Origin of the sequence: Pseudomonas sp. 3JA, assembly GCF_036961705.1 — a bacterium.
GTDB classification, from domain to species: Bacteria; Pseudomonadota; Gammaproteobacteria; order Pseudomonadales; family Pseudomonadaceae; genus Aquipseudomonas; species Aquipseudomonas fluorescens_Q.
In genome coordinates, this window is record NZ_JBAMDJ010000015.1 from 1 (window position 1) to 55965 (window position 55965).

Sequence of the window (55965 nt, forward strand, 5' to 3'; positions counted from 1 at the left end):
TTGGCAGGTTTGGGGCCGCTTCGCGGCCCAGCGGGAGCAAGCTCCCTCGCCACGGATTTGTCGATTGCCTTAAGTGAGCAGCATTAGGCCCCTGAGCCGCGTTCTTTCCACCTGATCGTTACTGGGAATTGGTTTCAGTAGCCGTCGTCGGTTTGACTGCTGGCTTCTTCGCCGGCTCGGCCTTTTTCACCGGTGCCTTGGTCGGCGCTTTTTTAGCCGGGGTCTTGGCAGCTGGTTTTTTCGCCGCCGGTTTGGCCGTTGCTTTCTTGGTTGGCTCAACTTTCGTCGGAGCAGGCGCTGGTGGTTCCACCGGTGCGGGTGCTGGGACGGGTGCCGGCGCAGGCGTTGGAGCAGGCGCTACCGGCTCCGGTGCCTTGACCGGCTCCGGCTTCTTCTCGTCATCCGAGCCACCGAACAGGTTGCTGAAGAAGTTGCCCTTCTTCGCCGCCACGGCACCGGCAGCTGCCGCCGTTGCAGCCGGCGCGACCTTGGCCGGTTCAAACGACTTGCCCGCCGCCAGGTCTTCAACCTGGCTGGCGGCCCGCTGGCCGCTGCGCAATGCGCCTTCCAGGGTGCCCGGGTACAAGGTGTCGGTGTGTTCGCCGGCAAAGGCTACACGCTGCAATGGTTTTTCCCACAGGCGCCAGTATTTGCTGATCTGGCCCGGACCAAAGGCCAGGTACGCGCCGCCCATGGAAGGGTCGGTGCTGTAGCGACGAATCTCATAACCGGTGAACGCGCCACGGGCCTGGGGATAAAACGCGTGCAGACGGATCAGTACCTGGTCGACCATCTGCTTGTCGCCGAAAGCCTGCATCACCCGGGCGTTGTCGCCCGACAGGTTGATGACCACGTTGGCGCCGCCCTTCATGGCCGGCTCGATCCACATCATGCCCAGGCCAGTGTTGCTGTAGATCTCGCCAGACATGCGCGCCTTGCTGTCCCAGACCGGGGTCTTGAACTTGAGCATGATCTGGTCGCGCCAGCCGTAGTTGGTGCCCTTGATCGCGCCTTGATGCTGGGCATCCAGGGCCGGGGTCAACTGGATCTTGTTCAGCGCCCGCAGCGGCACCGCCAGCACCACGTAGTCAGCCTGATAGCCAACGGCGCCAACCTTGACGGTCACCCCGTCCTTGTCCTGGGAAATGGCCGACACGGGCGAATTGGTCTTGATGGTTTTCAGTTGCTTGACGAACGCCTGGGCCAGGGTCGGGCTGCCACCCAACAGGCGCGAGGCCCGCAGGTCGCGGTCGGACACGCCACGATAGACGCGGTTCTGCTGGGCGAAATACAGCAGCGACAGACGCGAAGGCTCGTCGTAACGGGTGCGAATCTCCTGGTTCACCAACTGCCGCGCCGTGGCCGGCAGTTGCAGACGGTCGAGCCAGTTGGACACGGTGATCTGGTCCAGCGCGTGCAATGTGTTGTTGGCCGCCGGATTCTGCGGGTCTTCGATGGAGCGCGCCAGTTCGTCCAGGGTGGTTTCGTAGCGCTTGAGGGCTTCAGCCGTGGCCGGCTGTTTGGTCGCCAGGTCCGCAGCGGTGAAGTAGGTGCCGTCGATCAAGTAGCTGGGGGTGCGCACGAATTCCGGGGCCGGCGTGGTGCTCAGCTTGAAGGTCGAGACGTACTTGTTCAGCACCGGCTGCGTCTTCTCATTGCCGATCCACTCGCTGGTGGCCATGCCCGAACGACCGCCCAGGCTCGGCTTGGCTTCCAGCAGGGTCACGGCCCAGCCTTTGTTCTGCAGCTCATAGGCCGCCGTGAGTCCCGCCAGGCCGCCGCCGATGACGATGGCCGTCGGTTGCTTGTCCTTGGCCAGCGCCGAAACGCTGGACAGCCCTATCATCACCAGCGCACAGGCGCGCAGCCAACCAGCAGACATTCAACGAACTCCGGAGTAAACGTAGGTAATTTCAGTTTTTCGAGCCAGACAGCTCAGAAGAGCCGGGAAGAATACGTCAGCCATCAAAGCGCCGCCAGCGACGTCTATCGCCTCGCTCAAAGTCGCCGCAATGACACAATGGGTTGTCCCCGGGGCCGCCATTGCATAGGCTTGCGCGATTGTTTTGCCCGCGCCCGCCGCGAGCCGCCTCGAGGAGACTGTTAATGGGCCTGAATAACCAGTGGATGCAACGCGACCTCGCGGTGCTGTGGCATCCCTGCACCCAGATGAAAGATCACGAACAGCTGCCGCTGATCCCCATCAGGCGCGGTGAAGGCGTGTGGCTGGAAGATTTCGAAGGCAAGCGCTATCTCGATGCCGTCAGCTCCTGGTGGGTCAACGTGTTCGGCCACGCCAACCCGCGCATCAACCAGCGGATCAAGGATCAGGTCGATCAGCTGGAACACGTGATCCTGGCTGGATTCAGCCATCAACCGGTGATCGAACTGTCCGAACGCTTGGTGAAGATGACGCCCGAAGGCCTGACCCGGTGCTTCTACGCCGATAACGGCTCGTCCTGCATCGAAGTGGCGATGAAGATGAGCTTCCACTACTGGATCAATCGCGGTCGGCCGGACAAGAAGCGCTTCGTCACCCTGAGCAACAGTTACCACGGCGAAACCATCGCGGCGATGTCGGTGGGCGATGTGCCGTTGTTCACTGAAACCTACAAGGCGTTGCTGCTGGACACGATCAAGGTGCCGAGCCCCGATTGCTACCACCGCCCTGAAGGCATGGGTTGGGAAGAACATTCGCGCAACCTGTTCGCGGCCATGGAACAGACCCTGGCCGAGCACCACGACACGGTGGCGGCAGTGATCGTCGAACCGCTGATCCAGGGCGCCGGCGGCATGCGCATGTACCACCCGGTGTACCTGAAGTTGCTGCGCGAGGCTTGCGATCGCTATGGCGTGCACCTGATCCACGACGAAATCGCCGTCGGCTTTGGCCGTACCGGGACGATGTTCGCCTGTGAGCAGGCCGGCATCACGCCGGATTTCCTCTGCCTGTCCAAGGCCCTGACCGGCGGCTACCTGCCGCTGGCCGCGTGCGTGACCACCGACGAGGTCTACAGCGCGTTCTACGATGACTACCCGACCCTGCGCGCCTTCCTGCACTCCCACAGCTACACCGGTAACCCGCTGGCCTGCGCGGCGGCCCTGGCGACACTGGATATCTTCGAGGACGACAACGTCATCGAAAACAACCAGGCCCTGGCCCAGCGCATGGCGAGCACCACCGCGCACCTGGCCGATCACCCGAACGTCGCCGAAGTGCGCCAGACTGGCATGGTGCTGGCCATCGAGATGGTCAAGGACAAGGCCAGCAAAACCGCTTATCCGTGGCAGGAACGGCGCGGCCTGAGTGTGTTCCAGCATGCCTTGGAGCGTGGTGCCTTGCTGCGCCCACTGGGCAGCGTGGTGTATTTCCTGCCGCCGTATGTCATCACCCCGGAGCAGATCGATTTCCTGGCCGAAGTGGCCAGCGAAGGCATCGACATCGCCACCCGGGACAAGGTCAGCGTGGCGGTACCGAAGGACTTTCATCCCGGTTATCGCGACCCGGGCTGACAACAAGTCTCTCTGTGGCGAGGGAGCTTGCTCCCGCTGGGCTGCGCAGCGGCCCTAAAGAAGAGCGGGCGCTGCGCACTGGAGCGCCAGCCCGGCCGAGCGGGAGCAAGCTCCCTCGCCACAAAAGCTCCCTTGCAGCACTGCCGAATTCAGATTCAATAGAGAACAAAACATGAGACTGTCCCGCTTCTTCATCGACGCGCCCCTGAGCCTCGGCGACCACGAACTGCCCGAGGCCCAGGCCCACTACATCGGCCGTGTGCTGCGCATGGCCGAAGGCGATGCGGTGCAGGTGTTCGACGGCTCGGGCCAGGAGTTTCGCGGCACCCTGGCCGAAGTCGGCAAGAAACGCGTGCGGGTGCAATTGGACGAGCAGTTCGCCGGGCAACCTGAATCGCCGTTGCGCATCCACCTCGGCCAGGGCCTGTCCCGGGGCGAGCGCATGGATTGGGCGATCCAGAAAGCCACGGAGCTGGGGGTCAGCGAGATCACGCCGATTTTCAGCGAACGCTGCGAAGTGCGCCTCAAGGACGAGCGCGCCGACAAGCGCCTGCTGCACTGGCGCCAGGTGGCAATCAGTGCCTGTGAGCAATGCGGGCGCTCGAGCGTGCCGATCATCCACCCGCCCCTGCTGCTGGCCGACTGGCTGAAGCAGACCGAGGCCGAGCTCAAACTGGTGCTGCATCCGGTGGCCGAGCCGCTGGCCAGCCATGACAAACCGTCGACACTGGCGTTCCTGATTGGTCCTGAAGGCGGTTTGTCGGACGCCGAAGTCGAACAGGCCAAGACCGCCGGCTACCATGCCGCCCGCCTCGGCCCTCGCGTGCTGCGCACCGAAACCGCGCCGGTGGTGGCGCTGGCGGTGGCGCAGCAGTTGTGGGGGGATTTCTAAGCCGCCGCAGGTCCCACATTGAATCCAGGTTGCTCAGGGGTTAGAGCACATAAAACAGAATCGCCACGAAGTGCAGCAGGCTGCCGGCGATCACGAACAGGTGCCAGATGCCATGGGCGTGGCGCAGCCGATGGTCGAGGGCGAAGAAGATAATGCCCACGGTGTACAACACGCCGCCCGAGGCCAGCCAGACAAACCCGGCGCTGCCCAGGGCCGCCAGCAGCGGCTTGACCGCCACCAGCACGATCCAGCCCATCACCGCGTAGATGACGATCGACAGGATCCGCGCTTCGGAGCGTGGCTTGATCTCCTGCAGTATCCCTATCAGCGCCAGCCCCCAGACGATCCCGAACAAGGTCCAGCCCCACGGCCCGCGCAGGGTCACCAGGCAGAACGGGGTGTAGCTGCCGGCGATCAGCAGGTAGATCGAAAAGTGATCGACCTTCTGCATGATCGCTTTTTTGCGCCCGCGCACGCTGTGGTAAACCGTCGAAGCGCTGTACAGCACCAGCAGGGTGAACCCGTAGATCGCCACACTGACGATCTTCCACGGATCGCCCGCCATCCCGGCAATCACCAGCAACCACACCGCCCCGATAAAAGCCGCCACCGCCCCGACCAAGTGCGTCCAGGCATTGAGTCGTTCTCCGTGATACATCCAGTCCCACCTCACATTCCAGAGCAGACGCCAAGGCTCAGGCCTGGCGCTGCAAAGTGCAATGGTTTGCTTGCAGCCTGCCAATACTCAAGTGCAGTGAGGTTTCAGTGGCGAGGGAGCTTGCTCCCGCTGGGCTGCGAAGCGGCCCCAAAAAGAGCGGGCGCTGCGCACTGGAGCGCCAGCCCGGCCGCGCGGGAGCAAGCTCCCTCGCCACAGATTAGTGTTCCGCCACTGGATATTCATCACAGCTAAATCCCCTCGCTACAAAGGCCAATTGGGGCACAATCGGGCGATACGAATAAGAGCCCACCCCATGCTGATCGACGAAGAATTGACCCTGAAGAAACTCGAGGTGTTCCTGGCCTTCATGCGCACCGGCAACCTGGCGCGGGCGGCAGCCGAGTTGCAGACCAGCAATGTCAGTGTGCACCGGGCCATTCACTCGCTGGAGAGCGCCCTGCGCTGCCCGTTGTTCAAGCACGAAGGCCGCAACCTCACGCCGCTGGAAAGCGCTTACGTGCTGGAAGAGCGGGCGCAGAAGCTGATCCAGGACGTGGTCGAAAGCGTACGCCTGACCCGCGAAGCCGCTGGTTTCTCCGCCGAACGCTTCAAGCTCGGCTCGCTGTATTCGTTGACGGTCAAGACCGTGCCGCAACTGATCATGGGCCTGAAAATCCGTCGCAGCGAGCTCAATATCGACCTGATCCTGGGCTCGAACATCGACCTGCTCTACAAGCTCAAGAACATGGAAGTGGACGCGATCCTGATCTCCCTGGACGACAGCGTTAACGACCCGGACTGTGAGCATATCGAGCTGTTTTGCGATGACATCTTCCTCGCCACGCCGGCCGACTCACCCTTTGCCCGGCGCAGCGAGGTCGATCTGGCCGAGGTGCGCGACGAGACGTTCATCACCCTGACCCAGGGTTTTGCCACGCACCAGGACGGTATCCGGGTGTTCAAGCAGGCGGGGTTCGAACCGAAGGTGGCAATGCAGGTCAACGACATCTTCACCCTGCTGAGCATGGTCAGCTCCGGGGTGGGCTACGCGTTGCTGCCGGGACGAATTGCGGCGGTGTATGAAAACCGGGTGAAATTGATCCCGTTGCAGGAAAGGTATCGGCTACAACAGCGCATTGGCGTGGTGTTCCTGAAGGCCAAGGAGCGTGATCCGAATCTGCTGGCGCTGTTGGCTGAGTGCCGGATGTATGCCAACCGCCAGGCCTGAAACCTTATTGTGGCGAGGGAGCTTGCTCCCGCTCGGGTGCGTAGCACCCGCTCTTTTGGGGCTGCTGCGCAGCCCAGCGGGAGCAAGCTCCCTCGCCACAAAAAGCAGTCGCCGATTAACCGACAATCCCACGAACAATGAAGTACAACAACGAAGGCCCGAGCAAGCACCCTAGCCCGGTGTGGAAGGTCGCCGTCAACGCACCATAGGGCACCAGCCGCCGATCCGTCGCCGCCAAGCCTGCCGTCACCCCACTCACCGTCCCGGCCAGGCCGCCAAACACCATGGCCGAACGCGGGTTATCCAGGCCCATCCAGCGTGCCGCCATGGGCGTGCCGACCATCACGATGATCGCCTTGATCAACCCGGTGGCAATCGACAGTGCCATGACATCCGACGTCGCGCCAATCGCCGCCCCGGTTACCGGCCCGACGATGTACGTCACCGCCCCCGCGCCAATGGTGGTCATGCTCACCGCGTCGCGGTAACCGAACACCCAGGCGATGCTCGCACCGACGATGAACGGCAGGATCGTCCCCAGCAACAACGCGATGGCTCCGATCAACCCGGCCTTCTTCGCTTCGGTGGCCTGCACTTCGAACGCCGTGGCAACGATGGCGAAGTCACGCAGCATGGCCCCGCCCATCAAGCCAATGCCGGAAAACAGCGACAGATCCGCCAGGCCTTTCTGCCCGCCGGTCATGGTTCCGCCGACCCAGGCCAGTACCAGGCCGATGACGATGGCGATCGCCGAGCCGTGGACCCGGCCATAGGTCAGGCGCTTGGACAACACCACCGACACCCACATGATCACGCCCACGAACGCGAACGCCGTGATCAGACCGTTATGTTCCAGGCCTTTCTCGATGAGATCCCACATATCAGCGGCCTCCTACAGGGGTGCCGAGCGGCGTGAGTTCAGCCGGTTCATCGGGCAAGGGTTCGCCTTTGTGGGTCCGACTGATCAGCGCAATGGTGCAACCGCAAAGCACCACCGAACCAATCGCCGCCAGCACCGCCACCGGGCCACCGTGCAGGGCCGTGACCACGTTCTGTTGCGCGGCCATCGCGACCACCACCGGAATGTACATGGCGCCCCAGAAGGCGACGCCCATCTCGCAGTCCTTGGTCATGCCGCCGCGCTTTTGTGTCCATAACCGCGCGCAGATCAGCAGGATCATGGCAATGCCGACCCCGCCCACGTTGGATTTGACACCCAGCAACACCCCGAGCATGTCGCCCAGGATCACCCCTGTCAGCGTACAGATCGCCAACAGCGCCACACCGTAAATAATCATTGTCGTAGTCCTCAAAGTGCATCGTCGAAGTTGTTGTTTTTGTGCTTCGCCAGCTTGAGTCGGTGGTTTAGGGTTGGCGGTTTCCCTCCTCACGCAACAGCGCCTGCAAGGTGTCGAGCCGGGCGCCGTCGAAAGCCATGACAGTGCCCTGCTCGAATACCCGGCGCGCCAGGGCGGTCAGCACCGCACCGGGCGGCAGTTCGATCTGTAGTCGCACGCCTCGCTCGTAGGCGCTTTGCACGGTGCCGCGCCAATCCACCACACGGCACATGTTGAACGCCAGGTCGTCGCGCAAAGCCTCGGTGTCGATCAGCGGTCGCGCGCGGCTACCGCTGAGATAACCCAAGGCCGGTGCCTTCAACGACACGTCGGCAAATGCCTGGGCCAATGCCCGGGCCGGTGCTTCCAGCAACGGACAATGGGACGGCACGCTCACCGCCAGTCGACAGGCCTTCCCGGCGCCCAGGCTGCGCGCCTGCCTGGCAACGTTGTTCATGGCCTCATCGTTGCCAGCGATGACCACCTGGTTATCCGCGTTGATGTTGGCCAGGTAGACCGGAGTGTGGTCGCTGTGCACCTGCGCCAGCAATGCCTCCACTGCCGCGAGGTCGAGGCCGATGATCGCGGTCATGCCATAGCCTTGCGGATACGCCTGCTGCATCAATTCGCCCCGCAAGCTGACCAGCCGCAAAGCATCCTCGAATCCCAGCGCCCCGGCCACCACCGCCGCCGGATAAGCACCGATGGACAGTCCCGCCACGTAGTCCGGGGCAGGTGCCTGCTCCAGCAGTTGACGGGCCGCCGCCACACCGGCGATCAACAAACACAGCTGCACGGCGCGGGTCGACTGCAAGGCCTCGGCGCTGTCCAGTTGCAACACGTCCTCACCGAGCACGTCAGCCGCCTCGTCGAGGACTTGCGGCGCCAGGCCCTGGAGCATGCCCGCGCGCTGCGCACCCTGGCCGGGAAAGACGAAGAGGCTGCTCACGCGACTTGCTCCAATGAAGGCTGCCAAGGATCGCTCACCAGCCGTGCCTGCACGTCGTCCTTGAGCAAGACCCGCCGCGACGAACCCGCCCACTCGCGCAAGGCGACGGCACCGCAGGGTGTTTGCAACTGCATATCCACGGCACAAACCGAGGCATCCAGTTGCGCCAGCAATTCCCCGGCCTGGAGACGATCGAGAAAATGCGGCACCCGCAGAATCAAATCCAGGTCGCTGCGTTCATGCAGCGCCTCGATACCCGTGGCGAGCTCGAACCCGGCGCTGCCGCTGACGCCCCAGGTCCAGCCACTGGCATCGAGCAGCGGACGCAGGCGGGACAGTGCTTGCAGGGCTGGCAAGTCGCGAGTCGAGGCAACGTGACAAAGGTCTTCTGGCATGACGCGACGGGCAATCGCCGCGATCGCCATCGAGGTTGCATAACGCTGCTCGCGCAAGCGCCCGCGCACGCCGACCGCGATTTGATCCGGTGCCGTCAGTGCGCGCCGAACCACCACCGGTTGACCGGCGGTGATCGACTCGACTACCCATGTTGGCGCATCCGCAGCCAACTGCTCCGGAGTCAGCCCCCAGAGCAGGTCATGGGCCAGATACGTACTCACCACTGCTCTCTCAGCAGTTGGCGAACCCGGCTCGACGCGATGCGGTTGTACGCCCCCAGACGGCCGCTCAGATCACGCGGCCCCGCCTCGACATCTTCAATCGCCTGGAGCAGACAATCCGTTACCCGCGTCAGATCCTCCGCCAAGGGCTGTTCGATTTGCTCCACCGACAAAATTTCCCATAACAACCCCAGGCTGGCAAAGCTGTCGATGTCATAGGCCATCGGCGGCACGCTGGCGGCCAGGGCTTCAAGCTCCTCGACGCTGCGCAGGGTCACCCGCGCCGCCGAGGCCTTGCCCATGGCGTGGACCATCACCCCGGGATCGCGCAGCGCAATCAGGCGGTTGGCCTGGTAGCCGTGGGCCAGAAACGCTCCGGACATCGCCTTGCCCACCAACAAACCGATCACCGGATGCCCGGCCAATCGTGCGCGGGCATAGCTGTCCGCTGCACCGGCCAAGGCCTGATGAATACCGAGGGCTTCTTCGCGCCGGCCATAGGCTTGGCTCGGCACATCGACAACGGCGATCAACGCACGCTTGTGGGATGCATCACGGTCGGCGTCGATGGCATCGTCCACGGCCTTGGCCAGGCCCCAACCCTCGAGCAAACCCACCTCGCCGTTGCGGGCACGGGGAAAACGACTGTCGGGATCCGCCACCACCGCCAGCAGGCGCACGTGTTGCCCGCCCAGCATGACGTCCGCGACCTTCAACGAAGCAGGCAAGCTTTCCAACGGTTTGGCGCCGCCGCTCAAGGCCTCGAACCAGCGCAAGCCTCTCAATGAATACGAGTTCATGGGCGTTCTCCCTGATACAGCTGACGAACCGTGGCCGGCTCGATTTGCACTTCAGTGTCCAAACGGGCCAGGCGTTGCAGGAACAGCTCGGCCTGGCCGCTGCGGTGTTGCGCGGGAACGCCCAGGTGCAGCAATTGGCTGACCTGCTGGCGGATCCGCGCCACATCATCGGCGACATAACGGTCCACCAGTCCACTGACGAAACGTTGCTCGCCGCCGGTCAGGCTCCAAATGAACGGCCGGTCGCGGGAGTCGTATTCGTCGATCCCGGCCTCCTGTTCGATCACTTGTGGGCCGTTAAGGCCCAGCCGCGCTTCCTGGGTCACCAGCAGATAACTGCACAGCCCGGCGGCGATGGACATGCCTCCGAAACAGCCGACGCTGCCAGCCACCACGCCGACCACCGGCTGGTATTGGCGCAGGTCGACGATCGCCGAATGAATCTCGGCAATCGCCGCCAACCCGAGGTTGGCTTCCTGCAAACGCACGCCGCCGGTTTCCAGCAGCAACACCGCGCGGGTCGGGATGCCTTTGCGATTGTCCTCGGCGGCCAGTTCCAGCGCACCGGCAATCTTCGCCCCGCCGACTTCACCGAGGCTGCCGCCCTGGAACGCGCCTTCGATGGCGGCGATCACCACGGGCAGGCCATCGAGGCTGCCTTTGGCGATCACCACACCGTCGTCGCTTTGCGGCACCACGCCCTGGCGCAGCAGCCAGGGCGACATGATCCGCTGGAAGGGATCGAGCAGTTCGCGAAAAGTGCCGTCATCGAGCAAGGCCTTGGCCCGCTGCCGGGCGCCGAGTTCGACGAAGCTGTGCTTGTTGAGCAACGCTGCACTGTCAGTCATGGCCGATCTCCTCGAAGCCTTGCTCCAGGCGCAAACGCACCACGCCGGGGGTGGCGCCGAAATCGTGGATGTCGATAGACAAGGCCGGCGGCGTCTGGCCGTCGAACATGCGGGCGAACAGGTGCTGCCAGCGTTGCTCGCTGCCGTTGACCGAGGTCTGTACCTGGATGGTCAACTTGCCCGCCAGGCCGGGTTCGATCAGCACTTCCAGGTCGCCCGAGCCGACGCAGCCCACCAGCGCCCGCCCTCGTGGCGGCTGCCCGGCGGGGAATTCAAAGGATAAGGTTTCCATCAGCACACTCCAGGGAAGAGGCCATCGCCGCGTTCGATACGATCGAGGAACAGGCAGGCGGCGAGCAGGTCGGCAGCGCCGCCAGGCGAGGCATTCAAGGCAATCAGTTGTTGGTCCAGCGCGTGCAACTGGCGGCGTCCGCCCAGGCTGGCACTGCCACCGGCATCGAGCACCGCCTTGGCGCCCAACTGCATAGCCTGCAAACCGGGTTCGCCAGCACGGTAGAGCACGCAGGTATCGGCCAGGGTGGTCATGATCGCCAGCAAGGCATCGAGCCGGGCGTTCTGCTCGCCCGCCCCCGCCGCGCGGCTGCGCTTGAGTTGCGGCAGGCCGAGGCCAGTCACCGCCGGGAACGCCAGTTGCGCTTCTTCCCGGGCACCGCGTACGCCGTAGCGCTGAGCCACCTGGGCACCATGGCTCAAGGGCTGGGGCGCATAGCGGTCGTTGAGCAAGGCCAGGCGCGCAGCCCTCAGGGTGACTGCGCCTGGAGCATTGGATTCAGGCTCCAGCGCCGTCGCCGCCACGAGCAAGCCCAAGGCCCAGATCGCGCCACGGTGGGTGTTCACGCCGCCGGTGGTGGCAAGCATCGCGGCTTCACCTTCACGGCCGATCCGGCCGAGGGCTTCGCGCAATGGCAGGCCGATTTCGCCACAATCAAGAGCGGTTTCGGCCATGGCCTTGAACGCGGGCCACAGCGACAGCGCCGAGGCGTGCATCAGGCCCAGGTGCAGATCGGTGTGGGCGCCGTTGCCGCGCCGGTCCACCAGGGCGGGTTTGGGCGACAGGTCGGCCTCGTCGATCAGCGCATCCACCGCCATGTCCGCCAGACGTTCGGCCAAGGACAGTTTTTTCGGTTGCAGGTTAAAGGCGTGCATTTACCAGCTCCTGAACTTGGCGGGCGGGTTGTAGAGGCCACCGGACCACTCCACCAGATCGGCCACGCTCTTGGCCGCGAGCAACTCGCGGGTGGCGTCGGTGCGACGGATGCCGAGGTCTTCCGGCAAAGCGATCAACCCTTCGCGGCGCATGCGCGCGGTGTCTTTCGGGTCATGGCGCAGGCCAATGGCAGTGACGCCGGCCACAGCCGCGATCATCGCCTGGCGCTCTTCCAGGGAGCGGGCCTTGTACAGGTAGGCGATGCCCTCTTCGGTGAGCAAATGGGTGACGTCATCGCCGTAGATCATGATCGGCGCCAGGGGCATGCCGGCTTTCTTCGCCACGTCCACCGCGTCGAGAGTCTCGACGAAGGTCGGTTTGCCGCCCTCCTGGAACGTCTCGACCATCTGCACCACCAGCTTCTTACCGCGTTCGAGCAACGGCGCCTCGCCATCGCCATGGCGCATGTCGAGCCAGGCCGGCGTGCCGTGGCGGCGACCGCGTGGGTCGTGGCCCATGTTCGGTGCCCCACCGAAGCCGGCCAGTCGGCCACGGGTCACGGTGGAGGAATGGCCGTCGCCGTCCACTTGCAGGGTGGCGCCGATGAACAGGTCCACCGCATATTGCCCGGCCAGTTGGCAAACCATGCGATTGGAACGCAGCGAGCCATCGCGACCGGTGAAAAACACATCTGGTCGCGCGGCGATATAGTTTTCCATGCCCAACTCAGTGCCAAAACAATGCACGCTTTCGACCCAGCCGCTTTCAATAGCCGGGATCAGGGTCGGGTGTGGATTGAGGGTCCAGTTGCGGCAGATCTTGCCCTTCAGGCCAAGGGATTCACCGTAGGTCGGCAGGATCAGTTCGATGGCGGCGGTGTTGAAACCGATGCCGTGGTTGAGGGATTGAACGTTGTGTTTTTCGTAGATCCCGCGGATCGCCATCATCGCCATCAGCACATGCACAGGCTTGATGTGGCGCGGGTCACGGGTGAACAGCGGCTCGATGTAGAACGGCTTGTCGGCCACCACCACGAAATCGACCCAGGACGCCGGAATGTCGACTCGCGGCAGGTCACTGACGTCGTCCACCAACTGGTTGACCTGGACAATGACGATACCGTCACTGAAGGCCGCCGGTTCGATCAGCGCCGGCGTGTCTTCGGTGCTGGGACCGGTGTAGATATTGCCGGCACGGTCGGCCATGAAACCGGCCGAGAGCACCACGTTGGGAATCAGGTCCACCACCAGGCGGGCATAGAGTTCGATGTAGGTGTGGATCGCGCCGATTTCCAGCAGGCCGTCTTCCAGCAATTGGCTGATGCGCAGGCTCTGGGTGCCGGCGAAGGAGAAGTCGAGCTTGCGGGCGATGCCGCGTTCGAACAGGTCCAGGTGCTCGGACCGGCCGACGCTGGGCATGATCATGTGTAAATCGTGCAACTTCGAAGGATCGACTTTCGCCAGCGAGCGCGAGAGAAAGTCCGCCTGCTTCTGGTTATTGCCCTCCAGCACCACGCGGTCGCCGGGCAGGATCAACGCTTCCAGCGCTGTAACGATCTTGTCGGTGGGCAACACCACACCGTCGGCAAGCCCCTTCACCAGTTCGAGACGCCGCTGCTTTTCGCTGCGTCGCCGCGTCCAGCGCGAGTCGGGGGATATTGTTGTTGTCATGACCACTCCACGGGTTCGCTGTCGTGGGGGTTACCTTAGGAGGGTCGTGGCAGGCGCATCAATCAAGCTCAGCGGTGGATCGTTACGGTTGGAGTAATGGTGGGATGGACACACCGCCCTGTGTGGCGAGGGAGCTTGCTCCCGCTGGCCTGCGAAGCAGGCCCCTGTGTATTTCAGGCAGACCGCATTGCCGGGTTCGCGGCTGCTACGCAGCCGAGCGGGAGCAAGCTCCCTCGCCACAGGGTTATTGGTAGGCCGGTTAATCACGGCGCAACGATGCCCCGTGTGGGAGCGAGCCTGCTCGCGATGGCGGCGGCTCTGCTCGCATCAATGCAGAATGTGCCGCCGCCTTCGCGGGCAAGCCCACATTGGAATTGAGTACACGCGGGCGGAACAGGTCGGCTATAAGGCCGCCTCGCGATGGACGTTGATTTCGGCGCCCCGTTAACCACGCTGGCCGAACGCAGGCATTGTGGAGTGGGCATCCCGGCATGGATGCCGGGATAGCCGCGCTGGGCCATGGATGGCCCTTCGCGGCGGGCCCACGGAGCAATGCCGGAGTGAGGGCATGCCGAGCCCTAGCGAGGCACCGAGTGGTGGGGCATAAAGCGTTTTGCTTACTTTTGCGCTTCTCAAAAGTGAGTCGCCGTCAGGGCGGAACCCTAAGTGGCCGTTACCGCAGAAATGGATATGCACCCGGTCAACGACTATCAGGCCACCTCGCGGGCAAGCTCATTGGAACTTCGTATGTCTCAGGATTTGTGCTGCCGAACCAATCCCGCAGCCACCACCAACTCCTCCAACGCCAACAAATCCGGCACCTTCGCTACATGCTCCCCCACCTGCACCGCCGCCTGCTCCAACCCGCACAGCGGCACGTCGACGTAGCTCAGTTGAGTGTCGAGCTTGTAGGAGCGTGGGATGCCCTGCACCAACAGTGCGATGAACCTCAGCTCCGGCCGCCCGCCCAGGGCGTTGAGGACGACGATGCGCACTCGTTCGCCAATCACGGTTTTCTGGCCACAGGCCGATTCGAAGCTCAGCAGCGGGATCTGCCGTTCGCGCCAGCTCACCCACCCCAGAAACCACGGCGGGGTGTCCATGTCGAAGGCGCTGCTCTGATAGTCGATCAACTCGGCCACGGCCACGTTGGGCAGGATCAGGTGGCGGTCGGCCAGTGGCAGCAGCAGGCCGGTGAGGTGGTCGGTACGCGAGTGGTGCAGGTCATGCATGGGTCTTGCTCCAGTGGGCGATGCTGTCGAGCAGCACCGATTCCTGGTACGGCTTGCCCAGGTAGTCGTTGACGCCGATGGCCATGGCACGGTCGCGGTGTTTCTGGCCGGTGCGGGAGGTGATCATGATGATCGGCAGGTGCGCCAGGCGCGGGTCGTTGCGCACTTGCGTGGCCACTTCGAAGCCGTCCATGCGCGGCATCTCGATGTCCAGCAGCATCAGGTCCGGGGCGTGCTCGGCCAGCAGCGCCATGGCATCCACGCCATCCTTGGCAGTCAGGACGTGCATGCCATGGCGCTCCAGCAGGCGACTGGTGACCTTGCGCACGGTCACTGAGTCGTCCACCACCAGCACCAGCAGCGGCCGTTGCGGTTCGCCCTCGCCTTCTACCGGCACTTGGCGGCGCGGCACCTGGTGGGGCAAGGCGCGGATCGGCGCCAGCAGGTCGAGAATCAACACCACCCGGCCGTCCCCCAGGATCGTCGCCCCGGACAGGCCCTGTACCGCCGAGAACTGCGGACCGAGGCTCTTGACCACAATCTCTCGGGTCCCGGCGGTAGCGTCCACCTGCACCGCAACATGCCGCTCGTTGCACTGCACCAGCAGCACCGGCAAGGGCTGGCTCTGGCCCAGCAGTTTCGGCCGGGCGCCGGTTTTCAGCAGCTCACCGAGGTAGCACAACTCGTAACGCTGCCCGGCGTAGGTGTAGGTTGGCGGATCGAGCTGGTAATGGCCGTCCAGTTCGGCGGGCAACACCCGGACAATGCTTTCGATGGTGTTCAGCGGGATCGCGTACTGGTCTTCGTGACAGTGCACCATCAACGCCCGGTTAACCGCCACGGTAAACGGCAGGCGAATGCGGAAATGCACGCCCTGCCCCGGCGTGGAATCGATGACCATGCTGCCGCCCAATTGCCGCACCTCTTCGTGGACCACGTCCATGCCGACGCCACGCCCAGAGATCTGGGTGATTTTCTCGGCAGTGGAAAACCCTGGTTGCAAGATGAACTGCAGCACGTCGCGATCGCTGATGTCGCTGTCCGGCGCCAGCAAACCACGCTTGATCGCCTTGCTGCGCACCGCCTCCAGCGGCACGCCGGCGCCGTCGTCGCGGATGTCGAAAATGATGTCGCCGCCTTCCCGGGACAGGTCGAGGCTGATACGTCCTCGTGCCGGCTTGCCGGCGGCAATGCGCACGTCGGCCGGCTCCAGGCCGTGGTCGACGGCGTTGCGCAGCATATGTTCAAGAGGGGCAGCCATGCGCTCCAGCACGTTACGGTCCATCTCGCCGTCGGCGTTGCCGACCAGGAATTCCACGTCCTTGCCCAACTCCTGCGCCACTTGCCGGACAATGCGCTTGAGCCGCGGCAACATGCGCTCGAAGGGCACCATGCGCGTACGCATCAGGCCTTCCTGGAGCTCGGTGTTGATACGTCCCTGCTGTTGCAACAGGACCTCGGCATCGTGATTGCTGCGATCAAGGGTTTCCTTGAGCTCAAGCAAGTCCGAGGCGGACTCGAACAGTGCCCGGGACAACTGCTGCAACTGGGAATGGCGGTCCATCTCCAGCGGGTCGAACTCTTCATAGCCCAGGCGCTCGGCCTCGACCTGTTGCCGGCTGAGAATCCGCCCCTGGGTTTCGGTATCCAGGCGTCGCAGTTGATCGCGCATGCGCTCGATGGTGGTTTCCATTTCGCCCAGGGCCACGCGCGCGTCGTTGACCTGCTGTTCGATACGGCCACGGAAGATCGACGTTTCGCCCGCCAGGTTCACCAGGTCGTCGAGCAGCTCGGCGGAGACCTTGACCATGTCCGCACCGTCGCCCGCCGCGCCGGGGTCCGGTCGTGCAGGCGCCGCGGGTGGGCTGACGATGGGAGCGGGCACCGGCTCCGGCGCCGAGACAGCCTGCGGCGCGGCATTCTCCTGGGGATGATTCACCGCCTGGATCTGTGCAATCAGCCGGTCGGCCAGCGGGCACGGGTGGCCGGCGCGCACAGCGTCGAGCATCTGCGCCAGTCGGTCATGGCTGCTTTGCAACAAGGTGAACAGCGCCGGGGTCGGCTGAAGCAGACCCGCCGACAGGCCTTCGTAGAGGTTTTCCAACTCGTGGGCCAGGTCGCCGATGGGGACGATTTCCACCATGCGCGCACCGCCCTTGAGGGTGTGCAAATCCCGTAGCAAGGTTTCCACGGCCTGGCGATTCGACGGTTCTTCCTGCCAGCGCAGCAGCGCCGCGCCCGAACTGTCGAGGATGTCGAAGCCTTCCTCAAGGAAGATTTCCAGCAACTCGGGATCATGGCCGGCGCCGTCGGCCTGGGCCGCTGCGCTCGTCTCGATGGCGTTCGGCTTGTCCTGGCGAAACCGTCGAATGGCGTCGATCAGCGCAACGGGATCGCCCAACGGCTGGCCCTGCTGCAACTGCCCGAGCAACAGGTCGAGGCGTTCATGACTGCTGGCGAGCAGTTGCGCCAGCTCCTCGCTGTAGCTGTAGCGCCGGTCCACCAGCCCTTCGTAAAGGTTTTCCAACTCCTGGGCCAGGTCGCTCACCGGCCGGATGTCGGCCATTCGCGCACCGCCCTTGAGGGTGTGCAAGTCACGTTGCAGCGAGGACAGCGGCGCGCCGTTATCCGGATCGGCCAACCAGCGTTGCAAGGCTTGTGCGGCGCTTTCGAGGATGTCTTGGGCTTCCTCGAGGAAAATCGCCACGAGGTCATCTCCCATCGAGGTATCGACGGGCGCGTCACGCTCCATTTCCGCCGTCGCGTGGCTCAGTTCGCGGATGCTCAGGGTGCGGCTGCCGTCGCTGCGGATCAGACCGGTGGCCGACGGGTCGAGGCTCTCCTGGAGCAGGCGGCGCAAGGCTTGTACCCGCGCCGGCTGCGGATGCACATGCTGCCCGGCCGCGAGCTCATCGAGCATGTCGATCAGCGCTTCATGGGCGCGCTGGGCCTCCTGGAAAAATTCATTGCTGACCGCCAGGCTGCTTTCCTCTACCGCACCGTAGAGGTCAAGCAAGGCTTCGCAGAGTTCGTCCACCGGGTGCAAGTCGGCCAAGTGCGCGCCTTCGCCGAGGGTGGTCAGCTCATCGAGCAGCGCACTCAGTTCCTGGCCTTCGCCGGGGTGCTGCTGCCAGCGCTGCAAAAGGCTTTCGGCGTCCAGCAAAATGTCCATGCCCTGGGCGAGGAAATTGTTGATCAGTTGTGGGTCGCGCTTGGTTCGCAGCACTTTGTCTGGCGCGTTGTTGGCGGCGTGCAGACGCTCGGCCAGCAGGGCCTGGGCACGCAGGATCAGATCCTCGGCCCCGGGAATCGCCGCCAGCGGCTCGCTGTGCAACTGGCGCAAGCCCCGGCGCAGCAGCCCTTCGGCTTCCAGCAGCAATTCGACTTCATCCAAGTCGAGGGCAATCAGATGCACCCGGTATTCCCGGGCCAGCTCATCCATCGCCCCCGCCAGTTCGGCGATCGGCAACACGCCGGCCATCGAAGCGCTGCCCTTGAGCGTATGCAAGGCCCGCTGCAATTCATCACTGGCCTGCAAGGGCAAGTGGTCGGCCGACTGATCGAGAAAGCGATTGAGGCTGGCGAGGTGGCCCTGGGCTTCGTTGTCGAAGATCTTCAACAGCAGCGGATCGAGAGCGGCCACGTCCTGCTCGTCTTCATCCTCCTCATCGCCGCCCTTGGCCAGGACATGGGCGCGGGCGGCCAAGCGGTCGACGTCGTCGCGCTGGCGCTGGTGATTGGCCGCGAATTCGGCCACCAGGGCCGGCAACAACTGCACCGTGTCTTCAACCAACTGGCGGACCGAGGCCTGCGGCTCGACGCTGCGCTCCAGGACCCGGTTGAGCAGGTTTTCCACGGCCCAGGCCAGTTCACCCAGCACCAGCGCCCGGACCATCCGGCCGCTGCCCTTGAGGGTATGGAAGGCCCGGCGCAGTTCGCTCAGCGCGCCATGGTCGTCGGGATGCGCACTCCAGCGCGGCAGGTATTCACGCAGGACGTCCAACACCTCGCCGGTTTCCTCGAGGAAGACCTCGCGCAACTCGTCGTCCACCGGACGTTCATCCAACGGTGGCGGCAACAGGCTGCCCGGGGTGCTCCTGGCCGGCGGATTGACCGCCGAGATCGGGCTGGCCAGCACCTCGGCCAAGGATTGCACCGTCTGCGGGTCATCCAGTTCCTGCAAGTCCTGCATGACCTGGGCTTCGTTTGGGCTCAACACATCGTCGAGCACCGGCACCCGCGCTTCGTCAGGGAAATAACCGAGCGCAGCCAAGCTCCGCTCGACCCCATTGAGCAACGGCTCGCCGGAGGTTTCCGGGTCCTCGCTCAAGCGCTCCAGGTAGTATTCGAGGCCGGTGATCACGTCGGCCAGGTGGTCGAGTTCTTCCCACCCCGGCTGGGCCTGGTCCAGCAACAGGTGGTCGCGGATGAACGCGTTGCAGGCCTCCACCAGGCTGGCGGCACGGCTCAGGGGAATCATCGCCAGCGCGCCGCGCACCTGGGTCAGCAACGCCGGCAAGGGTTGCAGTTGCTCGCTGTTCCAGTCCGCGTCGATGTAGTCGACGATCATGTCCTTGGCCTGTTGCAGGCAGGTGTGGGCTTCCTTGATGACGATCTGGTGGATCTGGGTCAGGTCAGTGGTGGGCAGGTGGGTGTCTTCGCGACTCTCGGGCTCGACGGTGCCGACCATGCCGGCCAGGGTCGCCTCGACATAGAGCAAGGCTCCGGCGACGTCCATGAGGGTCGCGTCATCCGGCTCGCGCTGGCCCTGAGCGAGGCTCAGGACCACCGCCAGTTGATCGATGATGACCTTGCGCGGCTGGCCGAAACCGAGCACCGCCAAGGTGTCGGCGATCTGCCGCAACGGCGCCAACAGGCTGTCCAGTTCCGAGGCATGCTGGCGGTCACTGCGCACGAACAGGTCCAGGCGCTCCTTGACCCGTACCAACTCCTCGCACAGCGCGGCAAGCACCGAGCGCATGGCATCGCGGTCGGGCCCGGCCAGGCGCGCGCGTTCTTCGTCGACCATGGCGCTGTCGGGCAGCGCGTCGTCCAGTGAGTAGCGTTCTTTCATGATCTGCATCTGCCCGCTGGGATGTTCGGCCTTGGCAATATAGAACAACAAGCTCTTGAGCAGGTGGGGCGGTGCCGGCTGATTGATGCCAGGCATGCCTTGGTCCAGCAGGCGCTTGAGTTCCTTGTCGGCTTCCTTGAACAGGCTGCGCAGCGCCGGGCTGTTGGCGATACGCCCGTCGCACATGCCTTCGACCAGCGCCGAGGCCACCTGCCATAACGCATTGAGCGGCGCCCCAGCGCACAAGGTTTCCAGGCGGTGGAAGACCTTGGCTAGGTAACCCAGGTGGGTCGCGTCATCCTGTTCGCGCAACAGGCCCACCAGGGCCATTTGCAGGGTCTGGCGCAGTTTGCGCAAGGTGTTTGGCAGGTCCGCGGGTCCGAGGCGCTGCAACGCCTCGTCGCTGAGCGGCGCGATATCGGGCAACTCGGGGCTGAACAGGCTGGTTTCCGACAACAGGCTCTCGCCCCGGGCACTGCGCAGGTCGTTGATCAAGGGCAGCACTACCAGCGGCAGGTCGCGACGGGCACCTTGTACGCGGTCCAGGTAGATCGGCAACTGCCCCAGGGCCTGGCTCAACAGGCTGATGGCTTCGTCGCGATGGGTGACGCGGTTGTCCTGCAGGGCGGCGCACAGCTGCTCCATCTCCTCGGCCAGCAGCGCCGCACCGTAGAACTCGACCATCTGCAGGCCGCCGTGGACCTGGTGAATGCAGGCCAGGCATTGCCCGAGGGCGTCCGACGCCTGCGGATCGTCCACCAAGCGGTTGAGGGCCAGATGAGCCTGCTTCAGCGTTTCGGCAATCTCGCCCTTGACCCATTCCAGGGCCACATAGTCGTGCCGATCACCCATAACCACTCCAAATCAACAGTCGTATGCCTGTGGTACGGCCCAGAACCCCGTGGCGAGGGAGCTTGCTCCCGCTTGAGTGCGCAGCGCTCACAAAATATTCGGGGCGGCTGCGCCACCCAGCGGGAGCAAGCTCCCTCGCCACAAAAGCGCCCTTGCCACAGGTACATTCCCTCCCAACAGGTCAGTCACCCTTTTTCCTCATCGCCAGCCGCTGCCGCCGCCGGCAAGGTAAAACCCGACACCGAACGGCGCAGCTGGCTGGCCATTTTCGCCAGGTTGCCAATGCTCTCGGCAGTGGCGGTGGAACCGGATGAGGTCTGCGAGGTGATCTGCTGGATCACGTTCATGGTCAAGGAAATCTGCCCCGCCGAGGTGGTCTGTTGCTGCGCAGCGTTGGAGATGCTCTGGATCAGCGCCGCCAGGGTCTTGGACACGCCTTCGATTTCTTCCAGGGCGACGCCGGCGTCCTGGGCCAGTCGCGCACCGCGCACCACTTCGGTGGTGGTCTGCTCCATGGAAATCACCGCCTCGTTGGTGTCGGCCTGGATCGCCCGCACCAGGGTCTCGATTTGCCGGGTCGCCGCCGAAGAGCGCTCGGCCAAGCGCTGCACTTCATCGGCCACCACCGCGAACCCGCGCCCGGCATCACCGGCCATGGACGCCTGGATGGCGGCGTTGAGTGCCAGGATGTTGGTCTGGTCAGCGATGTCGTCGATCAGGCTGACAATGTCGCCAATTTCCTGGGATGACTCACCCAGGCGCTTGATGCGCTTGGCGGTGTCCTGGATCTGTTCGCGAATGTTGTCCATGCCGTGAATGGTGTTGTGCACCACCTCGTTGCCCTTGTTGGCAATTTCCACCGACCGCTCGGCCACCGCCGACGACTCGGCGGCATTGGCCGACACCTGGTCGATGGACTGGGCCATTTCATTAATTGAAGTCGAAGCTTCGGAAATCTGCTGGGCCTGGTGCTCGGAGGCCTGGGCCAGGTGCATCGCCGTGGCCTGGGTTTCCTGCACCGCAGCGGCGACCTGGCCGGCGGTCAGGTTGATGGTCGCCACCAGGTCGCGCAGTTGATCCACCGAATAGTTGATGGAATCGGCGATGGTGCCGGTGAAGTCCTCGGTGACCGAGGCCGTGACGGTCAGGTCGCCATCGGCCAGGTCTTCGATTTCATCCAGCAACCGCATGATCGCGTTCTGGTTGCGTTCGTTCTTTTGTGCGGTTTCGTGCAACTGGCGGTTGGTTTCGCGGACCATCACCAGGCCAATCAGGATGATCGACATCAGCGCCAGCAAACCCAGCACATAGCCGCCGATGGTATTGATGGACCGCCCGCCGGCGAGATTTTCGAAGGCCGTGGCCAGGTGCGAAGCCTCGTCGAGCAGGGTCTGCGACAGGTTGAAGATGTTGCCGGCCGATTCGCGGACCTTGAACAGCTCCGGGGAAGTTTCGAGGATTTCGTCCACCGAGCCGGAAACGAACTCGAAGAGCTCGCTGATTTCGCTCAGGCGTGCCCGGGCATCGCGGTCCTGGACCTGGGATATCTTCAGGGCCGGGTCACCTTGCAACATGCCATTGAGCACCTGGCCAAAACGCGCGGCGTCGCGACCGAAGGTGTCGGCGGCCTGGCTGGCGTTTTCGTCCCCCGCCAGCACGGTATTCACCGCGCCGAGAATCCGTTCGGCCAGCAACGACTGGCGCTGGGCCATGGCCACCTGGGCGGCCGGCGCGCCGCGTTGCAGCAGGATCTCGACGACTTTTTCGTACTCGACCTGCAACTGCGGCACGGTTTCGGCCAGGGTCGCCGCCACCTGGTGCAGCGACAGCACGGTCTGTTCGCTGGAGAGGATGGCATCGGTGTTCTTGAGCAGGCGCTCCCAATCCAACTGCACGGCGCGCATCTGCGGGCGCAGGGTGGCGGGCGCCGGGGGCAGGCCGGTCACCGGGTCGCCCTGTTTCAGGTAGCCCCAGCGCTGGGCGAAGTCATTGCGCGCATCGCTCAGCAGCTTGAATGCCGCGGGTTTGCCGGCGGCGGCCTCGGTGGCGTTCTTGGCGATGCGCTGGGACAGTACCCGCAGCTCACCGGCATGGCCGATGTACTGCTTGTCGTAGGAGGACTGGGTGTTGAGGTAAGCGAAGTTGGCGAACAGCAGCATGATGAAGACGATCAGCGCGACGAACAGCACGATGATCTGCGAACGACTGCGCGACGCTTCCAGTGGCTTGCCTGTTTTTACTTTGATCATCGGTTCTCGCCTGTACTGCCCAATCCAACCCAGTCACCGCCGACCCAATGTGGGAGCGAGCTCGTTCGCGATAGCATTGGATCAGTCAGCCGTGATTTAGCTGACCCACCGCAATCGCGAGCGAGCTCGCTCCCACAAGGGGCCTGCGCTGCACCTCGTTAAATCGCCACATCCATGAACCCCGCCGACCGCGCCAGGGCAAACGGGCTGAACACTTGCCACTCGCGCTCGCCGCCAAACCGCCCCTTGACGAAGGCCGCTTCCGGGCCGTCAAGGTCGTCCACCAGCGTCGGTTCCAGGCTTTCCTGGGCAAAATGCTGCAGCCCAAGCACCTCGTCCACCAACAACCCGGCGAACACCTCGTCGTGATCCACCACCAACACGCGCCGCTGCTTGCGCACGGTCGACAGCTCGTGGCCAAAGAACCCGCACAAGTCCATCAACGGCAACAAGCGCCCGCGCAGGTTAGCCACTCCACGCACCCACGGCTTGACCCCGGGCAAATGCGTGTGACGTGGTTCGTGCAGCACTTCGCTGACTTCGCCCATCGGCGCCACGTACCAGTGCTCGCCCAAGCGAAAGCCGATGCCGCTCCAACCGGCGCGATGGGCCGGCTGGGAGGGCAGGTCCGCCCCCAGCAACCGGCAGCGCCGGTCGATCTGCAGCAGCAGTTCGAATGCAGTCAGGGATTGGCTCATGGCCGTGCCGTCAACCCGCCAGCACTTTGTTCAGGGTCGCGATCAGGGTTTCTTCGTCCACCGGTTTGGTCAGGTAGTCCCTCGCACCTTGGCGCGTGCCCCAGACCTTGTCGGTGTCCTGGTCCTTGGTGGTGATGATGATCACGGGGATGTGGCCGGTGTCCGGGTCCTTGGTCAGCTGGCGCGTGGCCTGGAAACCGTTGAGGCCGGGCATGACGATGTCCATCAGCACCGCATCGGGTTTTTCCTGGCGGGCCAGGGCCACGCCATCGGCGCCATTCTCAGCCTTCAGGACCTGATGGCCGTGCTTTTCCAGCATGCCGGTCAGTTTGTACATTTCAGTCGGCGAATCATCGACGATCAGAACTCGTGCCATGGTGTTCCCCATTTTCTTGTTGACCCCTGGCCCGTTGGCCAAGTGTCATTAATGTGCCTGGTGCGGCTGGACAGCGGCAAAGCCCGGGACATGGGCCTGTATCGCGCCCAGCAGTTCTTCCTTGCTGAACGGCTTGGTCAAAAACTGATCGGAACCGACGATGCGCCCCTTGGCCTTGTCGAACAACCCGTCGCGGGACGACAGCATGATCACCGGCGTGGCCTTGAACGCGCTGTTGTTCTTGATCAGGGCACAGGTCTGGTAGCCATCCAGGCGCGGCATCATGATGTCGACAAAAATGATGCCCGGATGATGGTCGGCGATCTTGGCCAGGGCATCGAAACCATCGACGGCCGTGATCACCTCGCAACCCACGTTGCGCAGCAAGGTTTCGGCGGTGCGGCGGATGGTCTTCGAATCGTCGATGACCATGACCTTCAAGGCGCTGGGTTGCTGCTGCGTGAGATGCTCTGCCATTGCCACTGCAAACCGGTTTTTAACGCGTAAGTGTGATCGACAGCGCAAACCCTTGATGTTCAAGGCCCGCACGTCACATGGCAGCCTTTTTAGCACAGTCTCCATCGCCGATCTATCGGCCGCTCGGCGCGGTGGTTTTTCCTTGACCGCCAATCTTCCGGGCGCCACTCTGACGCCACTTTTTCGCACCAATATGTGCCCATCACATTCGAGGAACCAAGCCATGAGCGTACGCGTCGGCATTGTCATGGACCCTATCGCCAGCATTTCCTATAAAAAGGATAGCTCGCTGGCCATGCTGCTGGCCGCTCAGAAGCGCGGCTGGGAGCTGTTCTACATGGAACAGCGCGACCTCTACCAGGCCGAAGGCCAGGCTCGGGCGCGGATGAAGCCGCTGAAAGTCTTCGCCAACCCCGAGAAGTGGTTTGAGCTGGGCACCGAGAGCGACGCGCTGCTGAGCGACCTGGACGTGATCCTGATGCGCAAGGATCCGCCGTTCGACATGGAGTTCGTGTACTCCACCTACCTGCTGGAACAGGCGGAGAACGCCGGCGTGCTGGTGGTCAACAAGCCCCAGAGCCTGCGCGACTGCAACGAAAAGCTGTTCGCCACGCTGTTCCCGCAGTGCACGCCGCCGACCATCGTCAGCCGTCGCCCGGACGTGTTGCGTGAGTTCGCCGACCACCACGGCGACGTGATCCTCAAACCCCTGGACGGCATGGGCGGCTCTTCGATTTTCCGGCACACCGCCGGCCACCCGAACCTGTCGGTGATCCTCGAAACCCTGACCTTGCACGGCAAGCAGCAGATCATGATCCAGGGTTACCTGCCGGCCATCGTCGACGGTGACAAACGCATCCTGATGATCGACGGCGAACCGGTGGATTATTGCCTGGCGCGCATCCCGGCCGCCGGCGAAACCCGTGGCAACCTGGCGGCCGGCGGGCGTGGCGAGGCGCGTCCGTTGACCGAGAAGGATCGCTGGATCGCCGCCCAGGTCGGCCCGACCCTGCGCGAGAAGGGCCTGTTGTTCGTGGGCCTGGACGTGATCGGCGAGCACCTGACCGAAATCAACGTCACCAGCCCGACCTGCATCCGCGAGATCGACAACGCCTTTGGCACCGACATCGGCGGGATGCTGATGGATGCCATCGATCAGAAGCTCAAGGCTCGTTGATCCAGATCCTGCTGAAGGAAACCCACATTGCGCTATCATGCCCGGCCTGAAAAAAACGCGATGTTGGTTTCCTTGTCATGACACTCCCGTCCGATCTGCCCCAAGAGCTCGCCCATCGTGGCGTGCGCCCGGCTGATCGCCTCGGTTTTACCCTGTTCCTGGCGGCGCTGATCCACCTGGCGCTGCTGCTGGGCGTCGGATTTGCCACGGTCGAGCCCAAGCAGATCAGCCAGACCCTGGAAATCACCCTGGCCACCTTCAAGAGCGAGACCAAGCCCAAGAAGGCCGACTTCCTCGCCCAGGAAAACCAGCAAGGCAGCGGCACCCTGGAAAAAAAGGCGATTCCCAAGACCACTGAGATCGCCCCTTTCCAGGACAATACGGTACAGAAAGTCACCCCGCCGCCGGCCGCCAAGCCCGAGGTGCAGGAGACGGCGCCCAAGGCCGCCGTGACCACCGTGGCGCCGAAACCGAAAAAGGCCCCGGTCAAGGAAGAGGTCAAGCCTGATCCCAAGCCCAAGGCCCCCGAACCCACCTTCGACAGCTCACAGTTGTCCAGCGACATCGCCAGCCTGGAAGCCGAACTGGCCCAGGAGCAACAGCTCTACGCCAAGCGCCCGCGCATCCACCGCCTGAGCGCCGCTTCGACCATGCGCGACAAGGGCGCCTGGTACAAGGACGAATGGCGCAAGAAGGTCGAGCGCATCGGCAACCTCAACTACCCCGACGAAGCCCGACGCAAACAGATCTACGGCAACCTGCGGCTGATGGTCTCGATCAACCGCGACGGCTCGTTGTATGAAGTGCTGGTACTAGAGTCCTCCGGCCAGCCGCTGCTGGACCAGGCCGCCCAACGGATCGTGCGCCTGGCTGCGCCGTTCGCGCCGTTTACCGGGGACCTGTCGGACATCGACCGGCTGGAAATCATCCGCACCTGGAAGTTTGCCCGTGGCGATCGGCTTTCGAGCAATTGATTGATCGTTCCTACGCTCTGCGTAGGAATGCAGCCAGGGACGCTTCGCGTCCCAGCCTGGTGGACGCGGAGCGTCCAGTGAGGCATTCCCACGCAGAGCGTGGGAACGATCAGGCAGGCTCGCTCCCACAGGGGTTTCATGTCGGTTTCGGGTATTTCCTGCACATCCCCAGCTTGTCAGTTCGCCCCCGCCCCGCCACACTAGCGCCTATGAAAAACGTCAGCCCCACCTACCTCAAGCATCACTTCCTGATTGCCATGCCGCACATGGCCGATCCGAATTTTGCCCACACCTTGACCTACATCGTCGAGCACACGGCCAATGGGGCCATGGGGCTGGTAATCAATCGCCCGCAGGAATTGAACCTGGCGGACATCCTGGAGCAGTTGCGCCCCGAGGTCGAACCGCCACTCTTGTGCCAGCACGTGCCGATTTTCATCGGCGGCCCGGTGCAGACTGACCGCGGTTTCGTGCTCCACCCGTCGGGCCCCAAATACCAGGCCACCGTGGACCTGGACGGGGTGTCACTGTCCACCTCCCAGGACGTGCTGTTCGCCATCGCCGACGGCGTCGGCCCGGAGAAAAGCCTGATCGCCCTCGGCTATGCCGGTTGGGAACCCGGGCAACTGGAAGCCGAGCTGGCCGATAACGCCTGGCTGACCTGCCCGTTCGACGCCGACATCCTGTTCAACACCAGCAGCGAATTGCGCCTGGAAGCGGCGGCCAGCCGGTTGGGGGTCAACCTCAGCCTGCTCACCAGCCAGGCAGGACACGCCTGATGGCGCTGCGCTTGCTGCTGGGCTTCGATTACGGCACCAAACAGATCGGCGTAGCGGTCGGCCAGGTCATTACCGGCCAGGCCCGTGAGTTGTGCACCTTGAAGGCACAGAATGGCGTTCCCGACTGGAACCAGGTCGAAGCGCTGATCAAGGAGTGGAAACCCGATGCCGTGGTGGTCGGCCTGCCGCTGAACATGGACGGTACGCCCAGCGACATGTGCCTGCGCGCCGAAAAATTCGCCCGCCGGCTCAATGGCCGCTACAACCTGCCCTTCTATACCCATGACGAGCGCCTGACCACCTTCGAGGCCAAGGGCGAGCGCCTGGTGCGCGGCGGACAGAAAGGCAGTTACCGCGACAACCCGGTGGACGCCATCGCCGCCGCCCTGCTGCTGCAAGGCTGGCTCGACGCCAACGCTGCCCTGTTCGAAACCTGATTTTTTACAAAGCGCCGCCAAGGCGCTTTCTTTTAGCGATAAGCCGCGCCACTCACCACCGGCCCGGGAACCTGAAGGAGCCAGCATGAGCCTGCCCAATCCTGCCGAACTGATCAGCCAGATGGCGATTCGTCTCAAGGCACACCTGGAACACCGCGGCATCAGCGACCCGCGCTATATCGGCATTCGCACCGGGGGTGTCTGGGTTGCCCAGGCCTTGCTCGAAGCACTGGGCAGCCAATCGCCGCTGGGCACCCTGGATGTGTCCTTCTACCGCGACGACTTCAGCCAGAACGGCCTGCACCCGCAAGTGCGCCCCTCGGCTCTGCCGTTCGAGATCGAAGGCCAGCACCTGGTGCTGATCGACGACGTGCTGATGAGCGGCCGGACCATCCGCGCCGCCATGAACGAATTGTTCGACTACGGTCGCCCGGCCAGCGTGACGCTGGTATGCCTGCTGGACCTGGACGCCGCCGAGCTGCCGATCCGGCCGAATGTGGTCGGCGCGACGCTGACGCTGGCCGCCCATGAGCGGGTCAAGCTCTCCGGGCCGTCGCCGCTACAACTCGAACTGCAAGACCTTGCCCTTTAACTGCCCTTGTAAGAGTCCATCGCGATGACGCCTCTCGAAACCAAGCGCCCGCTGCAGCTCAACGATCAGGGCCAGCTGCGGCACTTCCTGTCCCTCGACGGCCTGCGCCGCGAGCTGTTGACGGAAATCCTCGACACTGCCGACTCGTTCCTCGAGGTCGGCGCCCGGGCGGTGAAGAAAGTCCCGTTGCTGCGCGGCAAGACCGTCTGCAACGTGTTCTTCGAAAACTCCACCCGCACCCGCACCACCTTCGAACTGGCGGCCCAGCGGCTATCGGCGGACGTGATCACCCTCAACGTGTCCACGTCCTCGGCGAGCAAGGGTGAAACCCTACTCGACACCTTGCGCAACCTCGAAGCCATGGCCGCCGACATGTTCGTCGTGCGCCACGGCGACTCCGGCGCTGCGCACTTCATTGCCGAACACGTCTGCCCACAGGTGGCGATCATCAACGGCGGCGACGGCCGTCACGCCCACCCGACCCAGGGCATGCTGGACATGCTGACCATCCGTCGACACAAGGGCAGCTTCGAGAACCTGTCGGTGGCCATCGTCGGCGACATCCTGCACTCGCGGGTGGCCCGTTCGAACATGCTGGCCCTCAAGACCCTCGGCTGCCCGGACATCCGCGTGATCGCGCCGAAGACCCTGCTGCCCATCGGCGTCGAGCAATACGGCGTGAAGGTCTACACCGACATGACCGAAGGCCTCAAGGATGTGGACGTGGTGATCATGCTGCGCCTGCAACGCGAGCGCATGACCGGCGGCCTGTTGCCCAGCGAAGGCGAGTTCTACCGCCTGTTCGGCCTGACCACCGCCCGCCTGGCCGGGGCCAAGCCGGACGCTATCGTCATGCACCCGGGGCCGATCAACCGCGGCGTGGAGATCGAGTCGGCGGTGGCCGACGGGCCGCACTCGGTGATTCTCAATCAGGTGACCTACGGCATCGCCATCCGCATGGCCGTGCTGTCCATGGCCATGAGCGGGCAAACGGCCCAGCGCCAATTCGACCAGGAGAACGCCCAGTGAAGCTCAGCATTCTCGGCGCACGCGTGATCGATCCAGCCAGTGGCCTGGATCAAGTGACTGACATTCATATCGATGCCTGCAAGATCGTCGCCCTGGGCGCCGCCCCCACCGGTTTCGTGGCGGCTGAAATCCTCGACGCCCACGGCCTGGTGGCCGCCCCGGGCCTGGTGGACCTGAACGTCGCCCTGCGCGAACCGGGCTACAGCCGCAAGGGCAGCATCGTCAGCGAAACCCGGGCCGCCGCTGCCGGTGGCGTGACCAGCCTGTGCTGTCCGCCACAGACCAAACCGGTGCTGGACACCTCGGCCGTGGCCGAACTGATCCTTGACCGCGCCCGCGAAGCCGGCAACACCAAGGTCTTCCCGATTGGCGCACTGAGCAAGGGCCTGGACGGCGAGCAACTGGCCGAACTCATCGCCCTGCGCGACGCCGGTTGCGTGGCGTTCGGCAACGGCCTGAACAGTTTCCGCAACACCCGTACCCTGTGCCGCGCCCTGGAATACGCGGCGACCTTCGGCCTGACGGTGATCTTCAACTCCCAGGACCATGACCTGGCCGAAGGCGGCCTGGCCCACGAAGGCCCGACCGCCAGCTTCCTCGGCCTGCCGGGCATCCCGGAAACCGCCGAAACCGTAGCCCTGGCCCGGGACCTGCTATTGGTCGAGCAAAGCGGCGTGCGCGCGCACTTCAGCCAACTGACCAGTGCTCGCGGTGCGGCACTGATCGCCCAGGCCCAGGCCCGCGGCTTGCCGGTGACCGCCGATGTGGCGCTGTACCAGTTGATCCTGACCGACGAAGCGCTGATCGATTTCAACAGCGTCTACCACGTCCAGCCGCCACTGCGCACCCGCGCCGACCGCGATGGCCTGCGCGAGGCGGTGAAATCCGGGGTGATCTCGGCCATCTCCAGCCACCACCAACCCCACGAGCGCGATGCCAAGCTGGCACCGTTCGGCGCCACCGAGCCGGGCATCAGCAGTGTCGAACTGCTGTTACCGCTGGCGCTGACGCTGGTGGAAGACGGCTTGTTGGACCTGCCGACCCTGCTGGCACGCCTGAGCGACGGCCCGGCCCAGGCACTGCAATTGCCGGCGGGGAAACTCGCGGTTGGCGCAGCGGCGGACCTGGTGCTGTTCGACCCCGCCGCGTCTACCGTGGCCGGTGAAGCCTGGCGCTCCAAGGGTGACAACTGCCCGTTCATCGGCCATAGCCTGCCGGGTGCGGTGCGTTACACCCTGATGGATGGGCGGATTACTCACCAGGCCTGATACCGCGCCGCACCTATCGCGAGCAAGCTCGCTCCCACAGGTGGATCTTTGGTGAACACATGATGTGTGAACACCTCGATCCAGTGTGGGAGCGAGCTTGCTCGCGATGCAGGCGACCAGGTCTTACTGAAAAGCCCCACGCTTCTGCGCATTACGGATCGACACCTGATCATTCAGCGTCCAGAAGTCATATAGCACCCCCAGGAAAAATACCCCGCCAGTCAGCAAGTAAAGGATCCCGCTGAGCCATTTGCCCTGGTACATGCGGTGTACACCCAGCACCCCGAGAAACGTCAGCAGAATCCACGCCACGCTGTACTCGATAGGCCCCGGGGTAAACCGCAGGTCCGCTTCGCGATCCATGGCCGGGATCAGGAACAGGTCGATCAGCCAACCAATGCCCAGCAGGCCGAAGGTGAAGAACCAGATCGTGCCCGTGACCGGCTTGCCGTAATAGAAACGGTGGGCGCCGGTAAAACCGAAAATCCACAGCAGATACCCAATGACTTTGCTGTGGGTATCGCGGATTGCGTCCTGCTGATAGCTGTTCATGAATGGCCTCTTTTGCCTCGATAGATAAATTTTTTCGGAGTTTTTGTGACTTTTTCGTGTCCAGCCGACAAGCGGTCCTGGGCGATTCGAACCGGCGAAAGCCCCGTGATATAGGGGTTCTGTCGGACAATCAGGTCAACTTGTCGCATTTTGCTGGGTTTTGCGCTGCGTTTCGAATCGACAAACGGCCTCGGAATGGCAAAAAAAGCTGTTATAAAGTTGCGCGCCAACCTTTAAGAGCCTTGCCTAATGCGTCCATTTTTCAAGACATGGCTAACCATTTGCCTATTATTGCCACTGGCCGCCCACGCCACCAATCGTGAGCAACGTCTTCCCAACGTCAACGGCTATACCCCGAAATCCCATGTCTCTGCCTCCTTGAGCAAGGACAAGCCAAGCGCCCAGCGCGTGAGCACGACCAACAGCAAGCTGGTCCCGCCGATGGCGACCAAAGCGAGCAGCAATGTGTTGAGTCGCGCCGTGAATGTACTGGGCACACCTTATCGTTGGGGCGGCAGTAGCCCAAGTAAAGGTTTCGATTGCAGCGGACTGGTGAAATACGCCTTCAACGACGCCACCTTCGACCTGCCGCGCACCTCCAACGCCATGGCCGCCGGTCATGGCGAGAAAGTCGAGCGCAAGGACCTCAAGCCCGGTGACCTGATCTTCTTCAAGCTCAAGAGCCGCCGGGTCAACCACGTGGCCATCTACCTGGGCAACGACCGCTTCATCCACGCCCCGCGCCGTGGCAAGTCGGTGAGCATCGACACCTTGAACAAACCGTACTGGAACACCCATTACGTGGTGGCCAAGCGAGTGCTGCCGAAAGAGCCGGGTGCGATGCGCGTGGTTCAGCGCTGATCTGAAGCGCTCACCGGCCCCCTGTGGCGAGGGAGCTTGCTCCCGCTGGGTGGCGCAGCCGCCCCAAAACAGACCCATGATCTCTGTGGACCCAATTATTTTGGGTCCGCTTCGCGGCCCAGCGGGAGCAAGCTCCCTCGCCACAGGGACCGTATCAGGCCTTACTGACCGTTTCCCCGCCTCAGAAATTATCCGGCGTACGCGCCCGCTCCCGCGCATGTTCGCGGCTGATCAAGCCTTTGTTCACCAGGTCCTTCAGGCACATATCCAGCGTCTGCATTCCCAGCGAACCCCCCGTCTGGATGGCCGAGTACATCTGCGCCACCTTGTCTTCACGGATCAGGTTCCGAATGGCCGAGGTGCCCAGCATGATTTCATGCGCCGCGATCCGGCCGCCGCCGATCTTCTTGACCAGCGTCTGGGAAATCACCGCCTGCAACGATTCCGACAGCATTGAACGAACCATGGACTTCTCGTCACCGGGAAACACGTCCACCACCCGGTCAATGGTCTTGGCCGCCGATGTGGTGTGCAGGGTGCCAAACACCAGGTGCCCGGTTTCCGCGGCTGTCAGCGCCAGGCGAATGGTCTCCAGGTCGCGCATCTCCCCCACCAGGATCACGTCCGGGTCCTCCCGCAGGGCCGAACGCAGGGCCGTGGAGAAACCCTGGGTGTCGCGGTGCACCTCACGCTGGTTGATCAGGCATTTGCGCGGTTCGTGAACGAATTCGATAGGGTCTTCGATGGTGAGGATGTGATGGTGCTTGTGGCTGTTCAAGTAATCGATCATGGCCGCCAATGTGGTGGACTTGCCTGAACCGGTCGGCCCGGTCACCAACACCAGTCCGCGAGGCGCCTCGGTCACTTTGCGAAATACCTCGCCCATCCCCAGGTCTTCCATGGTCAGGACTTTCGACGGAATGGTCCGAAACACCGCCCCCGCACCGCGATTCTGGTTGAAGGCGTTGACCCGGAACCGCGCCACGCCCGGCACGTCGAAGGAAAAATCGGTCTCCAGAAACTTTTCGTAATCTACCCGTTGCCGGTCGTTCATGATGTCGTAGATCAGTTCATGAACCTGCTTGTGGTCCAGTGCCGGCAGGTTGATGCGCCTGACATCGCCATCGACGCGGATCATCGGTGGCAGCCCGGCGGACAGGTGCAGGTCCGACGCGCCCTGCTTGGCGCTGAACGCCAGTAACTCAGTGATATCCATAGCGCTCCTCAATTCCAGTAGAATGCCGCGAACCTCACCGCTGGCGCTTCTTTATGTCCACGATAGCAGACAACATCGCTCAGGTTAGTTCGCGCATCCGCGCTGCGGAGCAGGCCGCCCAGCGTGCCGAACACAGTGTCAAACTGCTGGCCGTGAGCAAGACCAAGCCCGTCCAGGCCCTGCGCGAAGCCTATGCCGCCGGCCTGCGGGACTTCGGCGAGAACTACCTGCAAGAAGCCTTGGGCAAACAGCTCGAACTGACCGACCTGCCCTTGATCTGGCACTTCATCGGCCCCATTCAATCGAACAAGACGCGCGCTATCGCCGAACATTTCGACTGGGTGCATTCCGTGGATCGCTTGAAAATTGCACAGCGTCTGTCCGAGCAGCGTCCGGCCGACTTGCCACCGCTGAACATCTGCATTCAGGTCAACGTCAGCGGTGAAGCCAGCAAATCCGGCTGCACCCCAGCGGACCTGCCCGCCCTGGCCAGCGCTATCAGCGCCCTGCCCCGCCTGAAACTGCGCGGATTGATGGCGATTCCCGAACCCACCGAAGACCGCGCCGCCCAGGATGCTGCCTTCGCCGCGGTCCAACGCTTGCAAGCCAGCCTGGCGCTACCGCTGGATACCCTTTCCATGGGCATGAGCCACGACCTTGAGTCAGCGATTGCCCAAGGCGCCACCTGGGTGCGCATCGGAACGGCCCTGTTCGGTGCCCGCGACTACGGTCAATCCTGAAACATGGCCGACTCATCTCTTTATAAGGACCTGTCATGAGCAACACGCGTATTGCCTTCATCGGCGCCGGCAATATGGCCGCCAGCCTGATCGGCGGCCTGCGGGCCAAGGGCCTGGACGCTTCCCTGATCCGCGCCAGCGATCCGGGTGAAGAGACCCGCAACCGGGTGAGCCGCGAACACGGCATCCAAACCTTCGCCGACAACGCCCAGGCCATCGACGGCGCGGACGTCATCGTGCTGGCGGTCAAGCCGCAAGCGATGAAAACCGTCTGCGCGGCCCTGCGCCCAAGCCTCAAGCCTCATCAACTGGTGGTGTCGATTGCCGCCGGCATCACGTGCGCCAGCATGAACAACTGGCTCGGCGAGCAGCCGATCGTACGCTGCATGCCCAACACCCCGGCACTGCTGCGCCAGGGCGTCAGCGGCCTGTTCGCTACTTCCCAAGTGTCCGCCGCACAACGCCAGCAGGCCGAGGAACTGCTGTCGGCTGTCGGCCTGGCACTGTGGCTGGACACCGAACAGCAATTGGACGCCGTCACCGCCGTCTCCGGCTCGGGCCCGGCGTACTTTTTCCTGCTGATCGAAGCCATGACCGCCGCCGGTGAGAAACTCGGCCTGCCCCGGGAAACCGCTGCCCAACTGACCTTGCAGACCGCACTAGGCGCCGCACACATGGCTGTCTCCAGCGACGTCGACGCGGCCGAGCTGCGCCGCCGCGTGACCTCGCCGGCCGGCACCACCGAAGCGGCCATCAAATCGTTCCAGGCCGGGGGCTTCGAAGCCCTGGTGGAAAAAGCACTCGGCGCCGCCGCGCACCGCTCGGCCGAAATGGCCGAACAACTGGGCCAATAAGGAGTTATTCATGATTGGATTGAACACTGCAGCGGTCTACGTGCTGCAAACCCTCGGCAGCCTGTACCTGCTGATCGTGCTGCTGCGTTTCGTGCTGCAACTGGTGCGCGCGAACTTCTACAACCCGCTCTGCCAGTTCATCGTCAAGGCCACCCAGCCGCTGCTCAAGCCACTGCGCCGGATCATCCCAAGCGTGTTCGGCCTGGACATGTCCTCGCTGGTACTGGCGATCCTGGTGCAACTGGCGCTGATGGCCCTGACCCTGCTGCTGACCTACGGCACCACCGGCAACCCGTTGCAACTGCTGATCTGGTCGCTCATTGGCGTGACCGCGCTGTTCCTGAAGATTTTCTTCTTCGCCATGATCATCAGCGTGATCCTGTCGTGGGTCGCGCCGGGCAGCCATAACCCAGGTGCCGAACTGGTCAACCAGATCTGCGAACCGGCCCTGGCGCCGTTCCGTCGTATCGTGCCGAACCTTGGCGGCCTGGATATCTCGCCGATCCTGGCGTTCATGGTGCTCAAGCTGATCGACATGCTGGTGATCAACAACCTGGCGGCGATCACCATGATGCCGGAAATCCTGCGCCTGCTGATCTGACCCCAGTGAGCTACTTTCGCTGGGATGGCGACGACCTGATCCTGGAATGTCACCTGCAACCGGCAGCCCGCAGCGATGATTTCGCCGGGCTGCACGGTGACCGCCTGAAGATCCGCCTCACCGCCCCGCCGGTCGAGGGCAAGGCCAACGCGTACCTGATGGCGTTCCTGGCCAAGGCGTTTGGCGTGTCCAAGAGCCAGGTCAGCCTGATCAGTGGCGAGTTGAACCGGCAGAAGCGGGTGCGGATTCATTCGCCGAAGAAGCTGCCGGAGTTGCCGGGCCTCGTCCGGCCCACCTGATGAATGACCAACCCTGTGGCGAGAGAGCTTGCTCCCGCTGGGCTGCGAAGCAGCCCCCAACCAGGCAACGCGCTATTACCTATGGTACGGGACATCGGCCTGATAGGGCCGCTTCGCGCCCCAGCGGGAGCAAGCTCCCTCGTCACAAAAAAAACATCCGGCACAGGGTTTTCACTCAAGGAACAATCAGCGCCGCCCGTTGCTTGCCGCCTGCCACAGCGGTCTTTAGACTTACGCCTCATTTCAACGCGAGCAGGGTCGATGCCAGCTGCCTTTCCCCCCGATTCCGTTGGTCTGGTGACGCCGCAAATGGCGCATTTCAGCGAGCCCCTGGCCCTGGCCTGCGGCCGTTCGTTGCCAGCCTATGACCTGATCTACGAAACCTACGGCACCCTCAATGCCACGGCGAGCAATGCCGTGCTGATTTGCCACGCCTTGTCGGGGCATCACCACGCCGCCGGCTACCACAGCGTCGACGACCGCAAGCCCGGCTGGTGGGACAGCTGCATCGGCCCGGGCAAGCCCATCGATACCAGCAAGTTCTTCGTGGTCAGCCTGAACAACCTGGGCGGCTGCAACGGCTCCACTGGCCCCAGCAGCCTCAACCCGGACACCGGCAAACCTTTCGGTGCCGACTTCCCGGTGCTGACCGTGGAAGACTGGGTCCACAGCCAGGCACGCCTGGCCGACCGCCTCGGGATCGGCCAGTGGGCCGCCGTGATCGGCGGCAGCCTGGGGGGCATGCAAGCTTTGCAGTGGACCATCACCTACCCGGACCGCGTGCGCCACTGCCTGGCAATCGCCTCGGCGCCCAAGCTGTCGGCGCAGAACATCGCCTTCAACGAAGTGGCGCGCCAGGCGATCCTCACCGACCCCGAATTCCACGGCGGCTCGTTCCAGGAACACGGCGTGATCCCCAAGCGCGGGCTGATGCTGGCGCGGATGGTCGGGCACATCACCTACCTGTCCGACGACTCCATGGGCGAGAAATTCGGCCGTGGCCTCAAGAGCGAAAAGCTCAACTACGACTTCCACAGCGTCGAGTTCCAGGTCGAGAGCTACCTGCGTTATCAGGGTGAAGAGTTCTCCGGGCGTTTCGACGCCAACACCTACCTGTTGATGACCAAGGCACTGGACTACTTCGATCCGGCAGCGAACTTCGACGATAACCTGGCGAAAACCTTCGCCAATACCACCGCCAAGTTCTGCGTGATGTCGTTCACCACCGACTGGCGCTTCTCCCCGGCGCGCTCGCGGGAACTGGTGGACGCGCTGATGGCCGCGCGCAAGGACGTCTGCTACCTGGAAATCGACGCGCCCCAGGGTCACGACGCCTTTTTGATCCCGATCCCGCGCTACCTGCAGGCGTTCGGCAACTACATGAACCGTATAACGCTGTGAGGACGCCATGAGAGCCGATCTGGAAATCATCCAGGAATGGATCCCCGCCGGCAGCCGCGTGCTCGACCTGGGCTGCGGCAACGGCGAACTGCTGACCTGGCTGCGGGACAACAAGCAAGTCAGCGGCTACGGCCTGGAAAACGACCCGGACAACATTGCCGAGTGCGTCGCCAAGGGCATCAACGTGATCGAGCAGGACCTGGACAAGGGCCTGGGCAACTTTGCCAGCAACAGCTTCGACATCGTGGTCATGACCCAAGCCCTGCAAGCGGTGCACTACCCGGACAAGATCCTCGACGAAATGCTGCGGGTTGGACGCCAGTGCATCATCACCTTCCCCAACTTCGGCCACTGGCGTTGCCGCTGGTACCTGGCGAGCAAGGGCCGCATGCCGGTCTCGGAGTTCCTGCCCTACACCTGGTACAACACACCGAACATTCACTTTTGCACCTTCGAGGATTTCGAAGCGCTGTGCCGCGAGCGTGAAGCCAAGGTCATCGATCGCCTGGCCGTGGACCAGCAGCACCGCCACGGGTGGGCCAGCAAGCTATGGCCTAATCTGTTAGGTGAAATAGGCATCTATCGGGTCAGCAGCCCAGGCCTTACCGATTATCAGGTCGCGGTGTGAGCCCCGGCCTCACCAGGAGCACGACATGAACCGTCTAGCGTTGTTTCTCATCACCGCTTGCCTGAGCGTTGGCGCCATGGCCGCCGACGCTATCAAGGGCGAGCGCAAGGAAGTGTTCGGTGATATCACCGTGCACTACAACACCTTCAACTCCACCTTCCTGACGCCGGATATCGCCAAGGCTGCCGAGCTGATTCGCAGCAAGAACCAAGGCGTGATCAATGTCTCGGTGATCAAAAGCGGCAAGCCATTGATCGCCGACGTCAGCGGCACGGTGAAGGACCTGACCAGCAAGACAGTCCCCCTCTCCTTCCGCCAGATCACCGAACGAGGCGCGATCTATTACATCGCCCAGTATCCAGTGGACCAACAGGAAACCCGCACCTTCGAGATCAAGGTGAAAACCGGCGACAAGATCAACACCATCAACTTCAACCAGGAACTGTTCCCGGGCCAATGATCAATTTCACCCAACTCGTACTGGCCAGCCACAACGCCGGCAAACTCAAGGAACTGCAGGCCATGCTCGGCGGGGCGGTGCAGTTGCGCTCGATTGGCGAGTTCAGCCAGGTGGAGCCGGAAGAGACCGGCCTGTCGTTCGTCGAGAACGCCATCCTCAAGGCCCGCAATGCCGCACGCATCTCGGGCCTGCCAGCGCTGGCCGACGATTCCGGGCTGGCCGTGGACTTCCTGGGCGGCGCGCCAGGCATTTACTCGGCCCGTTACGCTGACGGCAAAGGTGACGCGGCGAACAACGCCAAGCTGCTCGACGCCCTCAAGGACGTGCCCGAAGCCGAGCGCGGCGCGCAGTTCGTGTGTGTGCTGGCCCTGGTCCGCCATGCCGATGATCCGCTGCCGATCCTCTGCGAAGGCCTGTGGCACGGGCGCATTCTCACCGAAGCCAGCGGCGAGCACGGTTTTGGCTATGACCCGTTGTTCTGGGTGCCGGAGCGCAATTGCTCCAGCGCCGAACTGGGCCCGGTGGAAAAAAACCAGCTGAGCCACCGCGCCCGCGCCATGGCCCTGCTGCGTCAACGCCTGGGCCTGCAATGACCATTGATTCTCCCGCACCGCTGATTCACGGCGGTGCACAAACACCTCGGGTGCCACTGCCAGTGCTGCCGCCCCTGGCGTTGTACGTCCACATCCCGTGGTGCGTGCGCAAATGCCCGTATTGCGACTTCAACTCCCACACCGCCAGCCCGCAGTTGCCGGAAGAGGAATATGTCGACGCCTTGCTGGCCGACCTCGACCAGGATCTGCATGCGGTCCATGGTCGCCCGTTGAGCTCGATCTTTTTTGGTGGCGGCACCCCGAGCCTGTTCAGCGCCCAAGCCCTGGGGCGGTTGCTCAAGGGTGTCGAGGCGCGGATACCCTTCGCCCAGGACATTGAAATCACCCTGGAAGCCAACCCCGGCACCTTCGAGCAAGAAAAATTCGTCGCTTACCGGGCCTTGGGCATCAATCGCCTGTCCATCGGCATCCAGAGCTTCCAGCAGGCCAAGCTTGAGGCCCTGGGACGGATCCACAACGGTGACGAGGCGGTACGCGCCGCCGGCATGGCCCGTCGGGCCGGGTTCGATAACTTCAACCTGGACCTGATGCATGGCCTGCCCGACCAGTCCCTCGACGACGCCCTGGGCGACCTGCGCCAAGCCATCGCCTTGAAGCCGACCCACCTGTCCTGGTACCAACTGACGCTGGAGCCGAACACGGTGTTCTGGAACCAGCCGCCGACCTTGCCCGAAGACGACACGCTGTGGGACATCCAGGAAGCCGGGCAAGCCCTGCTGGCCGAGCACGGCTACGCCCAATACGAAGTCTCGGCCTACGCCCAACCCGGTCGGGCGGCGCGGCATAACCTCAATTATTGGAGTTTCGGCGACTTCATCGGCATCGGTGCCGGTGCCCACGGCAAGCTCAGCCATCCGGACGGGCGCATCGTACGCACCTGGAAGACCCGCCTGCCCAAGGACTATCTCAACCCGGCCAAGCGCTTCCTGGCAGGGGAGAAAACCCTGACCAACGAAGAGCTGCCGTTCGAGTTCCTGATGAACGCCCTGCGCCTGACCGAAGGCGTTGACGCGCAACTATTTCCGCAGCGCACCGGCCTGCCCCTGCAAAGCCTGGCCGAAGGCCGGCGCGAGGCCGAACAAAGCGGGCTGTTGCAGGTCGAACCGACACGTCTGGCGGCCACCGAGCGCGGACAGCTGTTTCTCAACGACTTGCTGCAGACATTTTTGAGCTAATTACCCAAACAAGGAAATCGAATGGATCTGGTACTCGACCTGCTCGCCACCGTGTCCCGCTGGAGCCGCAGCAACCTGTCGGAAATCTCCCTGGCCTTGGTAGGCTGCCTGCTGGTGTTGTTTGGTGCCGACATCAAGGGCTGGGTCGAGCAACGCCTGGGCAGCATCGCCGGCGCCTTGCGCGTACCGTTGATCGCCCTGCTGTGCATGATCGGCAGCGGCGCGGCGCTGATCTATGCCACGCCTTGGGTCGTCCGGGGCTTGAGCCAGTTCAACAACTACAGCCTGGCGCCGGTGTTGTTGGTGGTGCTGGTGTTGATTGGCGTGGTGGCGGATCGGCGCTGATCCCTCAGACACCACAAAACAACTGTGGGAGCGAGCTTGCTCGCGATGGGGCCATAACATCCAACATCAATGTTGACTGCTATGCCGCCATCGCGAGCAAGCTCGCTCCCACAGGAGATCCCATTTCAACAGGATCTTCGGGTTTTACGCCAACTTCTCGAACTTCAAATCCCAAACCCCATGCCCCAGCCGCTCGCCACGGCGCTCGAACTTGGTGATCGGCCGTTCAGCCGGGCGCGGGACGTACTTGCCGTCTTCGGCCAGGTTGCGATAGCCCGGCGCGACGTTCATCACTTCCAGCATGTATTCGGCGTAGGGTTCCCAGTCCGTGGCCATGTGCAGCACACCACCGACCTTCAACTTGCTGCGCACCAGCTCAGCGAACGACGCCTGGACGATACGGCGCTTGTGGTGACGGCTTTTATGCCAAGGGTCCGGAAAGAACAGCATCAGTCGGTCGAGGCTGTTGTCGGCCACGCAGCGGTTGAGCACTTCGATGGCGTCGCAATCGTAGACCCGCAGGTTGGTCAGCCCTTGGGTCAGCACGCCGTTGAGCAGCGCACCGACACCGGGACGGTGGACTTCCACACCGATGAAATCCTGCTCCGGCGAAGCGGCGGCCATTTCCAGCAACGAATGCCCCATGCCGAAGCCGATTTCCAGCGAGCGCGGGGCCGAGCGGCCGAACACCTGGTCAAAATCTACCGGCGCATCGGCAAGCGGCAGGACAAACAGCGGCGCACCCTGCTCCAGGCCGCGCTGCTGGCCTTCAGTCATGCGCCCGGCGCGCATCACGAAACTCTTGATGCGGCGGTGCTGGCGCTCTTCGCCTTCTTCCGGCAGGACCGGCGTGTCGTTCGATTCAGTCATCAATGGCTCTTACTTGATCAGACCATCCAGCGGCGAGGAGGCGCTGGCGTAAAGTTTTTTCGGCATGCGGCCAGCCAGGTACGCCAGGCGACCGGCGACAATCGCGTGTTTCATCGCTTCGGCCATCAGGATCGGCTGCTGGGCGTGGGCGATGGCGGAATTCATCAACACCGCTTCGCAACCCAGCTCCATGGCGATCGTGGCGTCGGAGGCGGTACCGACACCGGCATCCACCAGCACCGGGATCTTGGCTTCTTCCAGGATGATCTGCAGGTTGTACGGGTTGCAGATTCCCAGGCCCGTGCCGATCAGGCCGGCCAGCGGCATGACCGCGATGCAGCCGATTTCCGCCAACTGGCGGGCGATGATCGGGTCATCGCTGGTGTAGACCATCACGTCGAAACCTTCCTTGACCAGGGTTTCGGCGGCCTTGAGGGTTTCGATCACGTTGGGGAACAGGGTTTTCTGGTCCGCCAGCACTTCCAGCTTCACCAGGTTGTGGCCGTCGAGCAGTTCACGGGCCAGGCGGCAGGTGCGCACGGCCTCGATGGCATCGAAGCAGCCGGCGGTGTTCGGCAGGATCGTGTAGCGATCCGGCGGCAGGATATCCAGCAGGTTCGGTTCGCCCGGATTCTGGCCGATGTTGGTCCGGCGCACGGCGACGGTCACGATTTCGGCGCCCGAGGCTTCGATGGCCAGGCGGGTTTCTTCCATGTCGCGGTATTTGCCGGTGCCTACCAGCAAGCGCGACTGGTAGGTACGACCGGCCAGGACGAAGGGCTTGTCGCTACGAACGATGCTCATGGGAAATCCTCTGTTGGGGTGAGGTTCTTGCGAAAGGCTGCGAAACCGAGGCGACTAGCCGCCGCCGATGGCGTGGACCACTTCGACGCTGTCGCCGTCGTTCAAGGTGGTTTCGGCGTGCTGGCTGCGCGGGACGATATCCAGATTGAGTTCCACCGCCACCCGACGCCCGGTGAGTTCCAGACGGGTCAGCAGGGCCGCAACGGTTTCACCGTCGGGCAGATCAAGGGGTTCGCCGTTCAACTGAATGCGCATGCCGGATGCCGCCATCATTTTTAGGGGCTGGCATTCTAGCCCGATCAGTCTGGGGGACCCAAGCCATTCGTCATGAAATGGACCGCCCGGTCAGCCCAGCCGCCCGGCGGCAAGGCCCGGCTTTCAGGACGCACCTCAACCACCCGTGTCGTAAACGGGGACTAACCCTGAAACAACTTCACGGTTCAAGCCGCGCCATACCCCACCTATATTCTTTGCCTCCAAATGAATCTCACAAAAGGAAGAACCACGAGAGGCGCCTGTGGCCAGCACTCAGCATATTCCCGCCATCGACGGCTTGCGCGCATTTGCAGTCCTGAGCGTGATCATTTTCCACGCCGACTTTCTGAAGGCTTTGCCCGGTGGATTTACCGGCGTCGATATCTTCTTCGTCATCTCGGGCTACGTCATCAGCCAGTCGCTGTCCGCTCGCGCCAACCTGAGCTTCGTGGCCTATCTGGCGGATTTCTATCGCCGACGATTCCTGCGTATCGTGCCGGCCTTGCTATCAATGCTGCTGGTGTGCGGGATGCTCTCGGCGATGTTCGTGCCGCAAGCCTGGCTCAGCGCCCAGAATGACCGCACCGGGCTGGCCGCCTTCTTCGGCCTGAGCAACTTCGTGCTGGCGTGGAACACCGACACCTACTTCTCACCTTCCACTCAGCTTAACCCCTACACCCACACATGGACCCTGGCGGTAGAAGAGCAGTTCTACCTGGTTTTTCCCCTCATCCATTTCCTCTGGTTGCGCTACCGGGAGCGCAGCAAACTGGTCTGGACCTTGCTGCCTCTGCTGGCGCTGGTATCACTGGCCTATAGCGCCTTTGAGACACGGGACCACCCTCTTGAAGCCTTCTATCTGCTGCCCAGTCGATTCTGGGAGTTGGCCGCAGGAGCGATCCTCTTCCAGATGATCGCAACAGGACGCCTCGCTCCAACATCGCCTTTCGTATCCCAGGTCGCCTTGCTCGGCGGACTCGCATTGGTGACCAGCGGATTGTTTCTCGCCGATGAAAGACAGTTCCCCTTCCCCTGGGCGCTCATCACGGTTTCGGGCACGCTGTTGATCATTGCAGCCGTGGCGCAGGAAACCGCGCCCTCATCGCGGCTGTTGCGATTGCTGCAATCGTCGCCCGCGACCTACATCGGCCGGCTGTCCTACTCCCTGTATCTCTGGCATTGGCCGGTTCTGGCGCTCCTGCGCTGGACCACCGGCCTGGAGCTGCTGGTCGTGCAATTGGCCTACCCGGTGATCGTCATGGCATTGGCTGCTGCCTCCTATCACTGGGTCGAGACCCCGCTGCGCACCGGCGATTCGATGTTCCAACGCCGCGCCTGGATCACCATTACCTCAGGGCTTTGCGCGCTCGCCCTGTCATGGTCAGGTGCGCGCTGGGTCAGCGAAAACCCCGAAGCCGTGTCACTGAGCCAGACCCGCGATGCCTACACCTGGTTCTCCAGGCGGCTACCGCAACGGCCGGCCAGCGAATCCATCAATGACTCGCCATTGCAGGGTCGCCAGTTGTTTGTTTTCGGTGATTCGCACGCAGCGGCCTATCGCACAATGCTGAGCCTCGCCTCACGACAACTCGGCATCAGGGTCGTGGAATACGAGCGCGGCGGCTGCCCGGTGGCCAGTCTTATCGCACCCGACCCACAGGGTGCCTGCGCCCCAGCCCGGGAAAAGGCCTTGCGCGACATCGAGGCGCGGGCCAAACCGGGTGATATCGTCTTTCTCGCCTCTTTACGCATGCCGGAGCTGGCAGGGCGCGAATGGGCACGGGGCGAGGAAACCGTGTTCAATGACGTGCTTGCTGAGCTCACGCCCGGGAAGATGGAGGAGGCTCGGATTTCTGCTGAAACGGTCCTGAGGCGCTTGATGGCTGCCGAGGTGCGGGTGCTGATCAATGCGCCCATGCCGCTGTTCAAAGCCCCGCCCTATCGCTGCTCGGACTGGTTCAACCGGATGAACCCGATCTGCACCCCCGGGCTCACCATCACGCGAGATCGACTTGATCAGCTACGGGCAGCTCAAATGGCGCTGCTCGACCGCTTGGCCCGTCAATATTCGATGCTACGCATCTGGGATCCGCTGCCGCTGCTGTGTCCAGGCCCGACTTGTTCGGCCTATCGCGACGACAAACCGATTTTTCGCGACGGTGACCACCTCAGCGGCCATGGCAATCGCCTCCTTGCGCCTTCTTTCATGAAAGCCCTGCTCAATGGCTGAAAGCGTGCAAATTGTCGGCACCGTTAACCGAGGCGCCAGGCGGCAAGACCCAGGCACAGCCAACCGATCAGGAACGCCACGCCGCCGAACGGTGTGATGATGCCCAGCTTGCTGATGCCCGTAAGCGTCAACAGGTACAGGCTGCCGGAGAACAACAGGATGCCCACCACAAAGGAGACCCCGGCCCAAGTGACGATGCGCCCGGGGATGTGCGTGGCCAGCAGCGCAACGCCCAGCAACGCCAGGGTATGCACCAGTTGATAGGTGACCCCGGTGTGGAAAATCGCCAGGTACTCGGCGCTCAGGCGGTTTTTCAGGCCGTGGGCGGCAAATGCTCCCAGTGCCACGCCCGTGAAGCCGAAAAAAGCAGCCAGCATCAGAAAGCTACGCAACATGAGAACTCCAATCAGACTCGGTGGGCAGGGTCTGTATAATGGCCCGCTCGACGGGTTCGGCCAAGCCATCTCTATGCTGCGTTTACTGTTTCGACGATTCCTTAAAGCCCTGCTCTGGTTCGCCGTTGGCAGCGTTGTGCTCGTGCTGTTGTTTCGAGTGGTGCCGCCGCCGTTCACGGCGCTGATGATCGAGCGCAAGGTTGAATCCTGGTTCGGCGGCGAACCCATCGACCTGCAGCGCACCTGGCAGCCTTGGGACCAGATCTCCGATAGCCTGAAAGTGGCAGTGATTGCTGGCGAAGACCAGAAATTCCCCGAGCACTGGGGCTTCGACATCGGCGCGATCCAGGCGGCGTTCGTCCACAACGGCCGTGGCGGTTCGATTCGCGGCGCCAGCACCCTCAGCCAGCAAGTGTCCAAGAACCTGTTCCTGTGGTCGGGCCGCAGCTGGCTGCGCAAGGGGCTCGAGGCTTGGTTCACCGCACTGATCGAGGTGTTCTGGCCCAAGCAGCGGATCCTCGAGGTGTACCTCAACAGCGTCGAGTGGGATGACGGTGTGTTCGGGGCCGAAGCCGCAGCACGGCATCATTTTCGCGTCAGCGCCGACGCGTTGTCCCGGCAGCAGGCCAGCCTGTTGGCGGCGGTCTTGCCTAACCCGCGGAAATGGAGCGCCAGCCGGCCGAGCCCTTACGTGCTGCGCAGGGCGAGCTGGATTCGCCAGCAGATGAGCCAGTTGGGGGGCGACAGTTATTTGCTGGGGCTCAATGATTCGCGGCGAGCACCTTGGGCGCAGTAGCCCCGACGACTCGGTGTGTCAGGCAAATGCTTGGGGCTGCTACGCAGCCCAGCGGGAGCAAGCTCCCTCGCCACAAAGGCTCGCTCCAACAGAATTGGCAGTGAATTCAAACTATCAAGCCCGAACAAAAACGCCCCGATCATCGCTGATCGGGGCGTTTTTTAAGGCCATTGCCGCAGGTCAAGCCGCAATCGACACCTTGAGCTTGTTCATCGCGCTCTTCTCAAGCTGACGAATCCGCTCGGCCGACACGTTGTACTTCTGCGCCAGGTCGTGCAGCGTGGCTTTTTCCTCGGCCAGCCAGCGCTGGTAGAGGATGTCGCGGCTGCGCTCGTCCAGCACTTCCAGGGCTTCGTGCAGGTTGGTGTTGGAGTTGTCGCTCCAGTCGGCATCTTCCAGTTGACGTGCCGGGTCGTACCGGTGGTCTTCCAGGTAGTTGGCCGGCGATTGGAAGGCGCTGTCGTCGTCCGCTTCGGCGGCCGGGTCGAAGGCCATGTCATGGCCGGTCAGGCGGCTTTCCATCTCGCGCACTTCCCGCGGCTCTACGCCCAGGCTTTCAGCCACGCGGTGGACTTCTTCGTTGTTCAGCCAGGCCAGGCGCTTCTTCTGGCTGCGCAGGTTGAAGAACAGCTTGCGCTGGGCCTTGGTGGTCGCGACTTTCACGATGCGCCAGTTGCGCAGGATGAACTCGTGGATTTCCGCCTTGATCCAGTGCACGGCAAACGACACCAGGCGCACGCCCATTTCCGGGTTGAAGCGCTTGACCGCCTTCATCAGGCCGACGTTGCCTTCCTGGATCAGGTCGGCCTGGGCCAGCCCGTAGCCGGAATAGCTGCGGGCGATATGTACGACAAAACGCAGGTGGGCGAGCACCATCTGCCGAGCCGCCTCAAGATCCTGCTCATAATAGAGACTCTCGGCCAGTTCACGCTCCTGCTCGGGGGTCAGCAATGGAATGCTGTTCACCGTGTGCACATAGGCCTCCAGGTTCGCACCCGGGACCAGAGCATAAGCAGGTTGCAAAGAAGTGGTCATACGAAAAAACCTCCGACTCACATAACTCGTGCAGTTCAGCACTGCGAAAATTGACCGGGAACCGTAGGACAAGTTCCCACAAAAACCGAAAGGTCAATACGCGCAAAAAAACTCTATTTTGGCGCAAGCTCACGCAAGTGGCGTGCGACCGCAATCCATGCACCGATATAACCCAACAGCACCGCGCCAAGCAAGAGCGATAGACCGTCGGCGACTGGCACTCCGGCCAGCGCAAAATCACTGCCGTACAAACCGGCCAGCCCCACAACCGCATCGTTCAGCCAGTCCAGGCCAAACGCCAATACGCCCCAGGATAGAATCCCGGCACCGAAGCCATACAGCGCCCCCATATAAAGGAAGGGCCTGCGTACATAACTGTCCGTACCGCCGACGAGTTTAATCACTTCTATCTCGGTGCGGCGGTTTTCAATATGAAGACGAATGGTATTGCCTATCACCAAAAGTAATGCAGAAACCAGCAGCACCGTCAGACCGAAGACAAACCGGTCGCCGAGCTTGAGGATCGCCGCAAGACGCTCGACCCAGACTAGATCAAGTTGCGCCTGTTGTACCTTCGGCAACTCGGAAAGTCTTTGTCTTAATGCTTCAAGGGTCGGCTTGTCGACCTCATTCGGCGTCACCAGCACCACGCCCGGTAGCGGATTCTCCGGCAGCTCCTTGAGGGCTTCGCCCAGGCCGGACTGCTGCTGGAACTCCTCAAGCGCCTGTTCGCGCCCGATGTATTCGGCATCGGCTACGCCCGGCATGGCCTTGATCTGCTCGCGCAGCGCCTGGCCTTCACCGGGGCTCGCGTCCATCTGCAGGTACAGGGAAATCTGCGCCGCGCGCTGCCAGGAACCGCCCAGGCGCTCCACATTGTTCAGCAATAATGACAGCCCCATGGGCAGACTCAGGGCAACCGCCATCACCATGCAGGTAAAGAAGCTGCCAATGGGTTGCTTGCCCAGGCGCCGCAGGCTGTCCAGCAGGCTGGCACGATGGCTTTCGATCCAGGCGCGCAACAGTGTGGCGAAGTCCGGACCGTCATCATCGTCGCGTTTTTTCTTTTGCGGCTGCGGATCGGAGGCCTTCGGGGCCACGCGTTCGGCCACTTTCGGGCTGCGAGTAGCACTCATACGCCAGCCTCCCCGTCACCAATCAGGCGTCCACGCTGCAACGTGAGCATGCGGTGACGCATACGCGCGATCAACGCCAAGTCGTGACTGGCAATCAGCACGCTGGTGCCCAGGCGGTTGATGTCTTCGAATACGCCCATGATCTCCGCAGCCAAACGCGGGTCGAGGTTACCGGTGGGTTCGTCCGCCAGCAGCAAGGCCGGGCGATGGACGATGGCGCGGGCGATGCCGACGCGCTGTTGCTGACCCGTGGACAGGTCGCCCGGGTACAAGTCGGTCTTGTCCGACAGGGCCACCCGCTCCAGGGCCGAGTCCACGCGCTTGATGATCTCGGCCTTGGACAGGCCCAGGATCTGCAACGGCAACGCCACGTTGTTGAACACGGTGCGATCGAACAGCAACTGGTGATTCTGGAACACCACGCCGATCTGCCGCCGCAGGTAGGGGATCTGGGCATTGCTGATGGTGCTCAGGTCCTGGCCGGCCAGCAGCAGTTTGCCGGTGGAGGGCCGCTCCATCGCCAGCAGCAGGCGCAGCAAGGTACTTTTACCGGCGCCAGAATGGCCGGTGACAAACAGAAACTCGCCCCGACGGACCCGAAAGCTCAGCTCATGCAAGCCGACGTGACCGTTCGGATAGCGTTTACCGACCTGTTCGAAACGAATCATGAATGCTCCCGTTCGGCAAACAGTGCCTGGACAAAGGGCTCGGCTTCAAAGGTGCGCAAGTCGTCGATGCCTTCACCCACGCCGATGTAGCGAATGGGCAGGCCGAACTGCTTGGCCAGGGCGAAAATCACCCCGCCCTTGGCGGTGCCGTCGAGTTTGGTCAGGGCCAGCCCGGTCAGTTCGACGGTCTGGTTGAATTGCTTGGCCTGGTTGATGGCGTTCTGGCCAGTACCGGCGTCCAGCACCAGCAGCACCTCGTGCGGCGCGTCGGCGTCGAGCTTGCCGATCACCCGGCGCACCTTCTTCAGTTCTTCCATCAGGTTGTCTTTGGTGTGCAGGCGACCGGCCGTGTCGGCGATCAGCACATCGATGCCACGGGCCTTGGCGGCCTGCACGGCGTCGAAGATCACCGAGGCGGAGTCGGCGCCGGTGTGCTGGGCGATGACCGGGATTTTGTTACGTTCGCCCCACACTTGCAGCTGTTCGACGGCGGCGGCGCGGAAGGTGTCGCCGGCGGCCAGCATGACTTTCTTGCCTTCGAGCTGCAGCTTCTTGGCCAGCTTACCGATGGTAGTGGTCTTGCCAGCACCGTTGACACCGACGACCAGGATCACGAACGGCTTGTTCTGCGAGGCGATCACCAGCGGTTTTTCCACCGGCTTGAGCAGGCTGGTCAGCTCGCCCTGCAGGGATTTGTACAGTGCATCGGCGTCGGTCAGCTGCTTGCGCGCGACCTTCTGGGTCAGGCTCTGGATAATCACCGAGGTGGCCTCGACACCGACGTCGGCGGTCAGCAGGCGGGTCTCGATGTCTTCCAGTAATTCGTCATCAATGACTTTCTTGCCCAGGAACAGGCTGGCCATGCCTTCGCCGATGCTGGCGCTGGTCTTGGACAAGCCCTGCTTGAGGCGGGCGAAGAAACCGACCTTGTTTTCCTCGGTGCTACGGACGGGCTCGACGGGGGCGATGGTTTCCAACAGCGCAGGTGCCGACTCAGGTGCGGCTTGCGCAACCACGGGCGCAACGACGGCGACCGGCGGCTCAACGACAGCGTTGATGACTGGCGCCTCGACAACCTGCGTCGGCGCTGGAATCGGCGGGGTGACATGCGGCGCCGCTTCCTCGACCAGCGCGACCGGTTCTTCCGCCACCGGCAAGGTCAGCCAGGGGGTTTGCTCGGCGGGCGGGGTCAGCGGCTGCTCGGCCACCGGCTCGACAACGGGCTCAGGCTCGACCGGTTGCAGCACCGGCTCAGCAATCGGCAGGACGATGGGCGCGGTTTCTTCGGCCACTGCCTCGGCGGCGGATTCAGGCAGCGGTTGTGGCTGTTCGACGACGGTTTCCTGCGGCTTCTTGCGCAGCCATCCGAACAGGCCTTTTTTCTCGCCAGCCGCAGCTGGGGTCTTCTTGTCGTCGTTGGAACCAAACATGGAGGACGGCTATCTCACGGTAGCGACGCGCCACAAGGGCGCCTCGGTGATAAATATTCAATGCTGAACAGACTGCGTTTCATCCAGCTTGTTCACGCGCAACATTTTGTCGAAGCGTCCCCAGGACGCCCCAAAGTCGATTTTTTCGAAGGACTGGTACGGCATCATCGGCGAAAACGCCGGGATCAACGAGTAAACCCGACATTTCTCCGGGGAACCCAGACAACCCCGGGCCGATAAAAGGCCCGATAGGCGTGGCCGCCAGTAAAACGGATCAGTATCCTAGCACCTCCTCGCCTGCTGAGGCTAAGGCCAAGCAGGCAACCCAACAGGTTTAAACACGAATGAATGCTCTTGCCCGCCGCGCCGCAGGCCTGCTGCTCAGCACAGTTTGGCTGCCCTTTTCAGCCTTGGCTGCCGATCCACAACCCACCCACGAATTTACCCTCGACAACGGCCTGAAAGTCGTCGTGCGCGAAGACCATCGTGCGCCGGTGGTGGTTTCCCAGGTCTGGTACAAGGTTGGCTCCAGCTACGAAACGCCCGGCCAGACAGGTTTGTCCCACGCCCTTGAGCACATGATGTTCAAGGGCAGCGAAAAAGTCGGTCCCGGCGAAGCGTCGCTGATCCTGCGCGACCTCGGTGCCGAAGAGAACGCCTTCACCAGCGATGACTTCACCGCCTATTACCAGGTACTGGCCCGCGACCGCCTGGGCGTGGCCTTCGAACTGGAAGCCGACCGCATGGCCAGCCTGCGCCTGCCGCCGGAGGAGTTCAGCCGCGAGATCGAAGTGATCAAGGAAGAGCGCCGCATGCGCACCGACGACAAGCCCATGTCCAAGGCCTACGAGCGCTTCAAGGCCATGGCTTACCCGGCCAGCGGTTATCACACGCCGACCATCGGCTGGATGGCCGACCTGGACCGGATGACCGTCGGCGAGCTGCGCCACTGGTACGAATCCTGGTACGCCCCGAACAATGCGACCCTGGTGGTGGTCGGCGATGTGACGCCGGATGAGGTCAAGGCCCTGGCCCAGCGCTATTTCGGTCCGGTGGCCCGGCGTGACGTACCGACCGCAAAGATTCCCCTGGAGCTGGCCGAACCCGGCGAACGCCAGATCACCCTGCATGTACAGACCCAACTGCCGAGCCTGATGCTGGCCTTCAACGTCCCGAGCATCGCCACGGCGACCGACAAGCGTTCGGTCAATGCCCTGCGACTGATCTCCGCCTTGCTGGACGGCGGTTACAGCGGTCGGATCCCGACCCAGTTGGAGCGCGGCGAAGAACTGGTGTCCGGCGGCTCGTCGAACTACGACGCCTACACCCGTGGGGATTCGCTGTTCACCTTGTCGGCGGCGCCCAATACCCAGAAAAACAAAACCATGGCCCAGGCCGAGGCAGGGCTTTGGCGCTTGCTCGATCAACTGAAGACCACCGCCCCGACCGCCGAAGAACTGGAGCGTGTGCGCGCCCAGGTCATCGCCGGCCTGGTGTATGAGCGCGACTCGATCACCAGCCAGGCCACCGCCATCGGCCAGCTGGAGACCGTCGGTTTGTCCTGGAAGCTGATGGACACCGAACTCGCTGAACTGCAAAGCGTGACTCCACAAGATATCCAGAAGGCAGCCCAGCTGTATTTCACCCGCTCGCGCCTGAGCGTTGCGCATGTCCTGCCCGAGGAGAAAGCTCATGAGTGAGCGCAAATCACGGCGCCCGGTATTGATCGGCCTGGCGCTCATCGTCTTGGCCGGCGCCCTGGCGTTCTATCTGTCGCCGACCACCGACGTCACCGCCAGCCAGGCATTGGATAACGCCAAGTCCGGCAACAAGCTGCAATCGTTGGCGGAACTGGACGGTAAAGCCCCCAGCCACCGCCAGCTCGACGTGCAAACCTGGAAAACCGCCGACGGCGCCAAGGTGCTGTTCGTCGAAGCCCGCGAATTGCCAATGTTCGACCTGCGCCTGACCTTCGCCGCCGGCAGTAGCCAGGACGGCGACGCTCCCGGCCTCGCGCTGCTGACCAACGCCATGCTCAACGAAGGCGTGGCCGGCAAGGACGTCAGCGCCATTGCCCAAGGTTTCGAAAGCCTCGGTGCAGACTTCGGCAACGGCGCCTATCGCGACATGGCCGTGGCGTCCCTGCGCAGCCTCAGCGCAGCCGACAAGCGTGAGCCGGCGTTGAAGCTGTTCGCCGAAGTCGTCGGCAAACCGACCTTTCCTGCCGACTCCTTCGCTCGCATCAAGAACCAGATGCTCGCCGGTTTCGAGTACCAGAAACAGAATCCCGGCAAACTGGCGGGCCTGGAACTGATGAAGCGCCTGTATGGCGATCACCCCTACGCCCATTCCAGCGACGGCACCGCGCAAAGCATCCCAGCGATCACCCTGGCCCAGGCCCGGGCGTTCCACGCCAAGGCCTACACCGCCGGCAACGCGGTGATCGCGCTGGTGGGGGATTTGTCCCGCGCCGAGGCCGAAGCGGTCGCCAGCCAGGTGTCCGCTGCGCTGCCCAAGGGCCCGGCCCTGGCGAAAACCCCGGCGCCGGTGGAGCCGAAAGCAAGCGTCCAGCACATCGAGTTTCCATCCAAGCAGACCAACCTGATGCTCGCGCAACTGGGCATCGACCGGGACGACCCGGACTTTGCCGCCGTCTCCCTGGGTAACCAGATTCTGGGCGGCGGTGGTTTCGGTACCCGACTGATGACCGAGGTGCGGGAAAAACGTGGCCTGACCTACGGTGTGTATTCCGGCTTTACGCCGATGCAGGCCCGGGGCCCGTTCATGATCAACCTGCAGACCCGCGCCGAGATGAGCGAAGGCACCTTGAAACTGGTGCAAGACGTGTTCGCCGACTACCTCAAGAACGGTCCCACCCAGAAAGAACTCGACGACGCCAAGCGTGAGTTGGCCGGCAGTTTCCCGCTGTCCACTGCCAGCAACTCCGATATCGTCGGCCAGCTTGGCGCCATGGGCTTCTATGACTTGCCGCTGAGCTACCTGGAGGACTTCATGCGTCAGTCCCAGGAACTGACGGTCGATCAGGTCAAGGCCGCGCTGAACAAGCACCTGAGCACCGACAAAATGGTCATCGTCACCGCCGGCCCGAGCGTGCCGCAAAAGCCGCTGCCGCCCCCCACTGACAAACCTGCCGAGCAGCCGCTCGGAGTTCCGGAGCACTAATGGCCCGCCCATCGAATTCCAGCAAGAAACCCGTGCATAACGGTGTGAACCAGTTGCGTATCATCGGCGGCGAATGGCGCAGCCGGCGCTTGAGCTTCCCGGATGCCCCGGGCCTGCGCCCCACCCCGGACCGCGTGCGCGAAACCCTGTTCAACTGGCTCGCACCCTACGTGGCGGGTGCCCGGGTGCTCGACCCGTTCGCCGGCAGCGGCGCGCTGTTTCTCGAGGCCCTGTCCCGTGGCGCCGCCATGGGCCAGGCGCTGGACGCCAGCAACCTGGCTGTCTCCAGCCTGAAAGAACATTTGGGCACCCTGCGCTGCACCGTCGGCCAGGTGCAGACCGCCGACGCCCTGCGCTACCTGGACAGCCAACCGGCAACGCCTTTCGACCTGGTGTTCCTCGACCCACCTTTCAACCAAAACCTGTTGCCGACGGTCTGCACCTTGCTCGAGGAACGTCAGTGGTTGGCCGAGGATGCCTGGGTCTACACTGAAAGCGAGACCGCCCCGTCCACCTTGGGCTTGCCGGGCAATTGGCGCTTGCATCGCGAGCAGAAATCCGGACGGGTGTATTACGCGTTGTGGCAGCGTTTGGCAAAGGACATTGACTGAACGGCTGACCAGTGCATCGAGAACAATAATGATGTCCGCCGCATCTGAGCGTTTCGTCCCCGCCCCGGGCCTTGGCAACCCACACCTGCAGACTTTGTGGGGTCCGCTATGGCGCAAGACCACACACATCGAGCGCCAACGCGAGCGCCTGTGGCTGGAAGACGGTGATTTCCTCGACCTTGACTGGCACGGCCCCCACAGCGCCGAGGCACCACTGGTGCTGGTGCTTCACGGGCTGACCGGCTCTTCCAACTCGCCTTACGTGGCCGGACTGCAACAGGCTCTCGGTCGCCAGGGTTGGGCCAGTGCGGCCTTGAACTGGCGTGGCTGCTCGGGTGAGCCGAACCTGTTGCCCCGCAGCTATCACTCGGGCGTCAGCGAAGACCTCGCCGCCGCCATCACCCATTTGCGCGCCCGCCGCCCCCTGGCACCGTTGTTTGCGGTGGGTTATTCACTGGGCGGCAATGTGCTGCTCAAGCATCTGGGGGAAACCGGCCGCGACAGCCAGTTGCAAGGGGCGGTGGCGGTCTCGGTGCCGTTTCGCCTCGACCAGTGTGCCGACCGCATCGGCCAAGGATTCTCCAGGTTCTACCAGGCGCATTTCATGCGCCAGCTCGTGGCCTATGTGCGCAACAAGCAACGTCAGTTCCAGCACGACGGACGCCACGAAGGCCTGGCGACCCTGGCAGCGCTTGGCCCGTTGGAAAACATGCGCACCTTCTGGGACTTCGACGGCCGGGTGACGGCGCCACTGCACGGGTTCTCCGATGCCGCGGATTACTACCGCCGTGCCTCCAGCCGTTATTTCATGGCGGGCATCTGCACGCCGACCCTGGTCATCCAGGCCGCCGACGATCCTTTTGTGTTCCCTCACAGCCTGCCAGAACCGAACGAATTATCTGCCTCGACCCGGATTGAACTGCACGCCCGGGGCGGGCATGTAGGGTTTGTCGACGGAACCCTGCGGCGCCCGGGGTATTACCTGGAGCGGCGGATTCCGACATGGCTGGCCCATCTGGGTCGGAGCTGAACCGTGGCTTGGTTTTCTGTGGCGAGGGAGCTTGCTCCCGCTTGAGTGCGCAGCACTCACCTGAGGGGGCCGCTTCGCAGCCCAGCGGGAGCAAGCTCCCTCGCCACACAAAAGCGCCCTGGCCAATCACATCACTCGCCCTTCGCCACGCCCCGCTGGGGATCATTGATCCACTCGCTCCACGAGCCCGCGTACAACCGCCCCAAGGGATACCCGGCCAGGCACAAGGCAAACAGGTTATGACACGCCGTCACGCCGGAGCCGCAATAGGCCACCAGGTCGGTGGGCGAGCGCTCGCCCAGTTTTTCGGCGAAGCGCTGCTTGAGCTGGTCGGCCGGCAGGAAGCGCCCATCGGCGCCCAGGTTATCGGTAAACGCCGCACACTGGGCGCCCGGGATATGCCCGGCTATCGGGTCGATGGGCTCGACTTCACCTTTGAAACGCGGCAACGCCCGGGCATCCAGCAGGGTCATGTCCGGTTGGCCGAGGCGTTGTTGCAGCGCTTGGGCGCTGAGCACCAAGCTCGCGTCCGGTGCCCCGCTGAAGTTCCCGCGACTGTTCTGCGGCGGATCCAGGCTCAAGGGCAAGCCGGCGGCATGCCAGGCTTTGAGCCCACCGTCGAGGATGTACACGCCATCGCGCTTGCCCAGCCAGGCCAGCAACCACCAGGCCCGCGCGGCATAGGCGCCAGGACCGTCGTCGTACAGCACGACATCACTGTCGTTATCGATTCCCCAGGCCTTGAGGCGCTCGATCAAGCCCCCCGGCTCCGGCAGCGGATGACGCCCGGTCACGCCTTTGGTCACCGCCCCGCTCAGGTCGCGCTCAAGGTCTGCGAACGACGCACCGGCGATGTGGCCCTCGGCATAACTGCGCTGGCCA

At 63.3% G+C, this 55965-nt stretch carries 55 protein-coding genes (1 of these 55 only partly in view); 27 read left to right on the forward strand and 28 right to left on the reverse strand.

Annotated elements, in window-relative coordinates; genetic code table 11:
• Positions 1–118: 118 nt before the first annotated feature.
• The gene (locus tag V7773_RS13645) at positions 119–1882 is read right to left on the reverse strand and encodes a flavin monoamine oxidase family protein (RefSeq protein WP_336073879.1); all 1764 of its coding nucleotides are present in this window, start codon (positions 1880–1882) and stop codon (positions 119–121) included.
• Positions 1883–2106: 224 nt separating this feature from the next.
• Here V7773_RS13645 and V7773_RS13650 point away from each other — a divergent pair, with 224 nt between their 5' ends.
• Both V7773_RS13650 and V7773_RS13655 read left to right on the forward strand, forming a co-directional pair.
• Positions 2107–3513, forward strand: a complete 1407-nt coding sequence (locus V7773_RS13650) for an adenosylmethionine--8-amino-7-oxononanoate transaminase (RefSeq protein ID WP_336073880.1) — start codon at positions 2107–2109, stop codon at positions 3511–3513.
• A gap of 172 nt (positions 3514–3685) precedes the next feature.
• Positions 3686–4405: a 16S rRNA (uracil(1498)-N(3))-methyltransferase gene (locus tag V7773_RS13655; protein WP_092150727.1), complete on the forward strand. Its 720-nt coding sequence runs from the start codon at positions 3686–3688 to the stop codon at positions 4403–4405.
• 40 nt (positions 4406–4445) lie between these two features.
• Here the strand turns inward: V7773_RS13655 and trhA are convergent, their stop codons facing one another.
• Positions 4446–5063, reverse strand: coding sequence for a PAQR family membrane homeostasis protein TrhA (trhA, locus tag V7773_RS13660; RefSeq protein WP_336073881.1), 618 nt, complete (start codon positions 5061–5063; stop codon positions 4446–4448).
• A 313-nt stretch (positions 5064–5376) separates the two neighbouring features.
• Here trhA and V7773_RS13665 point away from each other — a divergent pair, with 313 nt between their 5' ends.
• Positions 5377–6291, forward strand: a complete 915-nt coding sequence (locus V7773_RS13665) for a LysR family transcriptional regulator (protein ID WP_092150724.1) — start codon at positions 5377–5379, stop codon at positions 6289–6291.
• A gap of 115 nt (positions 6292–6406) precedes the next feature.
• On the opposite strand, the gene madM is transcribed toward V7773_RS13665, so the two are convergent.
• The 15 genes from madM to V7773_RS13740 form a co-directional block, all read right to left on the reverse strand.
• Positions 6407–7171: a malonate transporter subunit MadM gene (madM, locus tag V7773_RS13670; RefSeq protein WP_336073882.1), complete on the reverse strand. Its 765-nt coding sequence runs from the start codon at positions 7169–7171 to the stop codon at positions 6407–6409.
• Between the two features lies 1 nt (position 7172).
• Positions 7173–7589 (reverse strand): malonate transporter subunit MadL, encoded by a 417-nt coding sequence (gene madL / locus V7773_RS13675; protein ID WP_063323980.1) that lies wholly within the window; start codon positions 7587–7589, stop codon positions 7173–7175.
• 67 nt (positions 7590–7656) lie between these two features.
• Positions 7657–8577: a malonate decarboxylase subunit epsilon gene (mdcH, locus tag V7773_RS13680; protein ID WP_336073883.1), complete on the reverse strand. Its 921-nt coding sequence runs from the start codon at positions 8575–8577 to the stop codon at positions 7657–7659.
• Complete coding sequence (locus V7773_RS13685; protein WP_092463746.1) at positions 8574–9194, reverse strand: malonate decarboxylase holo-ACP synthase; 621 nt, start codon at positions 9192–9194, stop codon at positions 8574–8576. The genes mdcH and V7773_RS13685 overlap by 4 nt, the downstream gene beginning before the upstream one ends.
• A complete protein-coding gene (gene mdcE / locus V7773_RS13690) occupies positions 9191–9994 on the reverse strand; it encodes a biotin-independent malonate decarboxylase subunit gamma (protein WP_336073884.1) in 804 nt (267 codons plus the stop codon). The genes V7773_RS13685 and mdcE overlap by 4 nt, the downstream gene beginning before the upstream one ends.
• Positions 9991–10842 carry a biotin-independent malonate decarboxylase subunit beta gene (locus V7773_RS13695; protein WP_336073886.1) on the reverse strand — a complete coding sequence of 284 codons (852 nt, stop codon included), beginning with the start codon at positions 10840–10842 and terminating at the stop codon, positions 9991–9993. Before V7773_RS13695 ends, mdcE begins: the two co-directional genes overlap by 4 nt.
• The gene (locus V7773_RS13700; RefSeq protein ID WP_003206454.1) at positions 10835–11134 is read right to left on the reverse strand and encodes a malonate decarboxylase subunit delta; all 300 of its coding nucleotides are present in this window, start codon (positions 11132–11134) and stop codon (positions 10835–10837) included. Before V7773_RS13700 ends, V7773_RS13695 begins: the two co-directional genes overlap by 8 nt.
• A complete protein-coding gene (locus tag V7773_RS13705; protein WP_092345242.1) occupies positions 11134–12009 on the reverse strand; it encodes a triphosphoribosyl-dephospho-CoA synthase in 876 nt (291 codons plus the stop codon). Before V7773_RS13705 ends, V7773_RS13700 begins: the two co-directional genes overlap by 1 nt.
• Complete coding sequence (gene mdcA, locus V7773_RS13710) at positions 12010–13680, reverse strand: malonate decarboxylase subunit alpha (RefSeq protein WP_336073888.1); 1671 nt, start codon at positions 13678–13680, stop codon at positions 12010–12012.
• Between the two features lie 752 nt (positions 13681–14432).
• Positions 14433–14912, reverse strand: a complete 480-nt coding sequence (locus tag V7773_RS13715; protein WP_072346234.1) for a chemotaxis protein CheW — start codon at positions 14910–14912, stop codon at positions 14433–14435.
• On the reverse strand, positions 14905–20838 hold the full coding sequence (locus V7773_RS13720; protein WP_336073889.1) for an Hpt domain-containing protein: 5934 nt from the start codon (positions 20836–20838) through the stop codon (positions 14905–14907). The genes V7773_RS13715 and V7773_RS13720 overlap by 8 nt, the downstream gene beginning before the upstream one ends.
• 185 nt (positions 20839–21023) lie before the next feature.
• Positions 21024–23087, reverse strand: coding sequence for a methyl-accepting chemotaxis protein (locus V7773_RS13725; RefSeq protein ID WP_336073890.1), 2064 nt, complete (start codon positions 23085–23087; stop codon positions 21024–21026).
• Positions 23088–23245: 158 nt separating this feature from the next.
• Positions 23246–23785, reverse strand: a complete 540-nt coding sequence (locus V7773_RS13730) for a chemotaxis protein CheW (RefSeq protein ID WP_336073891.1) — start codon at positions 23783–23785, stop codon at positions 23246–23248.
• Between the two features lie 10 nt (positions 23786–23795).
• Positions 23796–24161, reverse strand: coding sequence for a twitching motility response regulator PilH (gene pilH / locus V7773_RS13735; protein WP_063325209.1), 366 nt, complete (start codon positions 24159–24161; stop codon positions 23796–23798).
• A gap of 48 nt (positions 24162–24209) precedes the next feature.
• Positions 24210–24638, reverse strand: a complete 429-nt coding sequence (locus V7773_RS13740; RefSeq protein ID WP_003206467.1) for a response regulator — start codon at positions 24636–24638, stop codon at positions 24210–24212.
• A 223-nt stretch (positions 24639–24861) separates the two neighbouring features.
• On the opposite strand from V7773_RS13740, the gene gshB reads away from it, so the two are divergent.
• The 7 genes from gshB (at position 24862) to V7773_RS13775 (ending at position 30894) form a co-directional block, all read left to right on the forward strand.
• Positions 24862–25815 (forward strand): glutathione synthase, encoded by a 954-nt coding sequence (gene gshB / locus V7773_RS13745; protein WP_063323969.1) that lies wholly within the window; start codon positions 24862–24864, stop codon positions 25813–25815.
• A 77-nt stretch (positions 25816–25892) separates the two neighbouring features.
• Positions 25893–26789: an energy transducer TonB gene (locus V7773_RS13750; RefSeq protein WP_063323968.1), complete on the forward strand. Its 897-nt coding sequence runs from the start codon at positions 25893–25895 to the stop codon at positions 26787–26789.
• A 209-nt stretch (positions 26790–26998) separates the two neighbouring features.
• A complete protein-coding gene (locus V7773_RS13755) occupies positions 26999–27568 on the forward strand; it encodes a YqgE/AlgH family protein (RefSeq protein ID WP_003206472.1) in 570 nt (189 codons plus the stop codon).
• On the forward strand, positions 27568–28005 hold the full coding sequence (ruvX, locus tag V7773_RS13760) for a Holliday junction resolvase RuvX (protein WP_003177497.1): 438 nt from the start codon (positions 27568–27570) through the stop codon (positions 28003–28005). The genes V7773_RS13755 and ruvX overlap by 1 nt, the downstream gene beginning before the upstream one ends.
• A gap of 85 nt (positions 28006–28090) precedes the next feature.
• Positions 28091–28597 carry a bifunctional pyr operon transcriptional regulator/uracil phosphoribosyltransferase PyrR gene (pyrR, locus tag V7773_RS13765; protein WP_003206474.1) on the forward strand — a complete coding sequence of 169 codons (507 nt, stop codon included), beginning with the start codon at positions 28091–28093 and terminating at the stop codon, positions 28595–28597.
• A 24-nt stretch (positions 28598–28621) separates the two neighbouring features.
• On the forward strand, positions 28622–29626 hold the full coding sequence (locus V7773_RS13770; RefSeq protein WP_003177495.1) for an aspartate carbamoyltransferase catalytic subunit: 1005 nt from the start codon (positions 28622–28624) through the stop codon (positions 29624–29626).
• Positions 29623–30894 carry a dihydroorotase gene (locus V7773_RS13775; protein ID WP_063323967.1) on the forward strand — a complete coding sequence of 424 codons (1272 nt, stop codon included), beginning with the start codon at positions 29623–29625 and terminating at the stop codon, positions 30892–30894. The genes V7773_RS13770 and V7773_RS13775 overlap by 4 nt, the downstream gene beginning before the upstream one ends.
• Positions 30895–31017: 123 nt before the next feature.
• On the opposite strand, the gene V7773_RS13780 is transcribed toward V7773_RS13775, so the two are convergent.
• Positions 31018–31446, reverse strand: a complete 429-nt coding sequence (locus V7773_RS13780) for an NINE protein (RefSeq protein WP_003206477.1) — start codon at positions 31444–31446, stop codon at positions 31018–31020.
• 249 nt (positions 31447–31695) lie between these two features.
• On the opposite strand from V7773_RS13780, the gene V7773_RS13785 reads away from it, so the two are divergent.
• Entirely contained in the window at positions 31696–32307 is a 612-nt protein-coding gene (locus V7773_RS13785) for a C40 family peptidase (protein WP_072346216.1), read from the forward strand.
• 181 nt (positions 32308–32488) lie between these two features.
• Here V7773_RS13785 and V7773_RS13790 read toward each other — a convergent pair whose 3' ends face one another.
• Positions 32489–33523, reverse strand: coding sequence for a type IV pilus twitching motility protein PilT (locus V7773_RS13790; protein ID WP_336073892.1), 1035 nt, complete (start codon positions 33521–33523; stop codon positions 32489–32491).
• 53 nt (positions 33524–33576) lie between these two features.
• Between V7773_RS13790 and V7773_RS13795 the strand changes: the two genes are divergently transcribed.
• The 10 genes from V7773_RS13795 to V7773_RS13840 all read left to right on the forward strand — a co-directional run bounded on the left by V7773_RS13795 (position 33577) and on the right by V7773_RS13840 (position 40640).
• Complete coding sequence (locus V7773_RS13795; protein WP_077508447.1) at positions 33577–34263, forward strand: YggS family pyridoxal phosphate-dependent enzyme; 687 nt, start codon at positions 33577–33579, stop codon at positions 34261–34263.
• A gap of 35 nt (positions 34264–34298) precedes the next feature.
• Positions 34299–35117, forward strand: a complete 819-nt coding sequence (gene proC / locus V7773_RS13800; protein ID WP_072346212.1) for a pyrroline-5-carboxylate reductase — start codon at positions 34299–34301, stop codon at positions 35115–35117.
• A 10-nt stretch (positions 35118–35127) separates the two neighbouring features.
• Positions 35128–35718 (forward strand): YggT family protein, encoded by a 591-nt coding sequence (locus V7773_RS13805; protein ID WP_063323962.1) that lies wholly within the window; start codon positions 35128–35130, stop codon positions 35716–35718.
• 5 nt (positions 35719–35723) lie between these two features.
• On the forward strand, positions 35724–36017 hold the full coding sequence (locus V7773_RS13810; RefSeq protein WP_092150072.1) for a DUF167 domain-containing protein: 294 nt from the start codon (positions 35724–35726) through the stop codon (positions 36015–36017).
• A 261-nt stretch (positions 36018–36278) separates the two neighbouring features.
• The gene (gene metX / locus V7773_RS13815) at positions 36279–37418 is read left to right on the forward strand and encodes a homoserine O-succinyltransferase MetX (RefSeq protein ID WP_336073894.1); all 1140 of its coding nucleotides are present in this window, start codon (positions 36279–36281) and stop codon (positions 37416–37418) included.
• Positions 37419–37425: 7 nt separating this feature from the next.
• Positions 37426–38046 carry a methionine biosynthesis protein MetW gene (metW, locus tag V7773_RS13820; RefSeq protein ID WP_003206492.1) on the forward strand — a complete coding sequence of 207 codons (621 nt, stop codon included), beginning with the start codon at positions 37426–37428 and terminating at the stop codon, positions 38044–38046.
• A 25-nt stretch (positions 38047–38071) separates the two neighbouring features.
• Entirely contained in the window at positions 38072–38506 is a 435-nt protein-coding gene (locus tag V7773_RS13825; RefSeq protein ID WP_092150069.1) for a DUF4426 domain-containing protein, read from the forward strand.
• Complete coding sequence (gene rdgB / locus V7773_RS13830) at positions 38503–39099, forward strand: RdgB/HAM1 family non-canonical purine NTP pyrophosphatase (RefSeq protein WP_092150066.1); 597 nt, start codon at positions 38503–38505, stop codon at positions 39097–39099. Before V7773_RS13825 ends, rdgB begins: the two co-directional genes overlap by 4 nt.
• Positions 39096–40295, forward strand: a complete 1200-nt coding sequence (hemW, locus tag V7773_RS13835; RefSeq protein ID WP_336073895.1) for a radical SAM family heme chaperone HemW — start codon at positions 39096–39098, stop codon at positions 40293–40295. Before rdgB ends, hemW begins: the two co-directional genes overlap by 4 nt.
• 21 nt (positions 40296–40316) lie before the next feature.
• Complete coding sequence (locus V7773_RS13840; protein WP_003177482.1) at positions 40317–40640, forward strand: DUF3392 domain-containing protein; 324 nt, start codon at positions 40317–40319, stop codon at positions 40638–40640.
• A gap of 144 nt (positions 40641–40784) precedes the next feature.
• Here V7773_RS13840 and trmB read toward each other — a convergent pair whose 3' ends face one another.
• From trmB to thiS, 3 genes are read right to left on the reverse strand one after another with little or no spacing between them, the layout of a single operon-like run.
• Positions 40785–41510 (reverse strand): tRNA (guanosine(46)-N7)-methyltransferase TrmB, encoded by a 726-nt coding sequence (trmB, locus tag V7773_RS13845; RefSeq protein WP_336073896.1) that lies wholly within the window; start codon positions 41508–41510, stop codon positions 40785–40787.
• A 9-nt stretch (positions 41511–41519) separates the two neighbouring features.
• Positions 41520–42314 (reverse strand): thiazole synthase, encoded by a 795-nt coding sequence (locus tag V7773_RS13850; RefSeq protein ID WP_003177480.1) that lies wholly within the window; start codon positions 42312–42314, stop codon positions 41520–41522.
• Positions 42315–42368: 54 nt separating this feature from the next.
• Positions 42369–42569, reverse strand: coding sequence for a sulfur carrier protein ThiS (thiS, locus tag V7773_RS13855; protein WP_018609493.1), 201 nt, complete (start codon positions 42567–42569; stop codon positions 42369–42371).
• 262 nt (positions 42570–42831) lie between these two features.
• Here thiS and V7773_RS13860 point away from each other — a divergent pair, with 262 nt between their 5' ends.
• Positions 42832–44799, forward strand: a complete 1968-nt coding sequence (locus V7773_RS13860) for an acyltransferase family protein (protein ID WP_336073897.1) — start codon at positions 42832–42834, stop codon at positions 44797–44799.
• Positions 44800–44822: 23 nt separating this feature from the next.
• Here the strand turns inward: V7773_RS13860 and V7773_RS13865 are convergent, their stop codons facing one another.
• Positions 44823–45194, reverse strand: a complete 372-nt coding sequence (locus tag V7773_RS13865) for a DUF423 domain-containing protein (RefSeq protein ID WP_092150057.1) — start codon at positions 45192–45194, stop codon at positions 44823–44825.
• Between the two features lie 73 nt (positions 45195–45267).
• On the opposite strand from V7773_RS13865, the gene mtgA reads away from it, so the two are divergent.
• Complete coding sequence (gene mtgA, locus V7773_RS13870) at positions 45268–45990, forward strand: monofunctional biosynthetic peptidoglycan transglycosylase (RefSeq protein ID WP_072346198.1); 723 nt, start codon at positions 45268–45270, stop codon at positions 45988–45990.
• A gap of 180 nt (positions 45991–46170) precedes the next feature.
• Here the strand turns inward: mtgA and rpoH are convergent, their stop codons facing one another.
• From rpoH to ftsY, 4 genes are all read right to left on the reverse strand, one after another.
• Positions 46171–47025 carry an RNA polymerase sigma factor RpoH gene (gene rpoH / locus V7773_RS13875; protein WP_003177476.1) on the reverse strand — a complete coding sequence of 285 codons (855 nt, stop codon included), beginning with the start codon at positions 47023–47025 and terminating at the stop codon, positions 46171–46173.
• Between the two features lie 113 nt (positions 47026–47138).
• On the reverse strand, positions 47139–48161 hold the full coding sequence (gene ftsX, locus V7773_RS13880) for a permease-like cell division protein FtsX (protein WP_063323955.1): 1023 nt from the start codon (positions 48159–48161) through the stop codon (positions 47139–47141).
• Positions 48158–48829, reverse strand: a complete 672-nt coding sequence (gene ftsE, locus V7773_RS13885; RefSeq protein WP_003177474.1) for a cell division ATP-binding protein FtsE — start codon at positions 48827–48829, stop codon at positions 48158–48160. Before ftsE ends, ftsX begins: the two co-directional genes overlap by 4 nt.
• Positions 48826–50259, reverse strand: a complete 1434-nt coding sequence (gene ftsY / locus V7773_RS13890; protein ID WP_336073898.1) for a signal recognition particle-docking protein FtsY — start codon at positions 50257–50259, stop codon at positions 48826–48828. Before ftsY ends, ftsE begins: the two co-directional genes overlap by 4 nt.
• A gap of 344 nt (positions 50260–50603) precedes the next feature.
• On the opposite strand from ftsY, the gene V7773_RS13895 reads away from it, so the two are divergent.
• The 4 genes from V7773_RS13895 to V7773_RS13910 are packed head-to-tail and all read left to right on the forward strand — an operon-like array spanning position 50604 to position 55083.
• Positions 50604–51959, forward strand: coding sequence for a M16 family metallopeptidase (locus V7773_RS13895; RefSeq protein ID WP_336073899.1), 1356 nt, complete (start codon positions 50604–50606; stop codon positions 51957–51959).
• Entirely contained in the window at positions 51952–53442 is a 1491-nt protein-coding gene (locus V7773_RS13900; protein ID WP_336073900.1) for a M16 family metallopeptidase, read from the forward strand. The genes V7773_RS13895 and V7773_RS13900 overlap by 8 nt, the downstream gene beginning before the upstream one ends.
• Positions 53442–54053, forward strand: coding sequence for a 16S rRNA (guanine(966)-N(2))-methyltransferase RsmD (gene rsmD, locus V7773_RS13905; protein WP_092150048.1), 612 nt, complete (start codon positions 53442–53444; stop codon positions 54051–54053). Before V7773_RS13900 ends, rsmD begins: the two co-directional genes overlap by 1 nt.
• A gap of 31 nt (positions 54054–54084) precedes the next feature.
• On the forward strand, positions 54085–55083 hold the full coding sequence (locus V7773_RS13910; protein ID WP_336073901.1) for a hydrolase: 999 nt from the start codon (positions 54085–54087) through the stop codon (positions 55081–55083).
• A 131-nt stretch (positions 55084–55214) separates the two neighbouring features.
• Here the strand turns inward: V7773_RS13910 and V7773_RS13915 are convergent, their stop codons facing one another.
• Positions 55215–55965, reverse strand: the 3' portion of a protein-coding gene (locus tag V7773_RS13915; RefSeq protein ID WP_336073902.1) for a sulfurtransferase. 104 nt of this gene lie beyond the right edge of the window; the window shows 751 of its 855 coding nt (coding positions 105–855); the start codon falls outside the window, past its right edge; its stop codon occupies positions 55215–55217.

What these genes read in the sequence shown, in the direction of transcription:
- V7773_RS13645 (WP_336073879.1), bottom strand. Translation starts at nt 1,882, where the DNA reads ATGTCTGCTGGTTGGCTGCGCGCCTGTGCGCTGGTGATGATAGGGCTG.
- V7773_RS13650 (WP_336073880.1), top strand. Translation starts at nt 2,107, where the DNA reads ATGGGCCTGAATAACCAGTGGATGCAACGCGACCTCGCGGTGCTGTGG.
- V7773_RS13655 (WP_092150727.1), top strand. Translation starts at nt 3,686, where the DNA reads ATGAGACTGTCCCGCTTCTTCATCGACGCGCCCCTGAGCCTCGGCGAC.
- trhA (WP_336073881.1), bottom strand. Translation starts at nt 5,063, where the DNA reads ATGTATCACGGAGAACGACTCAATGCCTGGACGCACTTGGTCGGGGCG.
- V7773_RS13665 (WP_092150724.1), top strand. Translation starts at nt 5,377, where the DNA reads ATGCTGATCGACGAAGAATTGACCCTGAAGAAACTCGAGGTGTTCCTG.
- madM (WP_336073882.1), bottom strand. Translation starts at nt 7,171, where the DNA reads ATGTGGGATCTCATCGAGAAAGGCCTGGAACATAACGGTCTGATCACG.
- madL (WP_063323980.1), bottom strand. Translation starts at nt 7,589, where the DNA reads ATGATTATTTACGGTGTGGCGCTGTTGGCGATCTGTACGCTGACAGGG.
- mdcE (WP_336073884.1), bottom strand. Translation starts at nt 9,994, where the DNA reads ATGAACTCGTATTCATTGAGAGGCTTGCGCTGGTTCGAGGCCTTGAGC.
- V7773_RS13695 (WP_336073886.1), bottom strand. Translation starts at nt 10,842, where the DNA reads ATGACTGACAGTGCAGCGTTGCTCAACAAGCACAGCTTCGTCGAACTC.
- V7773_RS13700 (WP_003206454.1), bottom strand. Translation starts at nt 11,134, where the DNA reads ATGGAAACCTTATCCTTTGAATTCCCCGCCGGGCAGCCGCCACGAGGG.
- V7773_RS13705 (WP_092345242.1), bottom strand. Translation starts at nt 12,009, where the DNA reads ATGCACGCCTTTAACCTGCAACCGAAAAAACTGTCCTTGGCCGAACGT.
- mdcA (WP_336073888.1), bottom strand. Translation starts at nt 13,680, where the DNA reads ATGACAACAACAATATCCCCCGACTCGCGCTGGACGCGGCGACGCAGC.
- V7773_RS13715 (WP_072346234.1), bottom strand. Translation starts at nt 14,912, where the DNA reads ATGCATGACCTGCACCACTCGCGTACCGACCACCTCACCGGCCTGCTG.
- V7773_RS13720 (WP_336073889.1), bottom strand. Translation starts at nt 20,838, where the DNA reads ATGGGTGATCGGCACGACTATGTGGCCCTGGAATGGGTCAAGGGCGAG.
- V7773_RS13725 (WP_336073890.1), bottom strand. Translation starts at nt 23,087, where the DNA reads ATGATCAAAGTAAAAACAGGCAAGCCACTGGAAGCGTCGCGCAGTCGT.
- V7773_RS13730 (WP_336073891.1), bottom strand. Translation starts at nt 23,785, where the DNA reads ATGAGCCAATCCCTGACTGCATTCGAACTGCTGCTGCAGATCGACCGG.
- pilH (WP_063325209.1), bottom strand. Translation starts at nt 24,161, where the DNA reads ATGGCACGAGTTCTGATCGTCGATGATTCGCCGACTGAAATGTACAAA.
- V7773_RS13740 (WP_003206467.1), bottom strand. Translation starts at nt 24,638, where the DNA reads ATGGCAGAGCATCTCACGCAGCAGCAACCCAGCGCCTTGAAGGTCATG.
- gshB (WP_063323969.1), top strand. Translation starts at nt 24,862, where the DNA reads ATGAGCGTACGCGTCGGCATTGTCATGGACCCTATCGCCAGCATTTCC.
- V7773_RS13750 (WP_063323968.1), top strand. Translation starts at nt 25,893, where the DNA reads ATGACACTCCCGTCCGATCTGCCCCAAGAGCTCGCCCATCGTGGCGTG.
- V7773_RS13755 (WP_003206472.1), top strand. Translation starts at nt 26,999, where the DNA reads ATGAAAAACGTCAGCCCCACCTACCTCAAGCATCACTTCCTGATTGCC.
- ruvX (WP_003177497.1), top strand. Translation starts at nt 27,568, where the DNA reads ATGGCGCTGCGCTTGCTGCTGGGCTTCGATTACGGCACCAAACAGATC.
- pyrR (WP_003206474.1), top strand. Translation starts at nt 28,091, where the DNA reads ATGAGCCTGCCCAATCCTGCCGAACTGATCAGCCAGATGGCGATTCGT.
- V7773_RS13770 (WP_003177495.1), top strand. Translation starts at nt 28,622, where the DNA reads ATGACGCCTCTCGAAACCAAGCGCCCGCTGCAGCTCAACGATCAGGGC.
- V7773_RS13780 (WP_003206477.1), bottom strand. Translation starts at nt 31,446, where the DNA reads ATGAACAGCTATCAGCAGGACGCAATCCGCGATACCCACAGCAAAGTC.
- V7773_RS13785 (WP_072346216.1), top strand. Translation starts at nt 31,696, where the DNA reads ATGCGTCCATTTTTCAAGACATGGCTAACCATTTGCCTATTATTGCCA.
- V7773_RS13790 (WP_336073892.1), bottom strand. Translation starts at nt 33,523, where the DNA reads ATGGATATCACTGAGTTACTGGCGTTCAGCGCCAAGCAGGGCGCGTCG.
- V7773_RS13795 (WP_077508447.1), top strand. Translation starts at nt 33,577, where the DNA reads ATGTCCACGATAGCAGACAACATCGCTCAGGTTAGTTCGCGCATCCGC.
- proC (WP_072346212.1), top strand. Translation starts at nt 34,299, where the DNA reads ATGAGCAACACGCGTATTGCCTTCATCGGCGCCGGCAATATGGCCGCC.
- V7773_RS13805 (WP_063323962.1), top strand. Translation starts at nt 35,128, where the DNA reads ATGATTGGATTGAACACTGCAGCGGTCTACGTGCTGCAAACCCTCGGC.
- metX (WP_336073894.1), top strand. Translation starts at nt 36,279, where the DNA reads ATGCCAGCTGCCTTTCCCCCCGATTCCGTTGGTCTGGTGACGCCGCAA.
- metW (WP_003206492.1), top strand. Translation starts at nt 37,426, where the DNA reads ATGAGAGCCGATCTGGAAATCATCCAGGAATGGATCCCCGCCGGCAGC.
- V7773_RS13825 (WP_092150069.1), top strand. Translation starts at nt 38,072, where the DNA reads ATGAACCGTCTAGCGTTGTTTCTCATCACCGCTTGCCTGAGCGTTGGC.
- rdgB (WP_092150066.1), top strand. Translation starts at nt 38,503, where the DNA reads ATGATCAATTTCACCCAACTCGTACTGGCCAGCCACAACGCCGGCAAA.
- hemW (WP_336073895.1), top strand. Translation starts at nt 39,096, where the DNA reads ATGACCATTGATTCTCCCGCACCGCTGATTCACGGCGGTGCACAAACA.
- V7773_RS13840 (WP_003177482.1), top strand. Translation starts at nt 40,317, where the DNA reads ATGGATCTGGTACTCGACCTGCTCGCCACCGTGTCCCGCTGGAGCCGC.
- trmB (WP_336073896.1), bottom strand. Translation starts at nt 41,510, where the DNA reads ATGACTGAATCGAACGACACGCCGGTCCTGCCGGAAGAAGGCGAAGAG.
- V7773_RS13850 (WP_003177480.1), bottom strand. Translation starts at nt 42,314, where the DNA reads ATGAGCATCGTTCGTAGCGACAAGCCCTTCGTCCTGGCCGGTCGTACC.
- thiS (WP_018609493.1), bottom strand. Translation starts at nt 42,569, where the DNA reads ATGCGCATTCAGTTGAACGGCGAACCCCTTGATCTGCCCGACGGTGAA.
- V7773_RS13865 (WP_092150057.1), bottom strand. Translation starts at nt 45,194, where the DNA reads ATGTTGCGTAGCTTTCTGATGCTGGCTGCTTTTTTCGGCTTCACGGGC.
- mtgA (WP_072346198.1), top strand. Translation starts at nt 45,268, where the DNA reads ATGCTGCGTTTACTGTTTCGACGATTCCTTAAAGCCCTGCTCTGGTTC.
- rpoH (WP_003177476.1), bottom strand. Translation starts at nt 47,025, where the DNA reads ATGACCACTTCTTTGCAACCTGCTTATGCTCTGGTCCCGGGTGCGAAC.
- ftsX (WP_063323955.1), bottom strand. Translation starts at nt 48,161, where the DNA reads ATGAGTGCTACTCGCAGCCCGAAAGTGGCCGAACGCGTGGCCCCGAAG.
- ftsE (WP_003177474.1), bottom strand. Translation starts at nt 48,829, where the DNA reads ATGATTCGTTTCGAACAGGTCGGTAAACGCTATCCGAACGGTCACGTC.
- ftsY (WP_336073898.1), bottom strand. Translation starts at nt 50,259, where the DNA reads ATGTTTGGTTCCAACGACGACAAGAAGACCCCAGCTGCGGCTGGCGAG.
- V7773_RS13895 (WP_336073899.1), top strand. Translation starts at nt 50,604, where the DNA reads ATGAATGCTCTTGCCCGCCGCGCCGCAGGCCTGCTGCTCAGCACAGTT.
- V7773_RS13900 (WP_336073900.1), top strand. Translation starts at nt 51,952, where the DNA reads ATGAGTGAGCGCAAATCACGGCGCCCGGTATTGATCGGCCTGGCGCTC.
- rsmD (WP_092150048.1), top strand. Translation starts at nt 53,442, where the DNA reads ATGGCCCGCCCATCGAATTCCAGCAAGAAACCCGTGCATAACGGTGTG.
- V7773_RS13910 (WP_336073901.1), top strand. Translation starts at nt 54,085, where the DNA reads ATGTCCGCCGCATCTGAGCGTTTCGTCCCCGCCCCGGGCCTTGGCAAC.